Source organism: Cobetia sp. BL01 (assembly GCF_056493605.1).
The window spans coordinates 517,769-575,439 of sequence record NZ_JBVBEE010000002.1; the positions used below are offsets into that span (position 1 = coordinate 517,769).

Below are 57,671 nucleotides of genomic sequence, written 5' to 3' on the forward strand. Positions count from 1 at the left end.
CGGCACCCGCAGGCCCACGGTGCGGTTGTCCAGGCCCCACTCGACATTGATGGGTGCGGAGCCGCTGGTGTCATTGCGCATCAGACGCCGATAGGAATTGACGTTGGGGGCGAAGAACGGCATCGCGGCGGGCAGATAGGTCTGCAGGCCCCCGATGAAGTGACGGAACAGCGTGCTCGGCTGACCCGACGCATCGGCAAACAGGTTATTGCCTGACTCGACATCCACCAGGCTCTGGTGAATATGCATCGAACTGCCCGGCTGATAGGCCATCGGCTTGGCCATGAAGGTCCCGTACATGCCATGTCGCAGCGCCGTCTCCCGCAGGGTGCGCTTGAACATCACCACCTGGTCAGCGAGAGAAAGAGCATCCCCATGCTCGAAATTGACCTCCATCTGCCCCGCTCCCTCTTCATGGATCAGGGTGTCGAGATCCAGCCCCATCGCCTCGCAGTAGTCATACATCTCCTCGAACAGTGGATCGAATTCATTGACCGCATCGATGGAGAAGGACTGACGGCTGCTCTCCTGCCGACCGCTGCGGCCGATGGGCGGTTCCAGCGGATAATCGGAGTCGGTATTGGTCTTGACCAGATAGAACTCGGCCTCCGGCGCCACCACCGGCTGCCAGCCCTGTTCGGCATACAATGCCAGTATCCGTTTGAGCACATAGCGTGGCGACAGCTCGACCGGCTCACCATTCAGGTAATAGCAATCGTGGATGACCTGTGCGGTGGGGTCTTCCGCCCACGGCACCAGATAGAGCGCATTCACGTCCGGAATCAGCTGCATGTCCTGTTCGGCCGGATTCCAGAAGCGGCTGTCTTCATCATCCGGATAGCCTCCCGTGACGGTCTGGATGAACAGCGAATCCGGCAGGCGTGGCCGCCCACCATTGAGGTACTTGCGCGCAGGCATGATCTTGCCCTTGAGAATGCCGGTCAGATCCGTGACCAGACATTCCACCTCGGTGATACCGTGAGCGGCGAACCATTCCTGCAGGATCGCGTCATCATCTTCATGACCCGGCTGCTCGTGACCCACGTGATTGACACTCATAACACCTTCCTTGAACACCGCAGGCAGCGCCTGCGGTCAATGACGAGATGCCCGCGATCGACGAGACGCCGACTCAACGAGCCTGCACTTCCGACCATAACTGCTGGAAGATCTGCAACTGCTCACCGGAGAGACTCGGCGAGAAATGCAGACGCGCCATGTCATCCTCAGAGGGCTGGATCGGTGGCTGGGTCAGCACCTCATCCAGATACGGCCTGGCGGCGGCATTGGGGCTGGCGTAGTAGTTGTAGTTGGACAACTGCGCGCCGACCTTGGCGTCCAGAAGGAAGTTGATGAAGGCGTGTGCCAGCTCAGGGTGCGGCGCCTTGGCGGGAATCATCATCGAATCGACCCACTTCTCGGCACCTTCATCCGGAATCATGTACTTGATATCGGCGAAGGACTCCGGATTCTCGTCCAGATAGAACAGATAGTCGCCGTTGTAGGACAGCGCACCATGCGTGACCTTGCGTGCCAGCTGTTGCAGGGCCGGCGTGCCATCGGAGAAGCCGCTGAAGTTGTCGCGATGCTTGGTCTCGATCAGCAATCTGGCCGCCTCACGCCAGGCATCCATGCCGGTACAGTCATAGCCATGACCGAGATAGGCACAGGCCGCCCCCATGCTGACCTGGCCATCGCCCATCAGGCTGAACGGATATGAGGCATTGACGGCGGGATCAAACAGCAGTGACCAGCTCTTGGGGGCATCCTTGAACGTGCTGGCGTTGTAGACCAGCCCGGTGACTCCCCACTGATACGGGACGGTGTAGTTGGCTCCCGGGTCAAAGCTCGGGTCCTTGAACTGCGCATCGACATTGGCCAGGTTGGGCACTTTCGCCTTGTCGATCTTCTGGACCAGGCCGGTGTTGATCAGGCGCGGCACGTAGTAATTGGACGGCACGATGATGTCGTATTGGGACACCCCGCCGGCATTCAGCTTGGCCAGCATTTCCGGCAGGGAGTTGTAATAATTCTCGACCACCTCGACATCGAAGGCCTCTTCAAAGGCGGTGATGATCTCCGGGTCCATGTACTGGGTCCAGTTGAAGAGATACAGCTTCCTGTCTTCAGCCTGGGCGGCGCCTGCCAGCAGCAGACTGCCGATGGCGACCGCGAGACGCAGCGTGTGAGTTGTCATTGTGATGCTCCGTTCAGTCGATGAGAAAGGTGGTGAATGCCCGCCCCCGATACCGGCATGTCTGCCTGGTCAGGGGCGGGGTACGACGAGTGACCCTCCAGCGAAATCATGAAGCGCTGCGCCGGCGTGCCAGCGCAAGACTCACGATCGCCGCCAGGGCGACCACCGCCATCATCAGGGTGGCGATGGCATTGATCTCCGGTGTCACGCCCTTGCGTATCGCGCTCCAGATGTAGATCGGCAAGGTGGCGCTCTCCGGACCTGACGTGAAGAAGCTGATCACGAAGTCATCCAGCGACAGCGTGAAGGACAGCAGGAAGCCCGAGATCAACGCCGGCTTCAGGGTCGGCAACATGAAGAACTGCACGCGCTGGCGCGGCGTGGCATAGAGGTCCTTGGCCGCCTCGAACAATGTCGGATCCAGACCGACGAAGCGTGAATAGACGATCAGCGCCACGAAGGGAATCTGGAAGGTGACATGCGCGATGATCATGGTGCCCAGCCCCGGCGACAGCAGACCGGTCAACTCATTGATCTTGACGAAGAAGGTCATTTCCGAGATCCCGAACACGATGTCCGGCAGCACGATGGGCAGATAGATCAGCACGATCAGCCAGCCCAGCTTGCGATGACGGTGGCGATACATGCCATACCCGATCAGCGTGCCGATCATCAGCGCCAGCAATGACGACACCACTGCCAGCAGCAGCGAATTGCCCAGCGCCGACAGAATCGCGTCATTGCCCAGCAGACGCCGATACCAGCGCAGTGACACGCCGGTGAAGCTGGCGGCACTGTTGGAGGCATTGAAGGAGAACAGCATCACCACGATCAGCGGCAGATACAGAAAACCGAGCGTCAGCCACCAGAAGCCCCGCAATCCCTTGTGAAGTCCGCCGCGCGTCATATCACCACCTCTTCACCGCCACCCAGGCGCCTGCCGATGCGACGCATGGCATAGAGTCCGATGAAGGTCGCGATCAACATCAGGATCGCCCCCGCCGCCCCCAGTGGCCAGTTGGCACTGCCGGAGAACTGATTGGCGACCAGATTGCCCAGCATCATGCCCTTGCCACCGCCGAGCAGCTCCGGAATCACGTACATGCCGAACGCCGGGATCGCCACCAGCACCACCCCCGCCAGCAGCCCCGGCAACGTCTGGGGGAATACCGCATGCCAGAAGGCCTTGAGCGGCGAGGCGTAGAGATCCTGCGCCGCTTCCACCAGCGAGAAATTGAGCTTCTCGAAAGCGGCATACAGCGGCAGCACCATGAAGGGCAGGAAGTTGTAGACCAGCCCCAGCGTGACCGCGAAATTGGACGGATAGAGCCCCATGTTGGGCGCGATCATGCCCATGGCCTCGGCCAGCTCCGCCAACGGCGTGCCCGGCGCCAGCAGGTTCATCCAGCCGAAGGTGCGGATGACCTGATTGGTCCAGGACGGCACGACTACCGCCAGCAGCATGATCGGCCGCCAGCGCTGGTCTGCCTGCGAGATGTGATAGGCGATCGGATACGCCACCAGCACCACCAGCACGGTGGAAAGCACGGTCTGCCACAGCGAACGCCCCAGCGCCATGAGGTTGCCCGGGCTCCAGCCGAGAAAGCCCTGACCCGCCAGCTGCGTAAACGAGGTTAGCGACAAGGGCATCTCCGGCAAGCCATAGGGGCCATTGCTCATAAAGGCCACGCTCATCAGATAGAGACTGGGCAGCACCAGGAAGATGATGATCCACAGCGCGCCGGGGGCGACCGTCAACAGCAGGTGGCGTGACTCGGCCACCACCGCGCGACTGCGTGCCGTGGGCAAGCTCCCGTGATAGGCCATCGTCATGCCTCCAGCGTGATCAGGTCTTGCGCGGCCACCACCACATCGACGTGGTCTCCCACGTCCGGCAACTGGCCGCCCCGATTGTTGACCACCACCTGCAAGGTGACACCCGCCACCTCCACGCGATATTCGGCATGGCTACCGCGGTACAGTCGCTCCTGTACTCGGCCCGGCAGATGATTTTCCAGCACGTCGTAGCGTTCGAATTCGCTGGCGGGACGCCGCCGCAGATCCAGCGTCTCGGGGCGCAGCAGCAGCAACCCGCCGCTGCCCGGTGCCTGCGCCGTCAGCATGCCCAGCGGCGTGGTCAGCCGGACGGCGTCATCGCGGCTGTCATCGCGAGCCGTGATCTCGAACAGATTGGCATGCCCCATGAAACGCGCCACGAAGGCATTGACCGGGCATTCATAGATCTCGCGCGGCGTCCCCACCTGCTGGATGCTGCCGCTGTCGAGCACCGCGATGCGGTCCGACATCACCATCGCTTCCTGCTGATCATGGGTGACGAACACGAATGTCATGCCAAGGCGCTTCTGCAGACGCAGCAGCTCGATCTGGATCTGACTGCGCAGCCCGGCATCCAGCGCCGACAGCGGTTCATCCAGCAGCAGCACATCCGGCTCGCAGACCAGCGCCCGCGCCAGCGCGATACGTTGGCGCTGACCACCTGAAAGCTGGTCGACCCGGCGATCGACCAGACTCCCCAGCTTGATGAACTCGGCCATCTCGGCGACCTTTGCCTCGCGCTCGCCACTCGGCATGCCCTGCATGCGCAGACCGAAGGCGAGGTTGTCGCGCACGCTGAGATGCGGAAACAACGCATAGGACTGGAAGACCGTATTGACGCTGCGCTGATGCGGCGGCACGTCGGTGACATCGCGCCCGCCGATCACCACCTGCCCCTCATCCAATGCCTCCAGCCCCGCCAGAATGCGCAGAAGCGTCGTCTTGCCACACCCGGAAGGCCCCAATAGCGTGAAGAACTCGCCGGGCTGAATGGCGAGATCCACACCATCAAGCGCCGCCACCTCGTTGCCGAAGCGCTTGTGCAGCCCCTTGAGCTGAATGGATGACGCGGCACGGCACTGGAACCGGGGCTGGCCAGCCTCCGACGACTCTCTCGTGTCTCGCTCAGGCGCCATACCCTCGTTGCTGTCCACTGCGCTCATCGCGCCTCCCTTGCGATTACTCACCAGTCGTGTCCCGCTCATGGGCTGTCGGGATGATCAACGATGTCAAATGTGCAGCACCTTCATCATGGCTTCGGCCTAGAGCCGATCACGCAGCGTGTAGAAGCTGGTCGCCAGGACCAGCAGAGGAGTTCGCAACCAGTGTCCACCCGGGAAGGCGCGGTGGGGCATGGCGGCAAAGACATCGAAACGTTCCGCCTGGCCGGCAATCGTCTCGGCGATCAATTTGCCCGCCAGCCCTGCAAGCGACATGCCATGTCCCGAGTACCCCTGGGCGTAATAGACATTCGGGGCAAGACGCCCGAAGTCCGGTGCCCGATTCATGGTGATGGCCACGTCACCGCCCCAGCGGTAATCGATCCCCACCCCGTCAAGCGCCGGAAACAGACGGCGAATCTTGCCGTCCATGCGCGTCTTGAGGTGGCGCGGCTCTCGTCCGGTATAGCTCACCTCCCCCCCGTAGAGCAGGCGCCTGTCAGCAGAGAGACGGTAGTAGTCGAGCACGAAGTTGGCATCGGAAAGGGCATCATTGCCCGGCAACACCTGCGCGACCTGTGCTTCGCTGAGCGGTTCGGTGGCCACGATATAATTGGCGACGCGCATGATGCGCTCATCCAGCCGCGGGACCAGGCCATCGAGATAGGCGTTGGTCGCCACCACCACGAACTCGGCACTCACGCTGCCCTGCGCGGTATGCACACGCGCACGCCCTGCCTGCCCACCGGAGCCATTGGCGACGATGCCACTGCCACTTCGGCCATGCTCGAGCTTGAGCACAGGACTCTGTTCACAGATCGTAACGCCTGCCCGCTGAGCAGCACGCGCAAGCCCGAGGGTGTAATTCAGCGGATGCAGATGGCCACCCTCTCCATCATGCAGCGCCCCGGGATAGGCATCGGTAACGACTCGCGCTCGCAGGGCATCCCCCTGCAACCACTGCAATGCATGGTAGTCATGATCGCGTGCCATGCGCGCCTGAAATTCCTGCAATTCGCGCACATGTCGCGGCTTGACGGCAGCATGCAGATAGCCGCGGGTATAATCACAGGGGATCCGGTGCTTCTCGATCAGTGCGGTGGTGAGACGAACCGACTCGCGACTCATCTCCCAGATGGCATGCGCCTGCTCACGGCCGAGAGCCTTCTCGACCGTGGCGATGTCGGTGCCAAGTCCCGGCAGGATCTGGCCGCCACTGCGTCCCGAAGCCCCGAAGCCGATGCCGCGCGCCTCCAGCAGGATGACCGAATAGCCACGCTCAGCGAGATGCAGAGCCGCTGAGCAGCCGGTGATACCGCCGCCGATCACGCAGACATCAGCGCGCCGTTCCCCGGCCAACGGTGGACAGGGTGCAAGCGTCACACGCTGACTGGCCCGGTAGTAGGAGCGGATGTCATCACGCCCACGCTGCGCTTCCTGGCGGTCTCGCCGCGGCTCGTCTGTCGCGCCTGATCTGCAGCCGACCATGCCCCTCCTTACCCGCCACTGTTGAGTTTATTCACCGACCCGGGGAATATTTGCGTTATTTACCACACGTCAACGGCAAATACTGCATATGGATTGCCCCGCGAGGTATAAATTTTCAACACGTACCGCCTTGCCCTCCCTTTGACGCCCCACAATGGCGCACGCCCCTGAGGTCATCAGCGTCAGGCTTTTGAGATCAGAAAAGCAAAAGCCCCGCAGCCTGAGAGGCTGCGGGGCTTGGTGACAGACCCTCCACGCATTGGCGTGAAGGGTGCTCGGGGAGTGCTCCACTCATGTCATGTCGAGCGACGACATACCGGACAGGCGGGGTCACGCTTGAGCCCCATGCGTCGCCACTCACCGGTCAGGCCATCGAAGGTGGCGAGCCCTCGATGCACATGCCCGGCACCACTGATCAGCTTGAGCGCTTCCAGCGCCTGGAAGGCCCCGATGATGCCGACCAACGGCGCGATGACCCCGCTCTCGGCACAGGTCAGCTCTTCATCGCCCTGCTCTTCCGGCGAATACAGGCAGCCGTAACACGGCGCATCTGCCTCACGGCGATCAAACACCGCCAGCTGACCGGAGAAACGAATCGCGGCACCTGACACCAGCGGCGTGCCTGCCGCCACGCAGGCGGCGTTGATCGGGAAGCGCGAACTGAAACGGTCAGTACAATCGAGCACCACGTCCGCGGCGGCAACCTGCTCGGCCAGCGCCTCGCCCTGAAGGCGTTCGGACAGGGCGATCACCTCGGTGTCGGGATTGATCGCCGACACCGAGCTGGCGAGCGAGCGCGCCTTGGGCTGGTCGATGTCCGCCTCTCCGTGGGCGATCTGACGTTGCAGATTGGAGAGCTCGACATGGTCATCATCGGCCAGCACCAGCGTGCCGACACCGGCTGCCGCCAGATAGAGCGCCGCCGGGCACCCCAGGCCGCCAGCTCCGATCACCAGCACCCGCGCGGCCAGCAATCGTTGCTGACCCGCGATATCGACCTGAGGGAGCAATATCTGACGCGAATAGCGCAGCAGTTGCGAATCTTGCATGGAAGGTGAGCCGTCTGTCTGTGAATGAAGTGAGTGCTTTGGCCGGCCGCCGGGCCTGGGCCTGAGTTCTGAGCTCTAAACCCTGAGCCCTGCCGCTGGCATCAGGGGCTCGTCACTTGGCGTCGAGATCCTCGATGTCCGGCACATGCAGCGAGAACTGCTCCTTGACCTCTTCCATCACCACATAGCTCTTGGATTCCTTGACCCCGGGCAGTGTCAGCACCACATCCCCGAGCAACTGCCGATAGGCGGACATTTCCGGAATCCGGCACTTGAGGATGTAATCGAACTGCCCCGAAACCAGATGACACTCTTGGATCTGCGGCAGCTTGGAGACGGCACGGCGGAATTCATCGAAGACGGAGGGTGACTGGGTCTCGAGGCTGATCTCGACGAAGACCAGCAGATTGGCCTTGAGCGCCTTGGGGTCCAGCACGGCCTTGTAGCCACGGATGATGCCGGCACGCTCGAGGCGTTTGACTCGCTCCAGACAGGGAGTGGTGGAGAGTCCCACCTCGGAGGCGAGGTCGACATAGGAAATGCGCGCATTTTCTTGCAGGCAGCGCAGGATCTTGAGGTCAATGCGGTCCAGAGAACGTGATTTCGCTTTCATTATAATAGTTTTCCCAGCAGGGTGACTTGCAGCAGGATCATCCTTACTCCTGTCTTTCGTGCAGTCAGGCAACCCGAGAACGCGGGGGTAATCAGGCGACCTTTCCAGTCATGCATCGCTTATTACTACCATACCCGCCCGACAGGAGATACGCCCGCACAGGCAGGCCTGCGACGAGGATTCCACGCAGGCTCCACTGAAAGCAGGGGTTTCCACTGGCAAGTCCGGGCCGGCCTGCATTCCCGCCCGCCGGGGAGGCGTCAGCCAATGCGCCCCAGCGTGATGCGCTCTCGCCCACCGAGGTCTTCCAGCGTTTCCACTTCCAGAAAACCACCGGCGCGCAGCGCCTCGCGCACTTCCTTGCCCTGGGCCAGGCCATGCTCGAGCATCAGATGACCGCCCGCGGCCAGATGGCGGGGCGCGGCCTCGATCAGATGCAGGAAGTCTGCCAGCCCCTGCTGGCGCGCCACCAGTGCCGAGCGCGGCTCGAAACGCACGTCACCCAGTGCCAGGTGCGGGTCATCATCGGCCAGGTAAGGCGGATTGGCGGTCACCAGCGCAAAGCCGGTCTCGGGAACGGCGGAGAACCAGTCACTGCGCCGGAATTCGACGTTGGGAATCGCGAGATGCTCGGCATTGTCACGCGCAAGCTGCACGGCCTCCTCGATGAGATCGACCCCCAGCACCTGCCACTGCGGACGATGACGAGCGAAGGCCAGCGCGATGGCGCCGGTGCCGGTGCCGAGATCCAGCAGCGTGCCTTCGGGCGCCTCGGCCAGCTCCAGCGCGCACTCCACCATCACTTCGGTATCCGGGCGCGGAATCAAGGTGGCAGGAGAGCAGCGCAGCATCAGGCCATAGAACTCACGGCGGCCAAGCAGGTGGGCGACGGGGTGTCCTTCGGCTCGGCGTGCCAGCAGCGCCTCGAAGCGAGCCACGCCCTCGGCGCCCGCTTCCGACTCGAGATCGCGATCCCCCCAGGTATAGAACCAGGTGCGATCGCGCCCCATCACCTCTCCCAGCAGCAGCTCGGCATCCAGACGCGGAGACTCGCTGCCCGACTCACTCAGACGGGCAGCCGCGGCTGCCAACGTGACATCGATTCTCACCTCATTGCTCCTGCAGTGCCGTCAGCTGGTCTGCCTGATATTCGACGACCAGCGGCTCGATCACCTCGTCCAGCTGACCGGCGATCACTTCATTGAGCTTGTAGAGCGTCAGATTGATGCGGTGATCGGTCAGACGTCCCTGGGGGAAGTTGTAGGTGCGGATGCGCTCGGAGCGATCACCGGAGCCCACCAGCTTGCGACGGGCATCGGAAGTCGCCTGTGCCTGGCTGTCCACCGCGGCCTGCTTGAGTCGCGCTGCCAGCAACGACATGGCGCGCGCACGGTTCTTGTGCTGACTGCGCTCGTCCTGGCACTCCACGACCACACCGGTGGGCAGGTGGGTGATGCGAATCGCCGAATCGGTGGTGTTGACGTGCTGCCCCCCGGCCCCGGAACTGCGGTAGGTATCCACTCGCAGGTCGGCCGGATTGATGTCGATGTCCCCGACCTCATCGGCCTCAGGCATCACCGCCACGGTACAGGCGGACGTATGGATGCGGCCCTGGGATTCCGTGGCAGGCACGCGCTGCACGCGGTGCGCACCGGATTCGAACTTGAGGCGCGAGTAGACCCCCTCGCCCTTGACGCGGGCGATGACTTCCTTGAAGCCACCATGCTCACCGTGGCTTGCGCTGACGGTCTCGACCTTCCAGCCCTTGAGCTCGGCGTAGCGGGAATACATCTTGAACAGGTCCCCCGCGAACAGCGCCGCCTCATCACCGCCGGTGCCGGCACGCACTTCGAGGAAGACGTTGGCCCCATCATCCGGGTCCCGCGGGATCAACAGCTGGGTGATCTCTGCCTCCAGCACGTCAAGCGCTGCATCGCTCTCGCGGACTTCCTCACGTGCCATCTCGCGCATCTCGGCGTCGCTGTCATCGCACATGCCGAGGGCGGCCTCGCGATCTTCCTTCAAGGCGCGATGGCGCTGCCATGCCTCGATCAATGGCTCAAGCTCGGCATACTCCCGCGACAGGTCACGGAAGCGGGCCTGATCCCCGATCACTTCAGGCTCCGACAGCAAGGCGGAGATCTCCTCGAAGCGGTCATGGAAGGTGTCGAGCTTGGTGATGAGGCTGTCTTTCATGAAGGGTCCTGTGATGAATCAACCGGCGCGAGCAGCAGCTCCTGCGCCGTCTGAAGAATATCCTGTCGATCGTCGCCTGACGCCTGACGCAGCGCCAGGGTCGGGTGATGCATGAAGCGGTTGGCCAACTGACGGGCCAGTTGCGCCACGACTTCCTGCGGGTCACGGCCCTGATCAAGCTCGGCCAGCGCCTGTGCCTCGCACTCTGCACGCAGTTGCTCGCCGTGGCTACGATAACGCTTGATGACTTCTCCGCCACTGCGCACACGCTTGCGGTGCTGCCAGGCACTGACACCCTGCCGGATCAGCTCTTCGGCCTGGGCAGCCGCCAGCTGGCGATGACGACGGTTCTCCTCGATGACTTCCTGCAGATCATCCACGGTATAAAGGAAGACATCATCGAGATCCCCGACCTGCGGTTCGATATCGCGCGGCACGGCGATATCGACCATGAAGACCGGCTTGTAACGGCGTTTCTTGAGCGCACGCTCCACCATGCCCTTGCCGAGGATCGGCAGCTGAGCGGCGGTGGAGGCTATCACGATATCGGCATTCTCGAGGGCATGCGGAATGCCTTCCAAGCCGATGGCGGTCCCGCCCAGCTCATCAGCCAGCGACTGGGCGCGCGACACGGTACGGTTGGCGATGCACAGGTTGGCGATGCCCGCTTCCTTGAGGTGGCGCGCCACCAGCTCGATGGTGTCTCCCGCCCCGATGAGCAGTGCATTGGCTCGCGAGAAGTCATCGAAGATATGACTCGCCATGCTGACCGCGGCATAGGCCACCGAGACGGGGTTCTCACCGATTCCCGTCTCGGTACGCACCTGCTTGGCGACCTGGAAGATATGCTGGAAGAGCTGCTCCAGTTCCCCCCCGAGACCGACGGTACCGCGGGCGAACTGATAGGCATCCTTGAGCTGACCGAGAATCTGCGGCTCGCCCAGCACCATGGAGTCCAGGCCGACCGCCACGCGAATCAGGTGGCGGACCGCCTCCTCACCGAGATGTTGATAGCTGCAGCGCTCAAGCTCTTCAGCCGGCAGGCCATGGTATCGGCTCAACCATGCGAGAACCGAGCGCGCACCGTCCTCGGTCACACAGTAGAGTTCCGTGCGATTGCAGGTCGAGAGCACCGCCGCCTCGGAAACTTCCGGCAGACGCTTCAGCTCGGCCAGCGCAGCCTCGAGCTGTGTCGGCGTGAAGGCAACGCGCTCGCGGACATCGACGGCGGCGGTGCGATGATTGATGCCAAGGGCAAGAAGGGTCATGGAGTCAGTCAGTCGTCAGGGTCTGGCCGGCAGGGCTCGCATCGAGGACAGGCGGCTGTCGCTTGGAAAACCTCCGCAATGAAGGGGCCGGCACCTGGCCACCTGCTTGCAGATCTCGTTTGTCAAAGCGGCTGAAATCGTAAAATTAGCGTGCTCATTCTATCACAGCGCCTACATCACGCGAGCCTGCAGGGCGCGGCCAGCGATGAGGAATTTCCATGGGCTTGGCAGTCTGATGCTATCACCTCCCGTCCGCCATGTTGATTCAGGGAAACGCCGAGCGGACAGGCGCTGCCCTTGCCTCCATGACAGGCACCGCCGATGCTATCCCCGTCCGCCTTCAGCCGTTATGCTGGAGCGATCAATATCCCCAGGGTGTACTGCTGAGGCCGAGCGCAGGTCGGGCCGGAATTTCCAGCAGGCACACGCTGCCAGGCCACCTTTTACGGATTTCATGACGGCGTGGGCGCGACTCCGGCCGGAACGTGCCGACTGGCCGAGACCCTTCCACCGCTGACTGCGAGGTTGCATGCACGTATCGACTGCCGCTGAACACTCCCCTCGCGGGGCGGCCCACGCGAGCCCTTCCGAGCGCCTGACGGGCACGGCACGGCTGGCCGACAGCCGCTGGACACGCTGCCTGCTGGCCAGTGTGCTGCTGGGTCTGGCCGGCTGCCAGTCGCCGGCCACGCAGGCTCCCTTCGCCTCTCAGCCGGACCCGCTGGATACCGCCCCACCCATCACCAGCGGCCTGGATGCCAACAGTCTCAATCAGCTGCTGGGCGCGGAGCTTGCCGGCCAGCGTGGCGACTACCCCAGCGCCGCCGATGGGTACCTGGCCGCCAGCCGCCGCTTCGATGACCCGGAACTGGCCCGGCGCGCCGTGCTGGCCGCTCGCTACGCCGACAATCCTGCCCTGCTGGAGCGTGCCGCCCAGCGCTGGCAACAACTGGATGATTCCGCGACCGAGCCGGGCATCATCCGCGCCCGCCTGGCCGTGGAGCGCGGCGACTGGATGACGGCGCTCGAGCAGCGCCTCGCGGTAGAGACCGCCGGCGGCACCGGCAACGTGACCACCTTGGCGGAGCAGTCCATCGATGCCGGCGCGGATCTGGAATCACTGCTGTCACGGCTGCTGGAGCATGTCGCGCAATATCCCGCGCAACCGGGCCCGCGAATTGCCGCCGCGCTCTATGAAGCGGCGCTTGGAAATGAGTCCGACGCTCGCAGGCGCCTGATGGCGATGGAAGGCGAGTTCCCCGAACTGGCCGAAGTGTGGCTGGCACGCAGCGAGATAGAGCGCGACGCAGGCCGCCTGAGCGCCTCACGTCAGGCGGCCGAGCGTGGCCTGGCCATCGCCCCGAATGACAGCCGCTTGATCCTGAGCGCCGCCCAGACCGAGCTTGCCGGTGGTGACATCGAGGCCGCGCGCCTGCGCATTGATGACCTTGTCAGCCGCCATGCCAACGCACCGCGCCTGCGTCTGGCACTGGCCAGCCTCTATCTGGACGCCGACTCTCCCGAGGATGCTCGTCGTCTGCTGCTGCCGTTGCTTGATGACACGCCGGTCCCGGATGCCGCCTATGCCCTGCTCGGGCTGGCGGCAGAGGCCAGCGGTGAGATCGACAACGCCATCCTCTATTACCGACAGGTACCGGATGGGGAGCGCTACGTCTCAAGTCGCGCGCGCGCCGCGCAGCTGCTGGTGGAGCATGATCGCAGCGAGGAGGCACGCCAGTTCCTTGCCGTCGAGCGCCTGCGTCATCCGCGTCACGCCATGACATTGCTCAGCTTCGAGATCGACCTGCTGGATGCCCAGGAACACTACGCCGCCGCCGACGAGCTGCTCGACGGCAGCATCAAGGCTCGCCAGAAGACACTCACCAGGGCACGCAGCGAAGGTGACGGCGAAAGCGCTGCCGTGACGGAGAACGAACTGGCCAGCCTGCTGTTCCTGCGCGGCATTCGTCGTCTCGATGACGGGCGTCTCGAGGAGATGGAGCAGGACCTGCGTCAGGTCATTGCACTGGAGCCCGAGAATGCCAGCGCCTACAACGCTCTGGGCTACACCCTGCTGGTAGAGGATGCCGACCGCCGCGCCGAAGCGCTCGAACTGGTTCAGCGCGCCCATGCGCTGAAGCCGAACGACCCTGCCATCCTCGACAGCCTCGGCTGGGGGTATTTCCTCACCGGGGATGCCGCCCAGGCATTGCCCTCGCTGGAAGCGGCCTGGGCCCAGCAACAGGATGCCGAGATAGGCGCACACCTCATCGAGGTGCTGTGGTCACTCGAGCAGCAGGATGAAGCACGCAGTCTGGCCATCGAGCTCAGCGAGCGTTTCGAGGAGGCCAGCGAGCTGGAAGCCCTGTTCCAGCGCATCCCGGCTCTGCGGCCGGTCGTGGATGCGCCCTGACAGGACAGCCCGGCACTTTCTGTCCATCGGCGAGTCCATTATCCTGACTCGCCGATGGCGCCATCGATTGCCCATCGACTCTCATTCCGCCATCCGGAAGGCTTTCGCGTCATGACCTCCTCTTCTTTCCCCCTATCGTCACTCTCCTCTCCCCGGACACGCCACCTTTCCCTCGCCATGTTGCGCCGTCTGATGGGGCCAGTCCTGCTGGCCATGACATTGGGCCTGAGCGGCTGTGCCAGTCAGATGGCCAGCGACAACGCCGGTGACCTGACCCGCAATGAAGGTGACTGGCAGCAGCAGAGCGACAGGATCGATTCGCTCACGCACTGGCAACTGGCAGGCAAGGTCGGCATTCGCACGCCGGAGGAAGGTCACAGCGCCAATCTTGACTGGCAGCAGGAGGGCGATGACTACCACATGCTGATCACCGGCCCACTGGGTGCTGGCCGCACGACCCTGGTGCGTGATGCCGAGGGCGTGCGCCTCTCCTCGTCCGACGGCGACTTCCAGGCACCGGACGCCGAAAGCCTGATGCTCTCGCAGCTGGGCTGGTCCTTGCCGCTGGGGGCCCTGGATGACTGGGTCCGCGGAGTGGCAGCCAAGGGCGAGCACGACCTGAAGAGTGACGCCCTCGGCTTCCCCGATACCCTTTATCAGGATGGCTGGGAGGTGGACTATCAGGATTGGACCCGCGCCGAAGGACTGTGGCTGCCGCGCAAGATGAAACTCTACTACGGCGATCTGACCGCCACCCTGATCGTCAATCAGTGGCAGGCACTCTAAGCGTGCCCCCGACGCTCTCTTCTTTCTCCACGGCCAGCATTCCGGCCAGCTCATCCATGACGGACACGATGACCGCGACACTTTCTCTGCCGGCACCGGCCAAGCTCAACCGCATGCTGCATATCACCGGTCAGCGCGCCGATGGCTATCATGAACTGCAGACACTGTTCCAGTTTCTGGATCACGGTGACCGACTGGACTTCACGCTGCGTGATGACGCTGCCATTCACCTCGCCCCGGCCATCGAAGGCGTGCCCGCGGAGTCCAACCTGATCATGCGTGCCGCTCGCCTGCTGAGAGAAGCGGCCGTCGCACACGGCCAGGTCGCGAGCTCGAATGACTTGCCCGGTGTCGATATCCGGCTGAAGAAGGTGCTGCCGATGGGCGGTGGCCTGGGCGGTGGCAGCAGTGATGCGGCCACCACGCTGCTGGCGCTGGACCACCTCTGGAAACTTGAGTTCGACCTGGACACCCTGGCCGAGCTCGGACTGACTCTGGGGGCCGATGTACCGGTCTTCGTTCGCGGCTTTTCGGCCTGGGCCGAAGGCATCGGTGAGCGACTGGAACCTGCCCCGCTGGACACCCCGTGGTTCGTGGTGATCCACCCGGGCATCGAGGTCGCGACCCCCGCCGTGTTTGGCCACCCGCAATTGACACGTTCCAGTCCCGCGATTAGTATGGCGCGCGCACTGCAGGGGGGGCGCAACGACTGCGAAGTCGTGGTGCGCACTTTGTACCCGGCAGTCGCCGACGCCCTGGACTGGCTGGACCAGTTCGGCACCGCCAGACTGACGGGCACCGGCGCCTGTGTGTTCTGTGCGTTCGATGACGCACGACAGGCCAGCAAGGTGCTGGGCCGACTCGAATCCGAGCGCCCGACGTGGCACGCCTTCATGGCACGTGGTTGCAATCTCTCCCCTCTTCATGCCGCTCTGGCTTCGGCCTGAGCACAGCAACTGGTTGAAGTGAACGTTGCTGGGGTATCGCCAAGTGGTAAGGCACCGGTTTCTGGTACCGACATTCCCAGGTTCGAATCCTGGTACCCCAGCCAATCCTGGCCGTTCCCGGTCAACCCGGAATTCTCCACTCCCGAGATCCCACAAGACTCCAAAGGTGGCTGCGCGTGTCAAAACTGATGGTATTCGCGGGGAATGCCAATCCCGCTCTCGCCCGCAAGGTAGCTGAAGCCCTCGATACCCGCCTGGGCCACGCAACCGTCGGTCAGTTCAGCGATGGCGAGATTGCGGTAGAAATCAACGAAAACGTCCGCGGCAAGGATGTCTTCATCATGCAGTCCACCTGCGCACCGACCAACGACAACCTGATGGAGCTGATCCTGATGGTGGATGCGTTGCGTCGTGCGTCAGCGGCGCGCATCACGGCGGTCGTGCCGTACTTCGGCTATGCCCGTCAGGATCGCCGCGTGCGCTCCGCTCGCGTGCCGATCTCGGCAAAGGTGGTCGCGGACATGATGGTCAAGGCTGGCGTGAATCGCGTCATGACCATGGACCTGCATGCCGACCAGATCCAGGGCTTCTTCGATGTGCCGGTGGACAACGTCTACGGCTCACCGATCCTGCTCGATGACATCGAACGTCAGAACTATGACAACCTGATCGTCGTCTCCCCGGATGTGGGCGGCGTGGTACGTGCCCGTGCCATCGCCAAGCAGCTCAACTGCGAGCTGGCCATCATCGACAAGCGTCGTCCCCAGGCCAACCAGGCCCAGGTGATGAACATCATCGGTGATATCAAGGACCGCACCTGCGTGCTGGTCGATGACATGATCGACACCGCCGGCACCCTGTGCAAGGCGGGCGAGGCACTCAAGGATCATGGCGCCAACCGCGTCGTGGCCTATGCGTCCCACGCGATCCTGTCCGGCCCGGCGGTCGACAACATCACCAACTCCGTCCTCGACGAAGTGGTGGTGGCCGACACCATCCCGCTGTCCGACACCGCACGTCGTTCCGGCAAGATCCGCCAGCTGACAGTCGCTGGCCTGATCGCCGAGGCGATCCGTCGCGTCAGCAATGAAGAATCCGTCAGCGCCATGTTCCACTGAGTCCTGTCGGCGGGCCCTGCTCGCCGCTGCTCGGGGAAGAGGCACTGACACCGGCAGATGATCCGTCATCTGCCGACAAGCGGCCGGCCCGGAAATCTCCGGGCCGGCCTCATGGATCCGGTAGCGCTCTGGTCGCGGGGGCTGCCGGATTCTCATTAGACCCTTGAGGTATCTGCAAAATGAAACTGTTCAAACTGAATGCTGAAGTTCGTGAAGACCTGGGGAAAGGTGCGAGCCGCCGCCTGCGTCGTACGAACGACTTCGTGCCGGGAATCGTCTACGGCGCCGACAAGGCCCCGACTCCGGTCATGGTCGACAAGCCGAGCCTGTACAAGGCGGTTGACGATGAGGCGTTCTACTCCTCCATCATCACCCTGAATGTTGCTGGCAAGGCCGAGAAAGTCGTCATCCGTGACCTGCAGCGTCACCCGTTCAAGCCGCTGCTGACTCACATTGACTTCCTGCGCATCGACCCGACCCACAAACTGACCATGAACGTGCCGCTGCACATCACTGGTCAGGAAGCCTGTGTCGGCGTCAAGGATCAGGACGGCGTCCTGCACATCCTGGCAACTGACGTCGAAATCAGCTGCCTGCCGGAAGCCCTGCCGGAATACCTGGAGCTGGACGTGTCCAAGCTGGAAGTTGGCCACACCCTGCACCTGTCCGACATCGCTCTGCCGGAAGGCGCCGAGTCCGTTGCCCTGTCTCACGGTGCCGATCACGACACCGCTGTGGTCAACGTCACTCGTCCGAACATCTCTGCTGACGCAGAAGATACTGCTGAAGGCGAAGAAGCCGCTGCAGAATAACGCAGCCTTCTGATCAGGGAGCCAGACACGCATGTCACGAGTGAAAGCGATCATCGGCCTCGGTAATCCGGGGAGCGAATACGAAGACACCCGTCACAACGCCGGCGTCTGGCTCCTTGACGCTCTTGCGCGCCACGGTCACACCACGTTGCGTCCGGAACGCAAGTTCCATGGCCAGTACGCGAAGATCATCTTCGCCGGTCAGGATCTGCATCTGCTGTTCCCATCGACGTTCATGAATCGCAGCGGTCAGGCCGTGGCCGCATTGTGCAACTTCTACAAGCTCGCCCCGGATGAACTGCTCGTCGCCCACGACGAACTGGACATCGACCCCGGCACCGCCCGCTACAAGCAGGGTGGCGGCCACGGGGGGCACAACGGGCTTCGCGACATCATCAGCGCACTGGGCAATGACAAGTCGTTCCATCGTGCCCGCATCGGCATCGGCCACCCCGGCAATGCCAAGCTGGTGACCAACTTCGTGCTCGGGCGTCCCGGCAAGGCTGAACGCCTGGCCATCGATGACGCCATCGACGAAGTGGTCATGACCCTCCCGGATGCCCTCAGCGGCGAATGGGCACGGGCCATGAATCGCCTGCACTCCTTCAAGCACTGAACCTCTGCATCACCCGGCATCACTCCTCTCCGAATTTCGGTGATTCGCTCAGCGCATCACCTCGCTTGCGTGTGCGCGTCTCGCCACGCGATCAGCAGCAAAAGGCATCATTTGTCGCGCGACATGCGCCCAATGGATGACCTCGGCGGCATGAGGCCTTACACTTCCCGCCTGACTTCACACCGTGCCTGTCCCCTCGTCTCCTCGCATGGCCCGTGCCCTCGCACTCCGGGCCTGCCGGTCGAGATGGTCATCAGTGCCACGCCCCATTCGACACGTCACACCAGGATCTAGCGCCATGGGTTTCAATTGCGGCATCGTCGGCCTGCCGAACGTCGGCAAGTCCACTCTCTTCAATGCACTGACCAAGTCGGGCATTGACGCCGAGAACTTCCCCTTCTGCACCATCGAGCCGAACACCGGTATCGTGCCGATGCCTGACCCTCGCCTGAATGCGCTGGCCGAGATCGTCAAGCCGGAGAAGGTGATTCCGACCACCATGGAATTCGTCGACATCGCAGGTCTGGTCGCCGGCGCCTCCAAGGGCGAAGGTCTGGGCAACAAGTTCCTGGCCAACATCCGCGAGACCGATGCCATCGCCCACGTGGTGCGCTGCTTCGAGGATGACAACGTCATCCACGTCGCCAATCACGTTGACCCGGCCGCCGATATCGAGACCATCAACATCGAGCTGGCCCTGGCCGACCTCGACAGCGTCGAGCGCAGCATCCAGCGCCTGGCCCGTGTCGCCAAGGGCGGCGACAAGGAAGCCATCGCCACCAAGGCGGTGCTGGAGCGTATCCAGCCGCACCTGGCCGAAGGCCAGCCGCTGCGCAGCTTCGGTCTCAGCGATGACGACCTCAAGATCCTGCGTGGCTTCGGCTTCCTGACCCTCAAGCCGACCATGTACATCGCCAACGTCAGCGAGGAAGGCTTCGAGAACAACCCCTACCTCGACATCGTGCGTGGCATCGCCGCCAATGAAGGTGCCAGCGTGGTGCCGGTGTGCAACAAGATCGAAGCCGAGATCGCCGAGCTGGAGGAAGAGGAACGCGAGATGTTCCTCGACGAGCTGGGCATGGAAGAGCCAGGCCTGGATCGCGTGATCCGCGCCGGTTATGAACTGCTGGGCCTGCAGACCTACTTCACCGCTGGCGTGAAGGAAGTGCGTGCCTGGACCGTCAAGATCGGCGCTACCGCTCCGGAAGGCGCTGGCGTCATCCACACCGACTTCCAGAAGGGCTTCATCCGCGCCGAAGTCATCTCCTATGACGACTTCATCGCCTACAAGGGCGAGCAAGGCGCCAAGGATGCCGGCAAGTGGCGCCTGGAAGGCAAGGACTACATCCTCAAGGATGGCGACGTGGTGCACTACCGCTTCAATGTCTGAGGCCTCGGGCGCAGTCAGTACCTGGTGAGCCAGCCTGAAAGCGCCTGATGCTGCAGGGAACGCCCCTGATCTCCCACGAGGTCAGGGGCGTTCTGCGTTCTGCATCATGGGTCATGCCCCATCATCAAGAACACAGCCCTGCAGCCATTGTGCCGCCAGCGTCGCCAACTGGTCCGCCAGTGACTGCGCCAGACGCCCCCTCCCCGCCTCTCGACGCCACACGGCACTCAGCATCAGCTCGCCGGCCTGGGGCAATGTCCGCGCGTCCAGGCCACGCTCCCGACAGGCGGTATGCGCCGTCAAGGCATCGACCACGGCCAGCCCCTCCCCTGCCTGCACCAGTGCCGCTGCCAGCGGATAGGTCTGTACGCGCGTCACGATGCGAGGAGATGACGGTGCTTTCGAGTTACCTGATTCAGACGGTGACGGCATCTCGCTCGCCAGCAGGCCATCGAGACGTCGCGCCAGCGGATCATGCGCCCCCAGCGCGATCAGACGCTGACCGGCAAGCTCCGCCACCGTCATCGGTGCCTGCTGACACTCCTGTGCCCAGTACCCTGCTGGCGCCAATACCTTCAGGGGCATGCGGGCCAGTGCGCGAGTCATCAGTGCCGGATGCGTCGGCGCACTCAAGGTGAAGGCGATATCGACTTCATGCAGCAGCAGGGCATCGATGATCTCGCGGGTGTGCTGGGTGGCCAGCTCGCAATTGACTCGAGCATGTCGCCGGCGCCATTGCCCCAGCGCCTGCGGCAACAGCTGCTGGGCGATCGCCGGCGTCGCCACCACCTTGAGAGACTGCGCCTCACCTGAACGCAAGCCTTCTACCAGCCGCTTGACGTCATCCAGCTGCCCCAGCATCCCCTGGCTTGCCGCCTCCAGCTTGCGCGCCTCCTCCGTGGGCACCAGCTGTCCGGCGCTACGGGTGAACAGCGCGATCCCCCACTGCCGCTCCACCTGCTGCAACGCCTTGCTCGCGGCCGGCTGGGAAACATGCAACAGCCGAGCGGCGCCGGTCACGCTGCCGGCCTGCAACACCGCATGAAAGACCTCCAGATCCCTGAGCCGCATGCAAGATCTCCACATTCTGTCGTGTTGTCTCAACGTCCAGCCGACAGCCTACCCCATAACCGAGGGTTATGACGTAGCGAGGATCTTTCATTCGCCGCTCGGCCCCGGGACAGGCATGCTCATCTGCCTCCCCCATACCGTCAGGAGCCTGCCATGCAACGTCATGTGACCATCATCGGAGGCGGCGTGATCGGCCTGAGCAGCGCTCATGCACTGGTCCGAGCGGGACACTGCGTGACCCTGATCGATGCCCATGTCGAGGTCGCCCGCGAGACCAGCCACGCCAATGGCGGCCAGTTGAGCTACCGCTATGTGGCGCCACTGGCCGATAGCGGCGTGCCCCTCCAGGCCATCAAGTGGTTGCTGGCAGGCAATGAGGCACCGCTGCGGCTGCGCCCGCGGCTTGCCCCCTCGCAATGGCGCTGGATGACGCAGTTTCTGGCCGCCTGCAATCAGCGCACGCATCGAGCAAGCGCAGCGCAGATGCTCGCCCTGGCACTGCACAGCCAACAGATCATGACTCAGTGGCGAGTTCAGGATGCACTCGAGGAGTTCGCCTGGCAGCAACGCGGCAAGCTGGTGATCCATCGCGACTCCGCAGCGCTCGACAAGGCCGCCGCCGCACGCGTCGCACCTCAGGACCAACAGGTGCTCGATGCACGTCAATGCATCGCACTGGAGCCCTCACTTATCCACCAGCAGCCTCATCTGTCGGGCGGAATCTTCAGCGCCTCGGACGAGACGGCGGATTGCCATGCCTTCTGTCAGGCGCTGGAGCGCAAGCTGCAGGCCTCTGGTCGCTATACACGCCTCGCCAGCACCCGCGTCGCTCCATTGAGCGCGCACGACGGGCGCATCGCGCACCTCGAACTCACCCGCGCCGATGGCCGCCGCGAACGCCACGCCGTCGATACGCTGATCATCGCGGCCGGCAATCACGCCACCGAACTGGTCCGCCCGCTGGGCATCCGCCTATCTCTGCAACCGCTCAAGGGCTACAGCCTCACGCTGCCACTGCCAGCTGACACCCCAAAGACAGCGGCCCCGCGCATCAGCGTGACGGATGCCGCGCGCAAGGTGGTCTACGCCGATCTGGATACACGCAAGTCCCGACAGCTGCGCGTCGCGGCCATGGTGGATATCGGCCACCGCGAATCTGACAGCCTCCATCCTGCGCTGGACGAGAAGCGCATTGCCGCCCTGCGTCAGCTGGCTAGTGAGACCTTCCCCGACGCCGGCGATTTCTCGCAAGCCACTCCGTGGGCCGGGCTGCGCCCCAGCACGCCGAAGGGCCCTCCGATCCTGGGCCGCCCCCAGCAAGCGGGCAGACCGGACAACCTGTGGCTGAACGTCGGACATGGCAGCCTGGGCTTCACGCTGGCCTGCGCCAGTGGCGACCTCATCGCACGAGCCATCTCGCACGAGACCCGTCCCGGCACGCTCCTCGATACCCTCCCCGACCACCTCGCAGAGCAGCTCGGCTGCTAGCCTGATGAATTCCCTGCCACTTTTTCAGGCTGATGCGTTGACAACATCACGGATAATCCGTAATATTCGCCTCCGTTGGACGGCTACATAGCTCAGCTGGTTAGAGCACATCACTCATAATGATGGGGTCCCCTGTTCAAATCAGGGTGTAGCCACCAACCAAGATTCGAAAGGCCTGACTGCTTGCAGTCAGGCCTTTTTTGTTGCGTCGGATTCACATTCCCTCGCATCGCCTGCGCTCATGCTCGTGACTCCCGCCGACAATCGGCACCGGAACCGGAACCGGAACCGAAACCGGAACCGAAACCGAAAGAGGCAGCCCGCAGGCCGCCTCTTTCAATGTTTCAATTTTTCACCGTGCTTGTCAGTTCAACTCTGCTCAGTCCAGACGCTCGCGATTGCAGAATGCCACCAGCACCTTGATCAGCATCGCCACATCGGCACTGCCGGACGTCTCACGAATCGAGTGCATGCCCCACTGCGGCAGCCCGACATCCAAGGTCGGCACCCCCACTTCACTGGCGGTGATCGGCCCGATGGTGCTGCCGCAACCCATGTCGGCACGGCTGACGAACGTCTGAACCGGCACCTCCTGCTCCCGGCACAGCTCACGGAACAGACCCGCCGTGGTGCTGTTGGTGGCATAACGCTGATTGGCGTTGACCTTGATCACCGGCCCCGCATTCAGTTTCGGGCCATGACCCGCATCATGCTTGTCCGGGAAGTTGGGGTGGACGGCATGCGCATTGTCACAGGAGATCATCAAGGAGCGCTGCACGAGGCACTGATAACCTTCTTCGTTGTCCAAGCCCACATAGTGATTGATGCGCTTGAGCACATCCGCCAGGAAAGGCCCCTGGGCACCGCAGGCGCTGGCACTGCCGACTTCCTCGTGATCCGTGGCGACGAACAGCGCGCCCTGGCTGCCATCGGCCCCCAGCAACGCTTCCAGGCCGACGAAGCAGGACAGCAGATTGTCCAGGCGTGCACTGGCGACCAGCTCGCCCTTGAGCCCGGCCTGGGCCGCCGGCTGCAGATCATGCAGCCCGAGCTCGAAGTCGATGACCTCCGCGACACGCACGCCGTGCTGCTCTTCCAGAAGCTCGATCAACAGTGCATGGAAGGCCTCAGCCGGAGTGCCAGCCTCCTCGCCCAGCTGCATGACCACGGCGGACATCTGCGTCTGGGCATTGATGGCGCGCCCATTGTTGACGTCACGATCCAGGTGAATCGCCAGGCTCGGAACACAGGCCACCGGCCGCATCACCGTCAACAGCAGACTCTCGCGACGGCCGTCCTGGTGACGCACCTGAACACGGCCTGCAAGCCCGAGATCGCGATCGAACCAGGTATTCAGCAGCACGCCGCCATAGGTTTCGATTCCCAGGGTCAGCCAGCCCTGACTGAGCTGGGCTGGATTGGGCTTCAGGCGCAGGCAAGGAGAATCCGTGTGCGCGCCGATCATCCGTATTGCCTCGAGCTGCGTATTACCCCGAGGAAGCTGAAAGGCGATCAGCGAGGAATCATTGCGCGTCACGAAAGCCCGTTCACCGGGCGACAACTTCCAGCTTTCGGTCTCCTCGAGTCGGCGATAGCCTTCGCGCTCCAGGCGAGCCGCCATGGTCGCCGTGGCATGCCAGGGCGTCGGAGAGACATTCAGGAATTCAAGCAGTGCTGGAACGCGGGAATCCGCAATCGCGTAAGTCATGATAGCGTCAAGTCCTCGAAGATGAATGCAAGGCACTGTATAAGAAGAAACATGATGGATAGAGCAAAACGACTCCTCCCTTGCGGTGGTGATCGACCCGCCAGCTCTCGTCAGCCGCGCAGGTCCCGCAGGACCGATCACGCCAGGCAGCGCTGACACGCCATACCGCAAGCCCCGCCGATCAACGACAGGCAACTGTCGCGGACGCGGGAGGCTGCTACAATGCCCGCTCGACCTCTCCGCGGAGAGGTCGCTCAGGGAGCAGAGTGTACATGAATCGGGAGTGCTTCATTGATGAGCCTGTTTGCAAACGTCCGGCGCACGGCATGCCTTGCCTTGTGTCTCGCCATGGCCGGCCCCGCCAGCGCCGCGGTCACCCCTACTGACGCCGATGCACAGGCTGCTCGCGAAGTTGCCGAATCATTGCGTTACGGGCATTACGAAGATGTCACGCTGGATGACCAATGGGCTACCCAGGCATTCACGCAATATCTCAAGACACTCGACCCCCAGAAAGCCTATCTGCTGGACTCGGATATCACCGAGTTCAGTGATCTTCGCCACGACTTCGATGACGCCATGCTCGACGGTGATCTCGAGCGCCTCTACGCCCTGCATGCCCGCTACCAGCAGCGCCTCACCTCACGCCTCGAATGGCTGGTGAAGACGCTGAACGGCAAGCCGAGCTTCGATTTCACCCGCGATGATCGACTCGCACTCGATCGTGCGGAAAGCCCCTGGGCCGACAGCGAGCAGGAGCTTGATGAGCTGTGGCGCAAGCGACTCAAGAACGCCTGGCTGTCGATGTCACTGTCCGACAAGAACGACGAGGACATCGCCAAGACGCTCAGCGAGCGCTATGCCAACCAGCTCAAGCGCATCGAGCAGACCAACGACGAAGACATCCTGACCCTGATCATGCACGCCGTCACCGGCAGCATCGATCCGCACAGCGAATACTTCTCCCCACGCCAGGGCGAATCCTTCGACATCCAGATGAAGCTGTCACTCGATGGCATCGGCGCCCTGCTTCAATCCGAAGGCGAGTACGTCAAGGTCTCAAGCCTGGTACCGGGCGGCCCGGCCGAGAAGGACGGGGAGCTCAAGCCGGCGGACCGCATCGTGGCCGTTGGTCAGGGGGATGGCGAATGGACCAACGTGGTCGGCATGCGCCTTGACGATGTCGTGGACCTGATCCGCGGCCCCAAGGGCTCCGTCGTGCGCCTTGAAGTCATCCCGGCCCAGTCCCTGGATGTCACCAAGACACGGGAAGTGGACATCACCCGCGACACCGTCAAGCTGGAAGACCAGGCTGCCAACGCCAAGGTCGTCGACGTCAAGCGCAATGATGGCGTGCACAGGATCGGCGTGATTCACGTCCCTGCCTTCTATGTCGACTTCGATGCCTGGCAGGCCGGCGAAGATGACTATCGCAGCACCACACGTGACGTGGCGCGCCTCATCGATGAGCTGAAGGCCAAGCAGGTGGAAGGCATCATTCTGGATCTGCGCAACAATGGCGGCGGCGCCCTGCAGGAGGCCAATTCGATGATCGGCCTGTTCATCGACCGCGGCCCCACCGTGCAGGTACGTGATGCCCGCGGACGCATCAGCCTGTATGGCGATACCGATGCCGGCACCCACTACGATGGTCCGCTGGCCGTCCTGGTCAACCGCCTTTCGGCCTCGGCCTCCGAGATCTTTGCCGGCGCCATCCAGGATTATGGCCGCGGCCCGGTCATCGGCAGCCAGACCTTCGGCAAGGGCACCGTGCAGACGATCTCCTCGCTGACACAAGGTGAAATCAAGCTGACCCGCGCCAAGTTCTATCGCATCTCCGGTGACTCCACCCAGAACAAGGGCGTCAAGCCGGACATCGCCTTCCCCAGCATCATCGACCCGAAGGAAATCGGCGAATCGAGCCTCGACTACGCCCTGCCATGGGACCAGGTTCGCCCGGTGAAGTATCGTCGCTATGGGGAACCGGCTCGCTACCTGGCAGCCCTGCGTGCCCGCCACGAGAGCCGTGTCGAACAGGAGCCCAACTTCGTCTACCTGCAGAGCGAAGTCGCGCTATCAAAGGCACTGCGCGCCCAGCAGACCAGCATCAGCCTCAATCGTGAGCAGCGCAAGCGCGAGATGGATGCCCAGGAAGCCGAGCAACTGGCACTGGAAAACAAGCGCCGCCGAGCACTGGACATGGAGCCGCTGTCGAGCTTCGCCGAACTTGATGCCGCCAGCGATCACATCGCATCGGCAGAAAGTGACCTGCAGCAGGAGATCGAGACGCAGGACAGCACCGACGAGCCAGCCGAGGATCCCATCGATCAGGCTCAGCTCCAGGAAAGCGCCGAGATCCTGCTCGATTACGCCCACCTCAATGGCGATCGCTGAACTCTCACGTCGTCGCTGACGCGCCGGCACATCGCGGTTGCAAGGCCCCTGCCCTCATGTCAGATCCGAGTGCAGGGGCTTTTTCATGCCTGGTGCAGGCGTCACCGACACGCACGGGCGAGTCGACGCACCGGCGCTCGGCACGCGGGGGCAAGCTGAAACGAATAGCAGAAAGAGATCGACCAGCAAGGAAGCGGGCGGACACAGGAAAGCAGGCAGACACAGAAAAGCGGCAGCGAAGGCTGCAGGAGTAAGACACCATCAGCGCAGAATCACGTCATTCTGACGAGAGGCAGGTGAGATCTCGAACGATCGACTGGCAAGAGAGGGAGATACGGGATTTGATATTGGCTCCTCGAACAGGACTCGAACCTGTGACCCAATGATTAACAGTCATTTGCTCTACCAACTGAGCTATCGAGGAACAACGAAATATCGATCGATATCAGGGCGATATCGAAGCTGACGATGAGATGCTCATCTACCAGCGTCATTTCCGGCATTGGCAGGAAGCCTGGGATTGGCTCCTCGAACAGGACTCGAACCTGTGACCCAATGATTAACAGTCATTTGCTCTACCAACTGAGCTATCGAGGAACGACCGGAAATCCATCTGCCAGCGACATCATCATGGATGCTGTCAGACTGACATTTCAAGCATGCTGCGTGTGCTATTGGCTCCTCGAACAGGACTCGAACCTGTGACCCAATGATTAACAGTCATTTGCTCTACCAACTGAGCTATCGAGGAACAACCTTGAACACGCGACGAATTATACGGAAATACTCAATGGCGTCAACCACCTTCGGGCATTCAACCTACCGCAGAACTCGCTCGATTCCTTCTGCCGAATCCACCTCCGAAAGCGCACATGGCGACATCCAGATGTGACAAGGCCCGCACGGATGCAGGCCTTGGAATCACTGGTGGCTACACCCTGATTTGAACAGGGGACCCCATCATTATGAGTGATGTGCTCTAACCAGCTGAGCTATGTAGCCACACGACGAGGCGTATATTGCAGGTCAGGCTGCTGAATTGCAAGCACTTTTTTGCAATTGCCCGTCAAAGTGAGCCAGCGGGATGCTCAGATGCCCAGCGAGGCCTTGACGGCAGGCAGGCCAGGTTCTCCCTGGGTGGTCTCGACACCTTCAAGCCATGCCTCCAGCACGCTGGGGTTCTGCTTGAGCCAGTCTGCTGCTGCCTCATCCGGATCGGCACCCTCATCCATGATCTCGCCCATGATCTGATTTTCCATCTCCAGGCTGAACTCGAGATTGGCCAGCAGCGCACCGACATTGGAACACGCCTCACTATATCCCGCGCGGGTATTGGTGTAGACCGTCGCTCCGCCCAGGTTCGGCCCGAAGTAGTCATCCGCGCCTTCCAGATATCCCATCTCGAAGCGAGTGTTCATGGGGTGCGGCTCCCAGCCGAGGAAGACGACCCACTCCTTGGCCGCGATCTTCGACTTCACTTCCGCCAGCATGCCGGCTTCGGAAGAATCGATCATCTCGAAGGCGCCCAGACCGAAGGCATCGTCATCGATCATGTCGGCGATGATCATGTTGCCATCATTGCCTGCCTCGATGCCGTAGATGCGCCCATCGAACTTCTCGAGGTTGTCGGCAAGATCCGCCACCGAGGTCACGCCGGCATCCAGCACGTACTGGGGCACCGCCAGGGTGTACTTGGCCCCTTGCAGATTCGCACGCGGTCGCTCTACCTGCCCCTTGTCGATATAGGGGTCACTGATAGAAGCCATCGACGGCATCCAGTTCCCCAGGAAGACATCGAAGTCATCGTTCTTCATGCCGGCATAGGCGATCGGCACGGAGATCGTGTCGGAGGTCGTCTCGTACCCCAAGCCTTCCAGGACACTGCGCGTCAGCGCCGTGGTGGCAGTGATGTCCGTCCACCCCACCTCAGCGAAGCGCACCGTACTGCACTCCTCTGATACCTCGGCGTGCGCCTGGGGTGCCAGCAGCATCCCCATGGCCAGTCCCAGCGGCAATGCGGCAAAACCTGATGATGATTTCATGCTTGTCCCTTCTCTTTGTTATATGAGCAGTACATGTCCGTCAATCACACGTGTCATTGATCCCCACCCGGCCCGGCGACAAGTGGCAGCCCGCGGGAGGCGCCACTCATGGCAAACTCTCATCACGACAAGCTCCCATGCTGTCGTTGAGAAGCTGCCAGTCTCTGACGAGCTGCCGGGCCAGACGTACGAGGCACCTCGTGAGCACCTTCACAGCCCTTGCAAGGACGCCTTGTGCCCTCTGGCGTTCTCTATAGTTCTACCAAGCCTGGCTTTCAATAACCACGAATTATGCAACTTGACGCATCACCTTTCTGTCTCTACACTTTTTATTAATTGAACGTTCAATAAAACTCGAGTCACGACAAGATCGAGCCGAATCCCGATTGAACGCCGGATTCAGCAATGCGGTGACAACCGCGTATCCTTGGCGTCTACCAGTACCAAGATTACGCGAGTTTCACCGATACGCCACCTGACGGGAGAGCAAGCTGATGCCGAAAGTGGGAATGGAGCCCATTCGTCGCCGCCAATTGATTCTGGCCACCATGCAAGCCATCGATGAGGCAGGACTGGCCGACGCCACCGTTGCACGGATCGCACGGCATGCGGGCGTCTCCGCCGGCATCATCAGTCACTACTTCGGCGGCAAGGATGGCCTGATGGAGGCCACGATGCGCCAGATCCTCACCGACCTGCGCAGAGCCGTCAGTGAGCGACGCGCCGAGATCGCCTCGAACGACGTCCGCAGTCACCTGCACGCCGTGATCGATGGCAACTTCGATCGCAGCCAGGTCAGTCAGAGCGTCTCCAAGACCTGGTTGGCCTTCTGGGCCTCCAGCATGCACCGCACACCGCTGGAGCGCCTGCAGAAGGTCAATGACCGTCGTCTGGTCTCCAATCTGTCGGCCATCTTCCGTCGCGTGATGCCGCTGGTGGAGGCACGCGATGCGGCGGCAGGACTCGCCGCCTTGATCGACGGCCTGTGGTTGCGTGGCGCGCTGGACCCCGAGGGACTGGACGTCGAGCGAGCCCGGCGTCTGGCCTATGAATATGTGGAATACCAGCTGGCGCAACACGCCGCTGACGTCTCCACGCCAGCAGCAGATGCACAAGCGTCTGACATGACGCACCCGGTGCCTGCCGAGCATGCCTGAGCGCAACAGCCTCCCCCGCTCGGACGCTTGAACCCACCGGTACTCTACGACTCTCCCCCTTTTCTGATCCCTGACAGGAGCGCAAGCATGGCCAACAGCAACGCAAGCTTCCCGACCCAGACCCTGTACATCAATGGTCGTCGCGTTGACGCGACCTCTGGCGAAACCTTCGAGACCGTCAACCCGGCCACCGGCGACGTCATCGCCCAGGTACAGCAGGCCAGCGGCGCGGACGTGGATGCCGCCGTCGAAAGCGCCCTGCAGGGCCAGAAGGTGTGGGCCGCGATGAGCGGCATGGAGCGTTCGCGCATCCTGCGTCGCGCCGTCGACCTGCTGCGCGAGCGCAATGACGAGCTGGCACTGCTCGAGACATTGGACACCGGCAAGCCGCTGTCCGAGACCGAAGTGGTCGACATCGTCACCGGTGCCGATGCACTGGAATACTATGCAGGCCTCGCGCCGGCCATCGAAGGCACCCAGGTGCCGCTGCGCCAGGAAGCCTTCGTCTACACCCGCAAGGAACCGCTGGGTGTCATCGGTGCCATCGGTGCCTGGAACTACCCGATCCAGATCGCCTGCTGGAAGTCTGCCCCGGCACTCGCCGCCGGCAACGCCATGGTCTTCAAGCCCAGCGAAGTCACGCCGCTGAGCGCACTGAAGCTTGCCGAGATCTTCACCGAAGCCGGCCTGCCGGACGGCGTGTTCAACGTCGTGCAGGGCGATGCCCGCGTCGGCGTGATGCTCACCGAGCACCCGGATATCGCCAAGATTTCCTTCACCGGCGAAGCCGGCACCGGCAAGAAGGTCATGTCCGCGTCCGCCTCTTCCAGCCTCAAGGAAGTCACCATGGAGCTAGGCGGCAAGTCCCCGCTACTGGTGTTCGCGGATTCCGACCTCGACCGTGCTGCCGACGGCGCCATGATGGCCAACTTCTACAGCTCCGGTCAGGTGTGCACCAACGGCACCCGCGTCTTCGTCGAAGCCAGCGTCAAGGACGCCTTCGAAGCCAAGATCGTCGAGCGCGTCGCACGCATCAAGGCCGGTGACCCGCAGGATCACGCCACCACCTTCGGCCCGCTGGTCAGCTTCGAGCACCTGGAAAAGGTCGTCTCCTACCTGGAGATCGCCAAGCAGGACGGCGCACGTCTGCTGGTTGGCGGCGAGCGCATGAGCGAAGGCGACTTCGCCAAGGGCGCCTGGGTCGCGCCGACCGTCTACACCGACTGCAGCGATGACATGCGCATCGTGCAGGAAGAGATCTTCGGTCCGGTGATGTCCATCCTGTCCTTCGACAGTGAAGAGGAAGTCATCCGCCGCGCCAACGACACCACCTATGGCCTGGCGGCTGGCCTGTTCACCGAGAGCCTGAACCGCGCGCACCGCGTGATCCACCAGCTCGAAGCCGGCATCTGCTGGGTCAACACCTGGGGCGAGTCCCCGTCCGAGATGCCGGTCGGCGGCTACAAGCAGTCAGGCATCGGTCGCGAGAATGGTGTCGAGACGCTGTCCCACTACACTCAGACCAAGTCCGTGCTGATCGAGATGGGGCCGTTCGAGTCCGCCTTCTGAGCCACCTGAGGCCATGAGGCCTGAATCGACGACAGCAGCATCGTCTGGCGCAGGATGCGGGATCAGGACACTTGATCCACTGATCCGCTGCAGTAGTTGATGCACTGAAGATAGCGCCAGATGCCCCACCCGCCGGCATGACGACCCCTCGTCGTGCCGGCCAGCACGCCACGCCACTCATGACTTCGGCGCTGGCAGTGCACGAATCCCGACGAGTCGCTGACAGTGATGGCATACCACTTGCCATGCGCTGCCCCGACGGCTCCTCACAGACACATCACCGTATCCATCCGCCCGGCAGTGGCCACCCCTCGTCGTCGACGGGGCGTCCTGCGCCCGCATGTGGCATCTGATACGAAAGGAGATTTCATGAGCCAATTCGAGCGTGAATACGACTACGTCATCATCGGTGCCGGCAGCGCCGGCAACGTGCTGGCCACTCGCCTCAGTGAAGACGCTAACGTCAGTGTCCTGCTGCTGGAAGCGGGCGGCCGTGACCACCGCTTCGATTTCCGTACCCAGATGCCTGCCGCACTGGCGTATCCCCTGCAGGGCCAGCGCTACAACTGGGACTTCAAGACCGACCCCGAGCCGCACATGAACAATCGCCGCATGGAATGTGGCCGCGGCAAGGGGCTGGGAGGCTCCTCGTTGATCAATGGCATGTGCTACATCCGTGGCAATGCGCTGGATTACGACAACTGGGCCAAGGATCCCATCCTGGCTGACTGGAACTATCGTGAGTGCCTGCCCTACTTCCGCAAGTGCGAGACGCGCGATATCGGCCCCAACGACTACCACGGCGGCGATGGGCCGGTCTCGGTCACGACTCCCAAGGAAGGCAACAACGAGCTCTATCACGCCTTCATCGCGGCAGGCATCGAGGCGGGCTATCCGGCCACCGAAGACGTCAACGGCTATCAGCAGGAAGGCTTCGGCCCGATGGATCGCTTCGTGACCAAGGAAGGCCGTCGCGCCTCCACCGCCCGCGGCTATCTGGATACCGCCAAGAAGCGTGCCAACGTGACCATCGAGACGCGTGCCACCACCGATGTCATCCTGTTCGAGGGCAAGACAGCGGTCGGCGTGAAATATGAGCGCAAGGGGCAGGACCACCGCGTACGTGCACGCAAGGAAGTGCTGCTGTGTGCTGGCGCCATCGCCTCGCCGCAGATCCTTCAGCGCTCCGGCGTCGGCAATCGTGAGCACCTCGAGCCGCTGGGCGTGAAGATGGTGCACCACCTGCCGGGTGTGGGGGAGAACCTGCAGGATCACCTCGAGCTCTACATCCAGTACGAGTGCACCAAGCCGATCTCGCTCTACCCGTCCCTCAAGTGGTACAACCAGCCGCCTATCGGCCTGGAGTGGATGCTCAAGGGGACCGGTGTGGGTGCCAGCAACCAGTTCGAGGCTGCCGGCTTCATTCGCAGCGATGCCAACGAGGCCTGGCCGAACCTGCAGTATCACTTCCTGCCGATCGCGATCAGCTACAACGGCAAGAGTGCGGTGCAGGGCCACGGCTTCCAGGCACACGTCGGTTCCATGCGCTCCCAGAGCAAGGGCCGTGTCCGACTGACCTCACTGGACCCCAAGGCCGCGCCCTCGATCTTCTTCAACTACATGGCCGAGGAGCGTGACTGGGAAGAGTTCCGCGCCGCCATTCGCCTGACTCGCGAGATCATCGCTCAGCCGGCACTGGACGATTACCGTGGCCGCGAACTGGCGCCGGGCGCTGACGTCCAGACGGACGAGCAGCTCGACGAGTACGTACGCAATCATGCCGAGACGGCCTACCACCCGTGCGGCAGCTGTCGCATGGGCAGTGATGCGACCTCCGTGGTCGATGGTGCCGGTCGCGTGCATGGTCTCGACAACCTGCGCGTCGTGGACGCCTCGCTGTTCCCGGTCATCCCCACCGGCAACCTGAACGCACCGACGATCATGCTGGCGGAGAAGATGGCCGACAAGATTCGGGGCCGTGCTCCGCTGCCGCCGTCCGACGCCGACTACTTCGTGGTCGAGCCGGGCACACCGGCCAAGCAGCCCGCCAAGCGCCAGATCGATTCCGCGCCGATCAACGGCTGATCCCGCGCGATCAACGTAAGCCTCCGTTATGTGACGGCAGGCATGGAAGCACCATCGATCGTTCGAGGCCCCGCACTGCGGGGCCTTTTTTATGTCTGGCATGTCTCGATTCCAGACCATCACTTCCGTCGTGGCAGCCCACCTCCCCGTTTCTCCCCGCCCGCATCGCTTCATCCCGCCCGCACCGCCTCATCCCGTCTCATGGCATCAGCAGCTCCGATGACGTCCCGACCGGGGCCAGTGCCTCTCCCTGTATCCAAGGCCCCTTTCGCTGCCCATACGCCTTGCACAGCCACCATTGCTTTCCCCGCGACGCCTCTTCCATCGCTTCACCTTTCATACCTTCGACCTTGGGTGGACTGGCGGAGTGAGTCGAGTTGGGATAGGCTGACAATAATTCAAACAACTGTTCTAAACGCATGGCTGCTATGCTGAAGAGGAAGGCCATTCGCTAGAGCTCCCGCAACGCAACCTGGAGATCCTGCCATGACGCAGCTCATCCTCATCCTCGTCGCCCTTGCCGGTCTGCTGACCGTCATGGCACGTGAATCCGGTGCACTGGCCGCCATCGGCGTGCTGGCGGTCACCGGCCTCATCGGCCTGGGCATCGACACCCCGGTGCTTGGTGTCCTGCTGTTGATCAGCGCGGCACTGGTCGCCGTCTGCGGCCTGCCGGCGCTGCGCACCAAGTGGCTCAGCCCGCGGCTGTTCGCGATGTTCAAGAAGGTGTCGCCCAAGGTCTCGGCGACCGAGAAGGTAGCCCTGGAAGCCGGTACCGTGTTCTGGGACGCCGAATTGTTCTCCGGCAAGCCGCAATGGGACACCCTGACCGCACAGCGCAATGAGGGCATCTCCAGTGAGGAGCAGGCCTTCATCGATACGCAGTGCTCCATCGCCTGTGGCATGACCAACAGCTGGGAAATCGCCCGCGAGCGTGCGGATCTTCCCGAGGAACTGTGGGAATTTCTCAAGCGCGAGAAGTTCTTCGGCATGATCATTCCCAAGCAGTACGGCGGCCTCGGCTTCTCGGCCAAGGCGCAGTCACTGGTACTGCAGAAGCTGGCGGTCAACGAGACGCTGATGGTCACCGTCGGCGTGCCCAACTCCCTCGGCCCGGGTGAGCTGCTGCTCAAGTACGGCAGCGAGGAACAGAAGGATTATTACCTGCCGCGCCTGGCGGATGGCCGCGAGATCCCCTGCTTCGGCCTGACCGGCCCGCGTGCCGGCAGTGACGCGACCTCCATTCCGGACACCGGTATCGTGTGTCGCGGCATGCATGACGGCGAGGAAGTCGTCGGTATCCGCCTCAACTTCGAGAAGCGCTGGATCACCCTGGCGCCGGTCGCCACCGTGGTCGGCCTGGCCTTCCGCATGTTCGACCCCGAGCACCTGCTGGGGGACGTGGAAGACATCGGCATCACCTGCGCCCTGATTCCGCGTGATACCGACGGCATGGACATCGGCCGTCGCCATCACCCGATCGGCGCGCCGTTCATGAATGGCCCGATCTTCGGCAAGGACGTCTTCATCCCGCTCAGCTATCTGATCGGTGGCGAGCAGATGGCCGGCCAGGGCTGGAAGATGCTGGTCGAGTGTCTGTCGGTGGGTCGCTGCATCACCCTGCCGTCCGGCTCCGCGGGCATCTCTCGCTACGCACTGGGCTGGAGCGCCGGTTTCGCGCGCATTCGCCGCCAGTTCAACCTGCCGGTGGCCGAGATGGAAGGCGTGCAGGAGCCGCTGGCTCGCATGGCCGCGATGAACTACATCAGCCAGGCCGCCGTACTGCATACCGCCAACATGATCGACAACGGCCACAAGCCGGCCGTGCCCTCCGCCATCCTCAAGAGTCAGCTGACCGAGATGGCCCGCACGCTGCTGACCGATGGCATGGATATCCACGGCGGACGCGGCGTGACGCTCGGCCCGCGCAACTACATCGGCGTGGCATATGCCGGCACCCCGGTCTCGATCACGGTGGAAGGCGCCAACATCATGACCCGCAACCTGATGATCTTCGGTCAGGGGGCCATCCGCTGCCATCCGTACGTGCTGGAAGAGCTGGCCGCCAAGGATGCCGATGACCTGAACGCCTTCGACAAGGCCTTCTTCCGCCATGCAGGCCTCATCTTCGGCAACGCGGCCCGCGCCTTCAGCCAGAGCTTCGGCATCGGCGGCAAGACCACCGGCTTCGACGCCGTCGCCACGCCTTATGCCAACCACATCAACCGCTTCAGCGCCGCCTTCTCGCTGTCCGCCGATGCGGCCATGGCCAGCCTCGGCTCCAGCCTCAAGGCACGCGAGATGCTGTCGGCTCGTCTGGGTGACGTGCTCTCCAACCTCTACCTGGCATCCCTGACGCTCAAGCAGTGGCACGAATCGGACGCCTGTGAGCACGAGGAAGCGCTGTTCCACTACAGCATGCAATGGTTGCTGCATCGCACCGAGAAGGCACTCGACGAACTGCTCGCCAACCTGCCCAACCGTGCCCTGGCCACGACATTGCGCGTCGTCACGCTGCCGCGTGGTCGTCAGTTCGCCATGCCCAGGGACAGCCTGACCCGCGAGATCGCACGTGCCGTCTCCACCGACAGTGCACTGCGTACCAAGCTGACCGACAACACCTGGGACGCTCAGGACGAAGGCCAGAAGGACAATGCCCTCGCCCGCTACAACGCGCTGCTCAAGGATTACCCGCGTGCGGAGCCGATCTACAAGACGCTGGCCAAGGCCTATCACAAGGGCGAGATCCCGGCCGACGCCCTGTCACCGGAAGCGCGCATCGAAGCGGCGGTCGAGGCCGGTATCCTGTCCGCTGAGGATGGCGACTTCATGCGCGTCTTCGAAGCCGAGGTACTCGACATGCTGACCGTCGACCACTTCGATTTCGATGCCTTCGTGCGCAAGCCGATGGCGAGTGACGGCACAGCCTCCAACCCACAGCAGGACGCCGCCTGATCACCGGCCGACGCCCGCGTGAGCGATGCAAGACCTGATCGCTGATCGCAGAACCAAAAAGGCCCCGCTCAGTGAGCGGGGCCTTTTTATTGGCAGGAGGCGCCATGCTTCGCGTCATCTCGATCTCAGATATGACGCGCGAAGTGCTCGAGATCACGCACGAAGGCGTTCTTGTAGGTCTCGAAGTCCTTCGGGCGCGCCTTGAAGGTGCGCTTGATGCGCTCGCGATCCAGACGCAGCGGCTCGTCCAGCGCCGCGAGAGTGCCGACACGCGCCGCCGGATTCATGCCGACCAGCTCACGCGGGCGATCGCCTTCGGCCTCGGCCTCCAGCCAGTCGTTGATCCCGGCGCGACGCAGCACGCTGACCAGCGAGCCGTCGGTGAGACGCACCTGCAGACGACCATGATCCGCCAGCTGTGACACCAGCGCGATGCCGTGGTCATGGCCACGATGGACCGGCGGCGTCGCCCACAGGGCAAGATTCAGCCCGCGCGCATTCTCGTCGAGCACCAACAGGGCGGCGGAGTGGATGCGCTCGGCATCGTCCACCAGCGCGAACAGGCGAGCGGTCTCGTTCTCGAACCAGACACCTCGGACACCGGCATAGCTCACCAGCGCATCCAGCCCCCCCTCGCGGCCATGCACTTCGGCACACAGCATCGCCAGACACGCATCGCGCCGGGCACCGGCACTCACTTCCACCACTTTCATCGCATTCTCCGCCACAGGCATTTTCAGCGCGCAAGACTAGCACACTCGCCGGATGATCGCCTGATCCACCGCGCCCCGTGCAGGGCCGACGGTGGTTACCCGCACATGAACATCCAACCGTCATAAAGTTGTAAGGAAAGCCTTCTAGAGTCGTCTACGCTTTTCGGACGATCATCATAAGAACAAAAAGATGTTCGCTTGATCGTTCGCCATCGATCGACAGCAGTCAGCCTGCGCGACTCCCACAAGGCTGACCAGGGACCCTCTCAGGAGCTCGACCATGCGCCGCCCGACCCATCACGCAATGCTCAACACCCGTGGCACCCGTCATCTTGCCAGCCTCGCGCTGGCAGTCGGTTTCGCGACCGCTTCCGCCAGTGCCCTGGCCGCCACCGAAGTCGAGTGGTGGCACGCCATGGGGGGCGGACTTGGCAAGAAGGTCGACGAGATCGCGGCCGACTTCAATGCAAGTCAGGATGAATTCGTCGTCAAGCCGGTCTTCAAGGGCAACTACTCCGAGACCATGACGTCCGCCATTGCCGCCTTCCGGGCCGGCAAGGGCCCGGACATCGTGCAGATCTTCGAGGTCGGCACCGCCACCATGATGAGCGCCAAGGGTGCCATCATGCCGGTCCATCAGCTGATGGCGGACTATGCGCCGTCAGAAGGCGCGAGTTTCGATCCGAAGGCCTACCTGTCTTCCGTCACCGGCTACTACACCGACACCGAAGGCAAGATGCTGTCGATGCCGTTCAACTCCTCCACCCCGGTCACCTATTACAACAAGGACATGCTGGCCAAGGCCGGTGTCGAATCCGTGCCGGCCACCTGGCAGGAGCTGGGTGATGCCCTCAAGAAGGTCGTCGATTCCGGCGCGGGCAGCTGTGGCCTGACGACCACCTGGCCGTCCTGGGTGATGCTGGAGAACTTCTCGGCACGCAATGACGTACCCTTCGCCAGCCAGGCCAATGGCTTCGCCGGCACCGATACCCGCCTTGAATTCAACAAGACCGCCGTGGTCGACCACATCCAGCGCCTCGATGACTGGCAGGCCGACAAGCGCTTCGTGTTCGGCGGTCGCTTCGATGACGCGGCGCCGAAGTTCTACTCCGGTGAGTGCGCGATGATGATGGGCTCCTCCGCCAGCTATGCCGGCGTCAAGGAAAGCGCCAAGGGCTTCGAGTTCGGCGTGGCACCGCTGCCCTACGACAGCGACGCGATCGAGACGCCGCAGAATTCCATCATCGGCGGCGCGTCACTGTGGGTGCTGTCCGGCCACAGCGATGAGGAATACCAGGGCGTCGCCAAGTTCTTCCAGTACCTCTCCAGGCCCGAAGTCCAGGCCGACTGGCACCAGTTCACTGGCTACCTGCCAATCACCACCGCCGCGGCAGAGCTGACACGTGAGCAGGGCTTCTACGCCGAGAATCCGGGCACTGACGTCGCCATCACCCAGATGACCTCCGTGGCCCCGACCGAGAACTCCAAGGGCCTGCGTCTGGGCAACATGGTGCAGATACGTGACGTGATCAACGAAGAGCTCGAGAAGATCTTCGCTGGCAAGGAAAGCGTGCAGGACGGTCTCGATCAGGCTGTCGAGCGCGGCAACAAGCTGCTGGAGAAGTTCGAGCGCGCCAACGGCTGAACACCGCCACACCATGGTGGGCCGCCTGGGCGGCCCACCATGCCTGGATGCCAGAGAGCGGAAAGCGCACCCGATACCGGTGCCCTTTCCCTTCTCTCCCGGCTTGATGGCGCATGGTTGGCCGAATCCGCGCCGACCATGCGCACACGACTGACGTGATCAGTCCCTCTTCCTTGCGAGACCTCTGCTGCATGGCCCATTTCAATCGACATCCCTTCACGCCGTGGATCCTGCTGGCCCCCCAGCTGATCATCGTCGGCGTGTTCTTCTTCTGGCCGGCCCTCCAGGCCATCGAACAGGCTTTCTATATCGAGGATGCCTTCGGGCTTTCACGTGAATTTGCCGGACTTGCCAACTTCCTCGCGGTCCTCGGCGAAGCCGAATATCTGGAGACCCTGTGGACGACGGTCTACTTCTCGTTTGCCGTCGCCTTCGGCGCCATGGCACTCGCCCTTGGGCTGGCCGTGCTGGCAGACCGCGTGCTGCGTGGCGCCAGCACCTACAAGACCTTCCTCATCTGGCCCTATGCCGTCGCACCTGCCGTGGCCGGCGTCCTGTGGCTGTTCCTGTTCGACCCGACGCTAGGCATCCTGCCGGAACTGCTGTCCGCCATCGGCATCGACTGGAATCACAACCTCAACGGCAACCAGGCCATGCTGCTGGTGGTACTGGCCTCGATCTGGAAACAGATGAGCTACAACTTCGTGTTCTTCCTCGCAGGTCTCCAGGCGATCCCCAAGAGCCTGCTGGAAGCGGCCGCCATGGATCGCGCCGGCCCCTGGCGACGTTTCTGGACCATCACCTTCCCGCTGCTCTCCCCGACCAGTTTCTTTCTGCTGGTGATGAACGTGGTCTACGCCTTCTTCGAGACCTTCGGCACCATCGATGCCACCACCTCGGGTGGTCCGGGCGGCTCGACGCGCACCCTGGTCTACAAGGTGTATGAAGACGGTTTCGTCGGTCAGGATCTGGGGTCGAGTGCCGCCCAGTCGGTGCTGTTGATGGTCATCGTCGGCGTGCTGACGCTGATCCAGTTCAAGTATGTCGAGAAGAAGGTGCAGTACTGATGCGCTACAACCGTCCCGGGCTTGATATCGCAAGCCATGCGCTCTTGATCGTCGGCTGCGCGCTGTTCTTCCTGCCGGTGTGGATCGCCTTCAGCGCCAGCACCCACGAGATGGGCGATCTTTACTCCAACGTCGCCCCCGTCTGGATAGGCGAGGCAGGATTCGACAACTACCGCCACCTGCTGGAAGACCCCGTCAGCAGTCTCGGCGCCGACGTGATGACCCTGCTGTTCAATTCGATGCTGATGGCACTGGGCATCGCCATCGGCAAGATCATCATCTCGGTACTGGCGGCCTATGCGATCGTGTTCTTCGAGTTCCGCTTCCGCAAGCTGTGCTTCTGGCTGATCTTCATCACCCTGATGTTGCCGGTGGAGGTGCGCATCCTGCCGACCTTCAAGGTGGTGGCCGACCTCAACATGCTGGACAGCTATGCAGGCCTGATCCTGCCGCTGATCGCCAGCGCTACCGCGACCTTCCTGCTGCGCCAGTTCTATCTGACCATCCCGGCCGAACTGGTCGAGGCGGCACGCATCGATGGTGCCGGGCCGTGGCGCTTCCTCAAGGACATTCTGCTGCCGCTGTCGAAGACCAACATCGCGGCACTGTTCGTGATCATGTTCATCTACGGCTGGAATCAGTACCTGTGGCCGCTGCTGATCACCACGGATGCCGACTACCTGACCATCGTCGTCAGCCTCAAGCGCATGCTGACCACCGGCGACGGCCTGGTGCCGTGGCAGGACGTCACCGCCACCACGCTGCTGGCCATGGGGCCGCCGGTGCTGGTGATCCTGTTCATGCAGCGCTACTTCATCAAGGGGCTGGTGGACAGCGAGAAGTGACCTCCTCTCGCCCCGGCACCTCGTGATTCGCGCCCCTTTTACCTGACGCCTTGCGCCCGGCCACCTGATTCCGTTCCGCCGTGATGGGCCGCTCTCACGCCTGTCACGGCACCGCTTTGGATATTCATCTCATGGCAACACTGACACTCAAGCAGCTCAAGAAGCAGTACCCCAATGGCTACCAGGCCCTGCACGGCATCGACCTGGAGTTCGGTGAAGGCGAGCTGATCGTCATCGTCGGCCCTTCCGGGTGCGGCAAGTCCACCCTGCTGCGCACCCTGGCGGGGCTCGAGGATATCTCCGAAGGCGACCTGGAGATCAACGGCAAGCGCGTCAATGACCTGGAGCCCGCCGAGCGCGATATCGCGATGGTGTTCCAGAACTATGCGCTCTACCCGCACATGAGCGTGTTCGACAACATGGCCTACGGCCTCAGGAACCGTCGCACGCCCAAGGACGAGATCCAGCGTCGCGTCAGCGAGGCCGCCGAACTGCTGGGTCTGACCGAACTGCTCGATCGTCGTCCCAAGCAGCTCTCCGGCGGTCAGCGTCAGCGTGTCGCCATGGGGCGCGCCATCGTGCGCAAGCCGCAGGTCTTCCTGTTCGATGAGCCGCTCTCGAATCTCGATGCCAAGCTGCGCGTACAGATGCGCCTCGAGATCCGCCGCCTGCAGAAGCGCCTCAAGGTCACCTCCGTCTATGTCACCCATGACCAGACCGAGGCCATGACCCTGGCAGACCGCCTGGTGGTGATGAATGGCGGCCACGTCGAACAGTTCGGCACGCCGATGGCGCTCTATGACCGACCCGCCAGCCAGTTCGTCGCCGGCTTCATCGGCTCACCTGCCATGAACTTCCTGAGCGCCACCCGTACGGAGGCAGGCCTCTCGCTGCCCTGCGGCGCGCGCCTGGCATTGCGACCGGCGGCCAGAGAACACGAGGCGACTCCCATGGACGCCGCACTGACGTTGGGCATCCGCCCGGAACATCTCGAGGTTCTGCAGCCGGACAGCCCGCTGCCACCGGGTGCCGCGGAGCTTGTGGCCCGCATCGAGCTGGTCGAGCCACTGGGCGCGGACACCCTGGCGTACTGCCGACTGGACGGCCAGGCGGAGCCGCTGGTGGTGAGACTGGACGGCGAGCATGCCGTCGCCGAGGAGCAATGCCTGCGCCTGGCCATTCCGCCTGCACGCGCGCATCTGTTCGGTGCGGATGGCAAGCGCCTGACAACTCACGAGTGATGGAGCACCTGGCCTGCGCACGAGTCGCCACAGCGAAACCTGGAGCGGAACCTGTCGCGAAAGGCACATGCACACAAAAGTGATTGCCCCCGTAGCGTCATCATCGGATGGTAACAAGGACACGCCGGGTGCTCGTCCTGACGCGTCGAGCCTGACACCATCCACCAACGAGGTTCATCGATGTCATCATCTTTCTCCCACGGCACATCGCTTGCATTGCCAATGGCCATCGCTCACCGCGGGTTGTCCGCCTATGCACCGGAAAACACGCTCAGCGCCATTCGCGCCGCCCATGAGGCCGGCCACCAATGGGTGGAGCTGGATGTCCAGCTGCTCAAGGATGGCACTCCTGTCATCTGGCACGATGCCAGCGTCAATCGTTGCTCCGATGGGCGTGGACGGCTGAGAAACCTGGATCTGGCAGCGGCCCGGGCGCTGGATGTGGGCAGCTGGTTCAGTGCCCGCTTTGCCGGGGAACGCATGGCGACACTCGAGGAAGCCCTGGCATTGATCGCCTCGCTGAGCATGGGGCTCAATCTCGAGCTCAAGCTGAGTCCGGGGCACGACACTCGTGCACTGGTCGAGAAAGTCGTGCCCATGGCGGTCGAGGTGCTGCCCGTCGGGCAGCTGATTCTCTCGTCATTCGACCCGCAAGCCCTGCGCATGAGCCGGGAACGTGACGGCGAGGTGATGATCGGGCTGCTCTACGACGCCATTCCCGACGACTGGGAGGCATTGGCCGAGGATGTGAAGGCAGTCACCGTACATGCGGACTGGCGTGCACTGACACGTGTCGCGGCAAGTCGCGTCACGGCCACCCAGCGCAAGCTGCTCTGCTACACGCCCAACGATGCCGCGGCCTTCTCCCCTCGCTGGGCCTGGGGGGTCAGTGCCGTCATCAGCGATGACCCCGGTATCTTCTCCGAGCAGGACCTTGCGCAGTCTCCCTGTACCGAACGCACCTTGTCGTGAGATCGCCATGAGCCAGTCACTGGAGACATTGAGCCCGCGCCAGCTGCGCATTCTCGAGCGCCTGGCGCGAGACGGCCAGTTGAGCGTCGAGCCGCTGGCCGTGGACTTCGAGGTCACACCGCAGACCATACGCCGCGATCTCGGCGTGCTGTGTGATCTCGGACTGGCGCGACGACGTCATGGCGGCATCGAACGTCCGCTGGGTGGACACAATCTGGGCCACACCCAGCGCAGCATGCTGGCGAGACCGGCCAAGCAGGCCATGGCGGCCCAGGTCGTCGCCGAGATACCCGATGGCGCCTCGCTGGCACTGGGAATCGGCACCAGCGTGGTGGCTGTCGCCGAGGCACTGATCGCCCGGCGCGGCCTGCGCGTGATCACCAACAACCTGCAGGTGGCACAAGCGCTTTCCAGCCACCCGGATGTCAGCGTGCAGCTTGCCGAGGGCCAGCTTCGCCCTCGGGATCTCGATGTGGTCGGCAGCGCCACCGTGGCCTTCTTCACCCGGCATCAGGTGGACATCGCCGTGCTGGGATGTGGCGGACTGGATGCCGAGGGGCTGCTGGATTTCGACCCTGAAGAGGCCGCCGTCAGTCGCGCCCTGCTCAGACATGCCAGACGCCGCATCCTGGTCACCGATGCCAGCAAGTGGGGGCGTGCCGCCATGTGCCGGATCGGCCCGCTCACCGATATCGATCTGCTGATCACCGACAGCCCCCCACACGCCAGCGAGCACCAGATGGCGTTGACCGAGGCGGAGGCTCACTCACTGCAGGTGATGTACCGCCAATGAATCACTCAGCCCCCGCCCCTGTGGCCCACCGCTCACGAGGATGATCGGAATCACCATGCAAGCCTTCGCTCACTGCCCAGCCACCACCCTGTCCGGCATTCGCTACCTGCTGACCGACATCGATGACACCCTCACCCGGGAAGGGCGACTCGATGCCTCGACATTGGCGGCACTCGAGCGCCTGGAGGCAGCCGGCATCAAGGTCATTCCGGTCACGGGCGGCTGTGCCGGCTGGTGCGATCATATCGCCAGGGCCTGGCCAGTGGCCGCCGTGATCGGGGAGAACGGCGCCTTCGCCTTTCAGCGCCAGGGGCAGCGGATACTCACGACCTGGTGGGAGGACGAAGCACGTCTTCGCGCGCGTCAACGCCATGTGATGACGGTGGCGCGCCAGCTGCTGCTCAACCATCCCCAGGCCGCACTGGCCCAGGACCAGCCCTTCCGCTACGCGGATGTCGCGGTGGACCACTGTCAGGCCGTCAGCCCGCTGTCGCAGGCACAGATCCACGCCATCATCGCCGGCTTCACGGCCGCCGGCATTCAGGCGCGTGCCAGCTCCATCCATATCAATGCCTGGCAGGGTGACTTCGACAAGGCACGCATGGCCGTGCGTGTCCTGACCGAGACCTTCGGACTGGACCGCATGCAACTGGAACAGGAGGTGATGTACGTCGGCGATGCCCCCAATGACGCGCCGATGTTCGCTACCTTCCGGCATACCGTGGGCGTCGCCAATATCCTCAAGCATCGTGCAGCGCTGGGCTGGGAGCCCGCCTGGCTGACCCGCCACGGTCATGGCGCCGGGGTCGAGGAAATCGCCGATGCCCTGCTCGGGTCACATGCGACCATCGACAGCGGAAACTGAGACTGCCGAGCGGCTGCACTTGTCGTACTGAGCCTGCCAGACCGAGTCCTTCGAGCTGAGCCCGTCGAACTGTGCCCGTCGGACTGAGCTCACCAAGCTTGACCTGACGACATGAAAAAGCCCGTCTCGGCATTCCGAGACGGGCTTTTGTTATCTTAAAGATAACAATATCAACAAAGAACAGACTATCTACTGTGGAAAGAACAGCCCACGCAAGCCTTCACCCGGGTCTTCGAAGCGCATGAAGGCCTCGCCCACCAGGAAGCCGTGGACACCACGGTCACGCATCTTCGCCACATCCTCACGGGTATGGATACCTGATTCGGTCACGACGCGCACTCCCGATGGCATGTCGGTCAACAGGTCCAGCGTCGTCTCCAGTGAGGTCTCGAAGCTACGCAGATCACGGTTGTTGATTCCGACCAGCTCGATCCCCAGCGCCAGCGCACGCTTGAGCTCCTCTCCATCATGCACCTCGACCAGCACATCCATGCCCAGCTCTCGCGCCTGATCATGCAGAGCACTCAGGCGTGCATCGTCCAGTGCCGCGACGATCAGCAGAATGCAGTCGGCACCGATGGCACGCGCCTCGAGCACCTGATAGGGATGAATGATGAAGTCCTTGCGGATCACCGGGATCGAGACGGCGTCACGCGCCTCGATCATGAAGTCCTCATGCCCCTGGAAGAAGTCGGCATCGGTCAGCACCGACAGGCAGGCAGCGCCGGCCTGCTCATATGCCACGGCGATCTCGGCCGGCGCGAAGTCTTCACGAATCACGCCCTTGGAGGGAGAGGCCTTCTTCACCTCGGCGATGATGGCCGGCTCACCGCGATCGATCCGAGATGTCAGCGCCTTGATGAAACCACGCGGCGCGCTCTGCTTCTCGATCAGCGCCTGAAGATCCGCCTCGCCCACCGCCGCACTGCGCTCGGCGATCTCCTCTTCCTTGCGCGCCAGAATTCTGGCCAGGATGGTCGGCAGCGCCTTGTCAGTCGTCTGTTGCTCGGTACTCATCAGCGGGTCGCTCCTTCATCATTGACCTGGGCGTAGACACGGGTGAAATCGGCAAGCTCCTTCATCTTCTCGAAGGGCAGCTTGCTGGCCTGCACGTCCTCGGCAATATTGACGCCTTCCTTGAGACTGTCTGCGATACCGGCCACGTACAGGGCCGCGCCGGCATTGAGCGCCACGATATCGCTGGCCGGCCCCTCGTCTCCGCGCAGCGCCTGCTGCACCAGCTTCAAACTGTCGGCAGACGTCGCGACTGCCAGCGAATCCAGCGACTGGCGCGCGATACCGAAGTCTTCCGGCGCGATGCGGTATTCGCGGATCTCGCCATCCTTGAGCTCATTGACCAGGGTCGGCGCCGCCAGCGAGATCTCGTCCAGACCGTCATCGCTGTGCACCACCAGCACATGCTCGGCCCCGAGACGCTTGAGCACCTCGGCCATCAGCGGCACCAGCGCGGGGTCATACACGCCGAGCACCTGACGGGTAGCGCCAGCCGGATTGGTCAGCGGACCCAGGATGTTGAACATGGTGCGCACCCCCATCTCGCGACGCGGACCGATCACATGCTTCATGGCAGCATGATGATTGGGCGCGAACATGAAGCCGACCCCGATATCATCGATGCAGCGCGCGACCTGTTCGGCATTCAGCGCCAGATGGATGCCAGCCGATTCGAGCAGATCCGCACTGCCGGACGACGAGGAGACACTGCGGTTGCCATGCTTGGCCACATGCCCACCGGCGGCGGCCACGACGAAACTTGCGGCAGTGGACACATTGAACAGATTGGCCCCATCTCCGCCGGTACCCACGATGTCCACCGCATCGGTGGCGCGCACCGTGACTCGCGTCATCAATTCACGCATCACCTGCGCGGCAGCGGCCAGCTCATCGACCGTCTCGCCTTTCATCGACAGGGCCATCAACAGCGCCCCTATCTGCGCCTGGGTTGCCTCGCCGGTCATGATGGCCGTCATGACCGCATGAGTGTCGTCGTAGCTCAGGTGCTGGCGGCGCATCACGGCGCCAATCGCCTCACGCATCTGCATGTTGTGTCTCCGCAGACGCCAGCCTCGGCGGCTGACGCATGAAAATGAAATATGACTCTTGCGATCTGCATCCGCTCAAGCGGCTTTCTCGACCTCGCCGCGACGCAGGAAGTTAGCCAGAAGCTCATGACCCTGCAATGTGAGGATCGACTCGGGGTGGAACTGCACACCCTCGACATCAAGCTCGCGATGGCGCAGTCCCATGATCAGCTGCGGGGTGACATCGTCGTCTCCCGTCCAGCTGGTGACGACAAGACACTCAGGCAGACTGTCGCGCTCGACGACCAGCGAGTGATAACGCGTGACTTCCAGCGGCTCGGCCAACGCGGCGAAGACGCCACTGTTGTCGTGATGGACGGCGGAGGTCTTGCCATGCATTACCTGAGGGGCACGCACCACCTTGCCACCGTAGACCTGACCGATGGCCTGATGGCCGAGACAGACCCCCAGGATCGGCAGCTTGCCGGCAAAGTGACGGATGACGTCCAGGGTAATCCCGGCCTCATTGGGCGTGCATGGCCCCGGCCCCAGCACCAGATGCGTGGCACCGAGCGCCTCGATCTGCTCGAGCGTGATGGCGTCATTGCGCACGGTCAGCACTTCGGCCCCAAGCTCGCTCAGATACTGGACGATGTTGTAGGTGAAGCTGTCAAAGTTGTCGATCATCAGCACGCGTGGCGCGCTGGCGTCCTGCGAAGTGAATGCCTGCATGGTCAGTGTCCATTCTCGGGAGCGGATCCGTGCCGTGATTCACCGGCCTGCCCGCCCTCCTTTGGTGTCGTTCCCGCCGTCCAGCAACAAAAATGCCGCCCTGGTCGGCGGCATTCTTCTGGTCGTACGTCCTCGAACTTCAGACATGCGAAAGCCGCCCCGTTGTCAGGAGCGCCACCACTGCTGGCTGAGGTCGTGCGGGTTACGTAGCGTCATGGGTCAATAGTGCGTTGAGCCGTTGGGAGTGTCAATCACATGCGACATTGCAGGGAGCGGCCCCGCAAGGCCGCCGGGCCACTCCCTGTCGTGCATGGCGCGGCAATCAGTCCAGGTTGTCCAGGCCCCGCTCCGCCATCGCCACGGCACGGAACAGTGCGCGCCCCTTGTTGAGGGTCTCGTCCCACTCGGACTGCGGGACGGAATCCGCGACCACCCCGGCACCGGCCTGGACGTGAAGCACCTGATCCTTGAGCACGGCGGTACGGATCGCGATCGCGGTATCCATGTTGCCGTGCCAGGAGAGATAGCCCACCGCACCCGAGTAGATGCCACGCTTGACCGGCTCCAGCTCGTCGATGATCTCCATGGCGCGAATCTTCGGCGCGCCGGACAGCGTGCCCGCCGGGAAGGTGGCACGCAGCACGTCCATCGGCCCCAGCCCTTCCTTTAGCTTGCCGGTGACGTTGGAGACGATGTGCATGACGTGGGAGTAGCGCTCCACCACCATCTGGTCCGTCACCTTGACGCTACCGGTCTGACTGATGCGCCCGGCATCGTTGCGGCCCAGGTCGATCAGCATCAGGTGCTCGGCGATTTCCTTGGGGTCCGAGAGCAGATCCTTCTCGAGCGCCAGATCCTCCTCTTCGGTGGCACCGCGTACGCGCGTTCCGGCAATGGGACGCACCGCGACTTCACCATCCTCGAGACGCGAGAGAATCTCGGGCGACGAGCCGATGACGTGATGATCATCCAGATTGAAGAAGAACATGTACGGCGAGGGATTCAGACTGCGCAGCGCACGATAGAGATCCAACGGCGCGGCACGGTAGGGAATCGACATGCGCTGGGACGGCACGCACTGCATGACATCACCGGCCAGCACGTATTCCTTGATCTTCTCGACCGCGCCCTTGAAGCCTTCCTCGGTGAAGCCGGAAGTGAAATCGGTCTCCTGGACCGGATCACCTCCGGTACCGGGGCTGACGGTATTCAGCGTGGCGCTGCGCAGCTGGATCTCGAGGCGCTCGAGACGCTCGCAGGCTGCCTCGAAGGCATTGGGTGTCTCGGGGTCGGCATGGGTCAGCAACGTCAGGCGGCCAGAGAGATTGTCGAAGATCACCAGCTCGTCGGCCACCATCAACAGGATATCCGGCACGCCCAGCGGGTCCGGCTTCTCGACGCCCCGCAGGCGCGGTTCGATGTAGCGCACGGTGTCATAGCCGAAGTAGCCGACCAGCCCGCCATTGAAGCGCGGTGCGCCCTCGATGACCGGCACCCGGAAGCGCGTCTGGAACTGCTCGATCCACTCGAGCGGATCTTCCACCTCGGTCATGCCGGTCTGCTCGCCATTGACCAGATGCGCCACGACCTGACCACGCACCTCGATGCGCTCACGGCACGGCAAGCCGATGATCGAATAGCGCCCCCACTTCTCGCCGCCCTGCACGGACTCCAGCAGGAAGGTCCACGGCATGTCAGCCAGCTTGAGATAGGTGGACAGCGGTGTGTCGAGGTCCGCCAGCACGTCACGAGTAACGGGAATGCGGTTGTAGCCTGCCTCGGCCAGTTCAGCGAAGTGTTGTGGGGTCATCATGACCTGCAGTTCCTTCCACGGAGGGGGCGTTGCCGGTACGCGACCGGCTTGTCTGGCGTCAGTCTATCATCGCGTGCCGGTGGCGGCAGCGCTGTCTGGCAGGCTCAGTCTGCGACGACCAGCTCGGCCAGGGACTCGACGATGTGATCCGGATGACTGCGCGCGATCGGCTCACCGTGGTTGTAGCCGTAGGGCACCGCCAGCGTCCGGAAACCGGCGGCGCGACCTGCCGCGATATCGTGACGTGAATCCCCGACCATCAACGCCTCCCGCGGCGCGACCCCCAGGCGCTCGGCCGCGAACAGCAACGGCGCGGGATCCGGCTTGCGCGTCGGCAGACTGTCGCCGCCCAACGCCAGCGCGAAGTGTTCCGCCAGCGAGAAATGCGAGAGCAGCGGTTCGATGAAGGTTTCCGGCTTGTTGGTGATCAGCACCACGACCACACCGGCCTGATGCAACCCCTCCAGACAGTCACGCGCACCGGGGTATAGCCGTGTACGCGAGCTGGGGTCCGCGGCGTAATGCGCCAGGAAGCACTGATGTGCGCGCTCGACCCGCGTCAGATCATCCGTCGCCAGACCATGCGCCTCAAGCGCTCGCTCCACCAGCACCCGCGCGCCATTGCCGACAAAGTCGCGCACGCGGTCTTCCCCGAGTGCCGTCAAGCCTTCATCGACCAGCATCCTGTCGATCGCGTTGGCAAGATCCGGCACCGAGTCGATCAGGGTGCCATCCAGATCGAAGGCCACCATCTTGATGCCCCGCAATGCCGGATGCGCCAGCCCGTGATCGAGGCTCTGTACCTGCTCGGGTCGGGGCCCGAGAGCGTCCCCGCCACGCGCGGTATCGCAGGGCGTGGAAGTGGAATGAGACGCGGTCTGGACAGACGCCTCGTCGGAAGTCTGCATTACCGTCTTTTCGCTCACCTGGCCTCCTGAGATCACTCGCTGAATCCGGCTGTCACGGGACGAGAATCGTCCGCCATTCATCCACGCAACGCATGGTTTCATCTGTTTTGTTGGAAAAATCCGTAAAAAAATTACATTCCTTCACCCTGCCACTATTAGCACGCCAGCGGTCACGTTACCATAGCGCCATTCAGTCGACCGTCCCTCCGGGTGTGGCGCCAGTGACAACGAAAAAACGCGCAACCCGACGCTCCGGCGACAGCCAGTTTCTGCTTGTCCTTTTCGATCTTGTCACTCTCAGGAGCTCTCCATGGCTATTCCCCGCATCGTGGTTGTCGGCGGTGGCGCCGGCGGTCTGGAACTTGTCACCAAGCTTGGCCACAAGCTGGGTCGCAAGAAGAAAGCCGAAATCATCCTCATCGATCGCAATTCCACGCATATCTGGAAGCCTCTGCTGCACGAAGTGGCCACCGGCGTGCTGGATTCCGGTCTTGATGAGGTGTCCTACCAGGGCCACTCCAAGGCCCACGGCTACAAGTTCCAACGCGGGACTCTCGAAAGCCTGGAGCGCGAAGAGAAGCAGCTGACACTGGCGGCCATCCACGATGCCAACGGCACCGTACTGCTGCCCTCGCGCACCCTGAGCTATGACTATCTGGTGCTGTCGCTGGGCAGCGTGTCCAACGACTTCGGTACCCAGGGCGTCGCTGAGCACTGTCACTTCCTGGACAGCCCGCAGCAGGCCGAGAAGTTCCGTCGCGACATGCTCGACACCTTCCTGCGCTTCAGCGCCAATGGCGACAAGTGTGAGCGCCAGCAGCTCAACGTCGCCATCATCGGCGCCGGCGCGACCGGGGTCGAACTGTCCGCCGAGCTGTTCGATGCCTCAAAGATGCTGCACAGCTATGGCTTCTCCTCGCTGGAGGATCGCCAGGTCAAGGTGCATCTGATCGAGGCCGCTCCCCGCATCCTGCCGGCCCTGCCGGAGCGCATCGGCAAGCCGGTCGCCAAGGAGCTGACCCGACTCGGTGTGGACATCCACACTGACACCCGCGTGACCTGCGCCGACGAACGCGGCATCACCACGGCCGATGGCACCCTGATCGAGGCGGATCTGAGCGTATGGGCCGCCGGTATCCGGGCGCCGTCCTTCCTGTCGGAGCTGGGCCTGTCCACCGAGCGCAACCACCAGGTCAAGGTCCACCAGACCATGCAGAGCATCGACGATGACGCCATCTTCGCGCTCGGCGATTGCGCCAGCTGCCCGCAGCCGGATGACAAGCGCGTGCCGCCACGCGCCCAGGCCGCTCACCAGCAGGCCAGTCTGATGGTCAAGAACCTGCGTGCGGCAATGGACAACAAGCCGCTGAAGGAATTCGTGTTCAAGGATCACGGCTCGCTGATCTCGCTGGCGCACTTCGATGCCGTCGGCTCGCTGATGCGCGGCGCCTCCGCGCGCTCGTTGTTCATCGAAGGCCGCCTGGCCAAGTTCTTCTACGCCTCGCTGTATCGCATGCACCAGATGGCGATCCACGGCGTGATCAAGACCGGCATGACCGTCATCGTGGATGGCCTGAATCGCTACCTGCGTCCGAAGATGAAGCTGCACTGATCACCCGCTCAGAACGAAAAACGCCCTCGACGGTCTCCGTCGGGGGCGTTTTCATTCAGGCACTTGTGCGTTCAGGCACTTACCCGAGCAGGCTCTCAAGCGTCAGTTCGCCGGCAATCAGGCGCCGCTTGGCGGAGACACTCAGCTGCTTGACGCGGTACTCGAGCTTGAGCGCCCGCGAGCGATCCCCGACCGCCTGTTGATAACACAACGTCAAGGGCCCCTTGCCACGCAGGGCACGCGCGCCCCGCTTGCCGCCGGCATGCTCGCTCAGGCGACGCGTCACATCGGTACTGATGCCGGTATAGAGGCGCCCCTGGGCCGTCTCGAGGACATACAGCCACCACTCGGATGACGTCTCGCCCGTCTGCGCCGCCGCGTCCGCGACACACGGTTCTCCCGGCACAGTCGCTTCCGGCACAGTCGCTTCCGGCACAGTCGCTTCCGGCATGGCCGGATCAGCCACGCACGCTGGCAAGCTCGGCACGCAGTTTCGCCAGCACGCTGTCATAGCGGTTGGCATCGCTGTCGCTGCGCGCATTGAAGATGGCGGAACCCGCGACGAAGGTGTCAGCCCCGGCACGCGCGATCTCGGCGATGTTGTCGACCTTCACGCCACCATCGATCTCGAGACGGATGTTGTAGCCGGAGGCATCGATGCGCCGGCGCGCTTCACGCAGCTTGTCCAGCGTTCCGGGGATGAAGGACTGCCCGCCGAAGCCCGGATTGACGCTCATCAGAAGGATCATGTCGACCTTGTCCATCACGTAATCGAGATAGGACAGCGGCGTGGCCGGATTGAACACCAGGCCGGACTTGCAGCCCGCGTCACGGATCAGTTGCAGCGAGCGATCGACGTGATCGGAGGCTTCCGGATGGAAGGTGATGAAGCTGGCGCCTGCCTCGGCGAAGTCGCCGATCATGCGATCCACCGGGGTGACCATCAGGTGCGCATCGATCTCTGCCGTGATGCCATAGTCACGCAGCGCCTTGCACACCATCGGACCGATGGTGAGATTGGGCACGTAATGATTGTCCATCACGTCGAAGTGCACGATATCCGCACCGGACGCCAGCACATCCTCGACTTCCTGCCCCAGGCGGGCGAAGTCGGCAGACAGGATCGACGGGGCAATCTTGAAATCATTCGGCAGTAGATCAGACATGTCATCAGGCGCCATCAGCAAGTGGAAGGGGCATTTTACGTCACCCTCTCACAAAAGACAGGCACTGTGTGAAGCGTCAGGCTGTCCCGGCACCAGCGCTTGCGTTCCCCTCTGCGCGACGGACGCCGTCGTCATCGAGGTTGAAATTGGTGCATTAGCATCTGATAGTAAAACGGTTCGTCTGGGTAGCCACTCCCGATGCGACTCACGACAGCACGTGGCGCGCGCGTCACCGACGCCATGCAGCGACTCCAATAACGATAAAGGGACTACCACTCATGTTCGACACCCCTTGTGCAGCACGCAAGCGTCTGAAGACCTTCGCCGCGGCGGCACTGCTGCCTCTGGCAGGTCTGCTGCCCACCGCGATGCCGGCCGCCTTCGCGGACAGCAGCGCGATTCTGGAAGGCGAGCGTTTCCATCCGGTGGAAGGCAAGCATGGCATGGTCGCCACCAGCCATTACCTGGCCTCACAGGTCGCACGTGATGTCCTGGCGGAAGGCGGCAATGCCGTCGATGCCGCCGTGGTGGCCGGCTTCGCGCTGGCCGTGACCCAACCCCGCTCCGGCAACATCGGGGGCGGCGGTTTCATGCTGGTGTCCGATGAGAAGACCGGCAAGGTGGTCGCCATCGATTACCGTGAGAAAGCTCCGGCTGCGGCCAGCGAGACGATGTTCCAGGACGAGAATGGCGAAGCCGTGGCCGAGTGGTCTCGCTTCACGCATCGCGCTGCGGGCGTCCCCGGCACCGTGGCTGGTCTTGCCAAGGCATTGGAGGACTACGGCACCCTGACGCTCGAGCAGGCACTGGCTCCGGCCATCAAGCTGGCGGAAGACGGTTTCGTCATCCCGACCCGCTTCGCCAAGGGGCTGAGCGATGCCAAGGACCGCCTCGCCAAGTGGGACAGCACCGCCAAGGTGTTCTACAAGGCAGACGGCAGCAACTATCAAGCTGGCGAGCTGTTCAAGCAGCCGGAGCTGGCCGCGACGCTCAAGCGTATCGCCGCCAATGGCCCGCGCGAGTTCTATGAAGGTGAGACGGCCAGGCTGATCGTCGCCGAGATGGATCGCCATGACGGCATCATGACGATGGATGACCTGAAGGCCTACGAGCCGGAAATCCGTGAGCCGGTCCATGGCACCTATCGTGGCTACGACATCTTCTCGATGAGCCCGCCCTCCTCCGGCGGTGCGCACATCGTCCAGATTCTCAACATGCTCGAGGGTGACGACATCCAGGCGATGGGCTTCAATTCCGCCGCCACCATCCACGTGATGGCCGAGGCGATGCGCCGTGCCTACGCCGATCGCTCCGAGTATCTGGGCGACACCGACTTCGTCGATGTGCCGCTGGCCGGCATCACCTCCAAGGACTACGCCAAGGAGCTGCGCGGCCAGTTCGACATGAACCAGGCCACGCCGTCCAGCGAGATCAAGCCCGGCAAGCCGCAGCCCTATGAATCCAACCAGACCACCCACTTCTCGATCGCCGATGGCAATGGCCTGGCCGTCTCCAATACCTACACCATCAACTTCAGCTACGGCTCCGGCATCGTGGTGGATGGCGCAGGCTTTTTGCTCAACAACGAGATGGATGACTTCTCCGCCAAGCCGGGCGTGCCCAATGCCTATGGCCTGATCGGTGGAGTCGCCAACAAGATCGAGCCGGGCAAGCGCATGCTGTCCTCCATGAGCCCGACCATCGTGATGAAGGATGGCAAGAACTTCCTCGTCACCGGCAGCCCCGGCGGCTCGCGCATCATCACCACCACGCTTCAGGTGCTGATGAACGTGATCGATCACGGCATGAACATCCAGTCGGCTGTCAGCGCTCCGCGCATCCACCACCAGTGGCTGCCGGATGAGATCCGCATCGAGGCGGGCATCAGTCAGGACACCATCCGCCTGCTCGAGGCGATGGGCCACAAGGTCGTCACCAAGGACGCCATGGGGGCCATCCAGTCCGTGATGATCCAGGACGGCACCTTCTATGGCGGTGCCGACCCGCGCCGCTCCACCTCCTCGGCCATGGGGCTTTGAGCGAGGCCACTCGCGCTGCGCCTGACGCTCTGAGCGATGCGTCATCTGCCTGACTGGTCAGGACCTGCGATACGGGCGACACTCCACGGTGTCGCCCGTTTTCATGTCGCTCGCGCTCAACCAGGTGCTCTCTTGTCCTCCTCAAACTCTCTTTCCTCGGCCGATGCCCGTTGGCGGCAACTGGCCAGCCGTTACCCCGTCGCCCTCATCGCGCTGGCTCAGCTGTTCGGCACCAGCCTGTGGTTCACGCCCAATGCCGTGCTGACGCCAATGCTGGCGAGCTGGAACTTTGCCGGCGAGAGCGCTGGCGCTCTGGGGCAACTGACCTCCTCGGTACAGGGCGGCTTCATCGTCGGCACCCTGACCCTGGGGCTGGCGGGGCTGGCAGACCGCTTCGCGGCACGCCACCTGTTCATGGCTTCGTGCCTGCTGGGGGCGCTGACCAACCTGGCGCTCATCCTCGCGCCGGGGCTGTTGAGTGCCTCGGCGCTGCGCGTGCTGACCGGCCTGGCGCTGGCCGGCATCTATCCCATCGGACTCAAGCTGATGGTACAGACGGCCCCGGACCGCGCCGGAGCTGCACTGGCCTGGCTGGTCGGCATGCTGGTGCTGGGCACCTCGCTGCCACATGGCCTGGCTGCCCTGCAACTCAGTGGCAGCTTCTCGCTCCCCTGGGGGGCGGCGATAGGCATGGCCTCGCTGCTGGCCGTGGCCGGGGCCGGACTGGTGGCCTTGCTGCCCGCTGTCGCCCCGCCCGCACCAGCGCCTGCCTCGACGCAGACGTCCTTGCTTGCCCGCGCGACACGAGGGTTGGCCGCCTGGCGTCATCCCGGTTTCGTGCGCGGCGCGCTGGGCTACTTCGGCCACATGTGGGAGCTCTATACGCTGTGGGCATTGGTGCCGCTATTGCTGACGACCATGGCCAGACTCAACGGCCTCTCACTCTCGGCCACGCAACTGGCGCTGCACAGCTTCATGGTGATCGCGGTGGGCGGGCCCGGTTGCGTGGTCGGAGGCTGGCTGTCGCGCACCCGCGGGAGTCTGTGGGTCGCGCGCCTGGGATTGGCGGGCTCGGTGATCCTCACCCTGCTGTTCGTCGGTGCCATGCAACTCGAGGCCGGCTATGGCCTGCTGCTGGGTCTGCTGGCGCTCTGGAGCCTGATGGCCGTGATCGATTCCCCGCAATTCTCCGCGCTGGCGGCCGGCGGCACGCCCGTCGAGCTGCAGGCCAGTGCGCTGGCCTTGATGAATGCCATCGGTTTCAGCCTGTCACTGGTCTCGATCGCCCTGCTGACCCCGCTGATCGCCGCACAGGGCAGCCTGTTGCTGCTGAGCATTCTGCCCGGCCCCTTGCTGGGGCTGCTGGCATTGACGCGCCGCGTGCCGCCCGGCCAGTGAGCGTCGCCGAACGGGAACAGCCATGAGCCAGAATTTCCACTACTCACCCGGCGCGATCTGACCCTATACTCGCGCCCATCAATCCGGGAGCCTGCCATTCAGCCGGCTCTCGTGATCCTTCCACTGTTGACCGGCCACCGGCCCGGGAGCCCGAACGATGATGCGACACCTGCGTATTACCTGCATGAGCGTGGCCTTGATGGCCACGACCGCGCTACTCAGCGCCTGCGGCACCAGCCCGCAACGCCTGTACGTCAACCCGCAGGTTGGCGAGATGGGGGTGGTCGGCCATGGCCAGCAGGTGGTGGTGGAAGTGCGCGACGAGCGACCCTCTGAGCGCATCGGCACCCGTGATGGTGCCACCAACGCCTCCAGCTATCTGGTGGTCCCGACCGGCGATCTGACGCCCAAGCTGGAGGCACAGGCCATCAGCGCCCTGCGCCGCATGGGCTTCGTGCCGGTGACCGCCGAGCAGGCCAATGCCGGTGCCACCGAACTGACCCTCTCGCTGACCGAGCTGGCCTATGGCGTGAAGCGCGGCGGTCTGCTCACCGACACCGCGGCACTCAACGGAGTGATCCAGGCGGTCGCGGTCTCCGGCAAGCAGCGCTACACCGGCAGCTATACCGCCACGCGTGATCAGGGCTACGCCCTCAAGCCCAGCCAGGAGAAGAATACCGAACTGGTCTCTCTGGTGATCGGGGATGCCCTGACACGCGCCTTCCAGGACACCACCCTGATCCGCCAGCTGGACCAGTAAGTCCACTCGGGAGACGCGTCCAGCAGCCCCGCACCACCTGCTCGTCCAACGAAAACGCCACCGCCGCCCAATGGGCGGCGGTGGCGTTTCACGAGATGAGGCAGACCCGCCAGGTATCGCGGCGAGGTGGATCAGTCAATCACTCTCTGGGCCCCTTGCGCACCAGCGCCCAGACCGTCTCGCGCAGCCCACGATCATCCGGCGCACGGCGCTCCAGCACCTCCAGCGTGAAATTGGCGCCCAACAGCCGCCGGATCTCCGCCTCCGAGACATGAAACGGCGGCCCTTGTTCACGCTCCGTGTCACGCTCGAGACTGATCAACAGGCCGCGAGCGCCGGGCGGCAACAGCTGAGCCAGATGGAAGGCATAACGCTGACGAGTCGCCTCGGGCAGTGCAATCAGCGCCGCACGGTCATAGAAGGCATCGAGATGATCGACATGATCGATGTGGAAGTGGAAGAAGTCTCCGCACCACAGCTCGACCGGCCCCTGACGGAAGCATTCGAAATGATCCAGTCGATAGCGCGAGACATCCCCGACTCCCTCGGCCACGAAGGCCTCACAGGCCTGACGCGCAAGCTCGATCCCCAGCACCGGATGCCCCTGAGCCGCCAGCCAGCGCATGTCCAGACTCTTGCCACACAGCGGCACCAGCACCTTGGCCTGGGGCGCGACGTCGAGACGCGGCCACCAGCGCTCCA

At 63.2% G+C, this 57,671-nt stretch carries 48 protein-coding genes and 6 tRNA genes (2 of these 54 running past the window's edge); 26 read left to right on the forward strand and 28 right to left on the reverse strand.

Annotated elements, in window-relative coordinates; translation table 11 throughout:
• From ACZYGA_RS05950 to hemA, 11 genes are all read right to left on the reverse strand, one after another.
• On the reverse strand, positions 1-1,059 hold the 5' portion of the coding sequence (locus ACZYGA_RS05950; RefSeq protein ID WP_077371526.1) for a glutamine synthetase family protein. 339 nt of this gene lie to the left of the window's left edge; 1,059 of the gene's 1,398 nt are visible here — the first part of the coding sequence; its start codon is at positions 1,057-1,059; the stop codon falls past the left edge of the window.
• 73 nt (positions 1,060-1,132) lie between these two features.
• The gene (locus ACZYGA_RS05955; RefSeq protein ID WP_077371523.1) at positions 1,133-2,197 is read right to left on the reverse strand and encodes an ABC transporter substrate-binding protein; all 1,065 of its coding nucleotides are present in this window, start codon (positions 2,195-2,197) and stop codon (positions 1,133-1,135) included.
• Between the two features lie 106 nt (positions 2,198-2,303).
• Complete coding sequence (locus tag ACZYGA_RS05960; RefSeq protein ID WP_341542771.1) at positions 2,304-3,104, reverse strand: ABC transporter permease; 801 nt, start codon at positions 3,102-3,104, stop codon at positions 2,304-2,306.
• Positions 3,101-4,024, reverse strand: coding sequence for an ABC transporter permease (locus ACZYGA_RS05965; RefSeq protein WP_479398583.1), 924 nt, complete (start codon positions 4,022-4,024; stop codon positions 3,101-3,103). The genes ACZYGA_RS05960 and ACZYGA_RS05965 overlap by 4 nt, the downstream gene beginning before the upstream one ends.
• A gap of 2 nt (positions 4,025-4,026) precedes the next feature.
• Positions 4,027-5,196, reverse strand: a complete 1,170-nt coding sequence (locus ACZYGA_RS05970; RefSeq protein WP_240704187.1) for an ABC transporter ATP-binding protein — start codon at positions 5,194-5,196, stop codon at positions 4,027-4,029.
• Positions 5,197-5,295: 99 nt separating this feature from the next.
• Positions 5,296-6,681: an NAD(P)/FAD-dependent oxidoreductase gene (locus tag ACZYGA_RS05975; protein WP_479398585.1), complete on the reverse strand. Its 1,386-nt coding sequence runs from the start codon at positions 6,679-6,681 to the stop codon at positions 5,296-5,298.
• Between the two features lie 296 nt (positions 6,682-6,977).
• Positions 6,978-7,730, reverse strand: a complete 753-nt coding sequence (locus tag ACZYGA_RS05980) for a HesA/MoeB/ThiF family protein (protein ID WP_176492871.1) — start codon at positions 7,728-7,730, stop codon at positions 6,978-6,980.
• Positions 7,731-7,842: 112 nt separating this feature from the next.
• On the reverse strand, positions 7,843-8,343 hold the full coding sequence (locus tag ACZYGA_RS05985; RefSeq protein WP_077371505.1) for an Lrp/AsnC ligand binding domain-containing protein: 501 nt from the start codon (positions 8,341-8,343) through the stop codon (positions 7,843-7,845).
• Between the two features lie 260 nt (positions 8,344-8,603).
• Positions 8,604-9,452, reverse strand: a complete 849-nt coding sequence (prmC, locus tag ACZYGA_RS05990) for a peptide chain release factor N(5)-glutamine methyltransferase (RefSeq protein ID WP_077371502.1) — start codon at positions 9,450-9,452, stop codon at positions 8,604-8,606.
• A gap of 1 nt (position 9,453) precedes the next feature.
• Positions 9,454-10,539 carry a peptide chain release factor 1 gene (gene prfA, locus ACZYGA_RS05995; RefSeq protein WP_077371499.1) on the reverse strand — a complete coding sequence of 362 codons (1,086 nt, stop codon included), beginning with the start codon at positions 10,537-10,539 and terminating at the stop codon, positions 9,454-9,456.
• A complete protein-coding gene (gene hemA, locus ACZYGA_RS06000; RefSeq protein ID WP_084209244.1) occupies positions 10,536-11,807 on the reverse strand; it encodes a glutamyl-tRNA reductase in 1,272 nt (423 codons plus the stop codon). The genes prfA and hemA overlap by 4 nt, the downstream gene beginning before the upstream one ends.
• 529 nt (positions 11,808-12,336) lie before the next feature.
• Between hemA and ACZYGA_RS06005 the strand changes: the two genes are divergently transcribed.
• The 8 genes from ACZYGA_RS06005 to ychF all read left to right on the forward strand — a co-directional run bounded on the left by ACZYGA_RS06005 (position 12,337) and on the right by ychF (position 19,889).
• Positions 12,337-14,220, forward strand: coding sequence for a tetratricopeptide repeat protein (locus ACZYGA_RS06005; protein WP_479398587.1), 1,884 nt, complete (start codon positions 12,337-12,339; stop codon positions 14,218-14,220).
• A gap of 111 nt (positions 14,221-14,331) precedes the next feature.
• Positions 14,332-15,006: a lipoprotein insertase outer membrane protein LolB gene (gene lolB, locus ACZYGA_RS06010; RefSeq protein ID WP_191236617.1), complete on the forward strand. Its 675-nt coding sequence runs from the start codon at positions 14,332-14,334 to the stop codon at positions 15,004-15,006.
• Positions 15,007-15,074: 68 nt separating this feature from the next.
• Positions 15,075-15,953, forward strand: a complete 879-nt coding sequence (ispE, locus tag ACZYGA_RS06015; protein WP_479398589.1) for a 4-(cytidine 5'-diphospho)-2-C-methyl-D-erythritol kinase — start codon at positions 15,075-15,077, stop codon at positions 15,951-15,953.
• A gap of 29 nt (positions 15,954-15,982) precedes the next feature.
• A tRNA-Gln gene (locus tag ACZYGA_RS06020) sits at positions 15,983-16,057 on the forward strand.
• Positions 16,058-16,141: 84 nt separating this feature from the next.
• Positions 16,142-17,071, forward strand: a complete 930-nt coding sequence (locus ACZYGA_RS06025) for a ribose-phosphate pyrophosphokinase (RefSeq protein WP_077371487.1) — start codon at positions 16,142-16,144, stop codon at positions 17,069-17,071.
• 179 nt (positions 17,072-17,250) lie between these two features.
• Positions 17,251-17,883: a 50S ribosomal protein L25/general stress protein Ctc gene (locus ACZYGA_RS06030; protein WP_077371484.1), complete on the forward strand. Its 633-nt coding sequence runs from the start codon at positions 17,251-17,253 to the stop codon at positions 17,881-17,883.
• A 31-nt stretch (positions 17,884-17,914) separates the two neighbouring features.
• A complete protein-coding gene (gene pth, locus ACZYGA_RS06035) occupies positions 17,915-18,499 on the forward strand; it encodes an aminoacyl-tRNA hydrolase (RefSeq protein WP_084209246.1) in 585 nt (194 codons plus the stop codon).
• 298 nt (positions 18,500-18,797) lie between these two features.
• Positions 18,798-19,889 carry a redox-regulated ATPase YchF gene (gene ychF / locus ACZYGA_RS06040; RefSeq protein WP_077371478.1) on the forward strand — a complete coding sequence of 364 codons (1,092 nt, stop codon included), beginning with the start codon at positions 18,798-18,800 and terminating at the stop codon, positions 19,887-19,889.
• A gap of 111 nt (positions 19,890-20,000) precedes the next feature.
• On the opposite strand, the gene ACZYGA_RS06045 is transcribed toward ychF, so the two are convergent.
• On the reverse strand, positions 20,001-20,960 hold the full coding sequence (locus tag ACZYGA_RS06045) for a LysR family transcriptional regulator (protein WP_479398591.1): 960 nt from the start codon (positions 20,958-20,960) through the stop codon (positions 20,001-20,003).
• A 153-nt stretch (positions 20,961-21,113) separates the two neighbouring features.
• Here ACZYGA_RS06045 and ACZYGA_RS06050 point away from each other — a divergent pair, with 153 nt between their 5' ends.
• Positions 21,114-22,448 carry an FAD-dependent oxidoreductase gene (locus ACZYGA_RS06050; protein ID WP_479398593.1) on the forward strand — a complete coding sequence of 445 codons (1,335 nt, stop codon included), beginning with the start codon at positions 21,114-21,116 and terminating at the stop codon, positions 22,446-22,448.
• 81 nt (positions 22,449-22,529) lie between these two features.
• Positions 22,530-22,606, forward strand: a tRNA-Met gene (locus ACZYGA_RS06055).
• A gap of 221 nt (positions 22,607-22,827) precedes the next feature.
• Here the strand turns inward: ACZYGA_RS06055 and ACZYGA_RS06060 are convergent.
• Complete coding sequence (locus tag ACZYGA_RS06060) at positions 22,828-24,156, reverse strand: M18 family aminopeptidase (RefSeq protein ID WP_077371469.1); 1,329 nt, start codon at positions 24,154-24,156, stop codon at positions 22,828-22,830.
• A gap of 294 nt (positions 24,157-24,450) precedes the next feature.
• Between ACZYGA_RS06060 and ACZYGA_RS06065 the strand changes: the two genes are divergently transcribed.
• Positions 24,451-26,550 (forward strand): carboxy terminal-processing peptidase, encoded by a 2,100-nt coding sequence (locus tag ACZYGA_RS06065; protein ID WP_479398595.1) that lies wholly within the window; start codon positions 24,451-24,453, stop codon positions 26,548-26,550.
• A gap of 348 nt (positions 26,551-26,898) precedes the next feature.
• Here ACZYGA_RS06065 and ACZYGA_RS06070 read toward each other — a convergent pair.
• From ACZYGA_RS06070 to ACZYGA_RS06090, 5 genes are all read right to left on the reverse strand, one after another.
• Positions 26,899-26,974, reverse strand: a tRNA-Asn gene (locus tag ACZYGA_RS06070).
• A gap of 97 nt (positions 26,975-27,071) precedes the next feature.
• Positions 27,072-27,147: transfer RNA gene (locus tag ACZYGA_RS06075), tRNA-Asn, on the reverse strand.
• A 78-nt stretch (positions 27,148-27,225) separates the two neighbouring features.
• Positions 27,226-27,301, reverse strand: a tRNA-Asn gene (locus ACZYGA_RS06080).
• Positions 27,302-27,475: 174 nt separating this feature from the next.
• Positions 27,476-27,552, reverse strand: a tRNA-Met gene (locus tag ACZYGA_RS06085).
• An 86-nt stretch (positions 27,553-27,638) separates the two neighbouring features.
• On the reverse strand, positions 27,639-28,592 hold the full coding sequence (locus ACZYGA_RS06090) for a choline ABC transporter substrate-binding protein (protein ID WP_084209251.1): 954 nt from the start codon (positions 28,590-28,592) through the stop codon (positions 27,639-27,641).
• A gap of 494 nt (positions 28,593-29,086) precedes the next feature.
• Here ACZYGA_RS06090 and betI point away from each other — a divergent pair, with 494 nt between their 5' ends.
• The 3 genes from betI to betA all read left to right on the forward strand — a co-directional run bounded on the left by betI (position 29,087) and on the right by betA (position 33,403).
• Positions 29,087-29,749: a transcriptional regulator BetI gene (betI, locus tag ACZYGA_RS06095; protein ID WP_077371460.1), complete on the forward strand. Its 663-nt coding sequence runs from the start codon at positions 29,087-29,089 to the stop codon at positions 29,747-29,749.
• An 87-nt stretch (positions 29,750-29,836) separates the two neighbouring features.
• On the forward strand, positions 29,837-31,318 hold the full coding sequence (gene betB / locus ACZYGA_RS06100) for a betaine-aldehyde dehydrogenase (protein WP_084209252.1): 1,482 nt from the start codon (positions 29,837-29,839) through the stop codon (positions 31,316-31,318).
• Between the two features lie 369 nt (positions 31,319-31,687).
• Positions 31,688-33,403, forward strand: a complete 1,716-nt coding sequence (betA, locus tag ACZYGA_RS06105) for a choline dehydrogenase (protein ID WP_479398597.1) — start codon at positions 31,688-31,690, stop codon at positions 33,401-33,403.
• Between the two features lie 199 nt (positions 33,404-33,602).
• Here betA and ACZYGA_RS06110 read toward each other — a convergent pair whose 3' ends face one another.
• Positions 33,603-33,851, reverse strand: coding sequence for a hypothetical protein (locus ACZYGA_RS06110; protein WP_084209253.1), 249 nt, complete (start codon positions 33,849-33,851; stop codon positions 33,603-33,605).
• A gap of 38 nt (positions 33,852-33,889) precedes the next feature.
• Between ACZYGA_RS06110 and ACZYGA_RS06115 the strand changes: the two genes are divergently transcribed.
• Entirely contained in the window at positions 33,890-36,358 is a 2,469-nt protein-coding gene (locus ACZYGA_RS06115; RefSeq protein WP_404624912.1) for an acyl-CoA dehydrogenase, read from the forward strand.
• A 125-nt stretch (positions 36,359-36,483) separates the two neighbouring features.
• Here the strand turns inward: ACZYGA_RS06115 and ACZYGA_RS06120 are convergent, their stop codons facing one another.
• Positions 36,484-37,071: a hypothetical protein gene (locus tag ACZYGA_RS06120; RefSeq protein WP_077371445.1), complete on the reverse strand. Its 588-nt coding sequence runs from the start codon at positions 37,069-37,071 to the stop codon at positions 36,484-36,486.
• 280 nt (positions 37,072-37,351) lie between these two features.
• Here ACZYGA_RS06120 and ugpB point away from each other — a divergent pair, with 280 nt between their 5' ends.
• From ugpB to ACZYGA_RS06155, 7 genes are all read left to right on the forward strand, one after another.
• Entirely contained in the window at positions 37,352-38,716 is a 1,365-nt protein-coding gene (gene ugpB, locus ACZYGA_RS06125; protein ID WP_479398599.1) for a sn-glycerol-3-phosphate ABC transporter substrate-binding protein UgpB, read from the forward strand.
• A 191-nt stretch (positions 38,717-38,907) separates the two neighbouring features.
• Positions 38,908-39,783 (forward strand): sn-glycerol-3-phosphate ABC transporter permease UgpA, encoded by an 876-nt coding sequence (gene ugpA, locus ACZYGA_RS06130; protein WP_077371440.1) that lies wholly within the window; start codon positions 38,908-38,910, stop codon positions 39,781-39,783.
• Positions 39,783-40,628 carry a sn-glycerol-3-phosphate ABC transporter permease UgpE gene (ugpE, locus tag ACZYGA_RS06135; RefSeq protein ID WP_084209256.1) on the forward strand — a complete coding sequence of 282 codons (846 nt, stop codon included), beginning with the start codon at positions 39,783-39,785 and terminating at the stop codon, positions 40,626-40,628. The genes ugpA and ugpE overlap by 1 nt, the downstream gene beginning before the upstream one ends.
• A gap of 131 nt (positions 40,629-40,759) precedes the next feature.
• Positions 40,760-41,869, forward strand: coding sequence for a sn-glycerol-3-phosphate import ATP-binding protein UgpC (locus ACZYGA_RS06140; protein ID WP_077371434.1), 1,110 nt, complete (start codon positions 40,760-40,762; stop codon positions 41,867-41,869).
• A gap of 180 nt (positions 41,870-42,049) precedes the next feature.
• The gene (locus ACZYGA_RS06145; protein WP_191236611.1) at positions 42,050-42,841 is read left to right on the forward strand and encodes a glycerophosphodiester phosphodiesterase family protein; all 792 of its coding nucleotides are present in this window, start codon (positions 42,050-42,052) and stop codon (positions 42,839-42,841) included.
• Between the two features lie 7 nt (positions 42,842-42,848).
• Positions 42,849-43,634, forward strand: a complete 786-nt coding sequence (locus ACZYGA_RS06150) for a DeoR/GlpR family DNA-binding transcription regulator (protein ID WP_167593051.1) — start codon at positions 42,849-42,851, stop codon at positions 43,632-43,634.
• Between the two features lie 55 nt (positions 43,635-43,689).
• Positions 43,690-44,499 (forward strand): HAD-IIB family hydrolase, encoded by an 810-nt coding sequence (locus tag ACZYGA_RS06155; protein ID WP_479398600.1) that lies wholly within the window; start codon positions 43,690-43,692, stop codon positions 44,497-44,499.
• A 189-nt stretch (positions 44,500-44,688) separates the two neighbouring features.
• On the opposite strand, the gene trpC is transcribed toward ACZYGA_RS06155, so the two are convergent.
• From trpC to ACZYGA_RS06180, 5 genes are all read right to left on the reverse strand, one after another.
• Positions 44,689-45,516 (reverse strand): indole-3-glycerol phosphate synthase TrpC, encoded by an 828-nt coding sequence (gene trpC / locus ACZYGA_RS06160; protein WP_279855213.1) that lies wholly within the window; start codon positions 45,514-45,516, stop codon positions 44,689-44,691.
• Positions 45,516-46,562 (reverse strand): anthranilate phosphoribosyltransferase, encoded by a 1,047-nt coding sequence (trpD, locus tag ACZYGA_RS06165; RefSeq protein WP_084209260.1) that lies wholly within the window; start codon positions 46,560-46,562, stop codon positions 45,516-45,518. Before trpD ends, trpC begins: the two co-directional genes overlap by 1 nt.
• Positions 46,563-46,637: 75 nt before the next feature.
• Positions 46,638-47,273 carry an anthranilate synthase component II gene (locus ACZYGA_RS06170; protein ID WP_077371419.1) on the reverse strand — a complete coding sequence of 212 codons (636 nt, stop codon included), beginning with the start codon at positions 47,271-47,273 and terminating at the stop codon, positions 46,638-46,640.
• Between the two features lie 322 nt (positions 47,274-47,595).
• Positions 47,596-49,083 (reverse strand): anthranilate synthase component I, encoded by a 1,488-nt coding sequence (trpE, locus tag ACZYGA_RS06175; protein ID WP_077373081.1) that lies wholly within the window; start codon positions 49,081-49,083, stop codon positions 47,596-47,598.
• A 107-nt stretch (positions 49,084-49,190) separates the two neighbouring features.
• Positions 49,191-50,012, reverse strand: a complete 822-nt coding sequence (locus tag ACZYGA_RS06180) for a phosphoglycolate phosphatase (protein WP_479398602.1) — start codon at positions 50,010-50,012, stop codon at positions 49,191-49,193.
• Positions 50,013-50,304: 292 nt separating this feature from the next.
• On the opposite strand from ACZYGA_RS06180, the gene ACZYGA_RS06185 reads away from it, so the two are divergent.
• Positions 50,305-51,606, forward strand: a complete 1,302-nt coding sequence (locus ACZYGA_RS06185; RefSeq protein ID WP_077371416.1) for an NAD(P)/FAD-dependent oxidoreductase — start codon at positions 50,305-50,307, stop codon at positions 51,604-51,606.
• Between the two features lie 79 nt (positions 51,607-51,685).
• Here ACZYGA_RS06185 and ACZYGA_RS06190 read toward each other — a convergent pair whose 3' ends face one another.
• The gene (locus tag ACZYGA_RS06190; RefSeq protein WP_479398603.1) at positions 51,686-52,057 is read right to left on the reverse strand and encodes a GIY-YIG nuclease family protein; all 372 of its coding nucleotides are present in this window, start codon (positions 52,055-52,057) and stop codon (positions 51,686-51,688) included.
• A 7-nt stretch (positions 52,058-52,064) separates the two neighbouring features.
• The gene (gene rpe, locus ACZYGA_RS06195; RefSeq protein WP_077373074.1) at positions 52,065-52,772 is read right to left on the reverse strand and encodes a ribulose-phosphate 3-epimerase; all 708 of its coding nucleotides are present in this window, start codon (positions 52,770-52,772) and stop codon (positions 52,065-52,067) included.
• Positions 52,773-53,140: 368 nt separating this feature from the next.
• Here rpe and ggt point away from each other — a divergent pair, with 368 nt between their 5' ends.
• From ggt to ACZYGA_RS06210, 3 genes are all read left to right on the forward strand, one after another.
• Positions 53,141-54,811: a gamma-glutamyltransferase gene (ggt, locus tag ACZYGA_RS06200; protein ID WP_479398629.1), complete on the forward strand. Its 1,671-nt coding sequence runs from the start codon at positions 53,141-53,143 to the stop codon at positions 54,809-54,811.
• 132 nt (positions 54,812-54,943) lie between these two features.
• Positions 54,944-56,209 (forward strand): MFS transporter, encoded by a 1,266-nt coding sequence (locus ACZYGA_RS06205; protein WP_479398605.1) that lies wholly within the window; start codon positions 54,944-54,946, stop codon positions 56,207-56,209.
• Positions 56,210-56,366: 157 nt separating this feature from the next.
• On the forward strand, positions 56,367-56,969 hold the full coding sequence (locus tag ACZYGA_RS06210; RefSeq protein WP_077371405.1) for a YajG family lipoprotein: 603 nt from the start codon (positions 56,367-56,369) through the stop codon (positions 56,967-56,969).
• A 139-nt stretch (positions 56,970-57,108) separates the two neighbouring features.
• On the opposite strand, the gene tmpT is transcribed toward ACZYGA_RS06210, so the two are convergent.
• Positions 57,109-57,671, reverse strand: the 3' portion of a protein-coding gene (gene tmpT, locus ACZYGA_RS06215) for a thiopurine S-methyltransferase (RefSeq protein ID WP_240499588.1). It continues 121 nt past the right edge of the window; only the last 563 of its 684 coding nucleotides appear in the window; its start codon lies off the right edge, out of view; its stop codon occupies positions 57,109-57,111.

Excerpts from the sequence above, each read along its gene's own strand:
- ACZYGA_RS06005 (WP_479398587.1), top strand. The coding sequence starts at position 12,337 with ATGCACGTATCGACTGCCGCTGAACACTCCCCTCGCGGGGCGGCCCAC.
- ACZYGA_RS05965 (WP_479398583.1), bottom strand. The coding sequence starts at position 4,024 with ATGGCCTATCACGGGAGCTTGCCCACGGCACGCAGTCGCGCGGTGGTG.
- ACZYGA_RS05960 (WP_341542771.1), bottom strand. The coding sequence starts at position 3,104 with ATGACGCGCGGCGGACTTCACAAGGGATTGCGGGGCTTCTGGTGGCTG.
- ACZYGA_RS05955 (WP_077371523.1), bottom strand. The coding sequence starts at position 2,197 with ATGACAACTCACACGCTGCGTCTCGCGGTCGCCATCGGCAGTCTGCTG.
- ACZYGA_RS06025 (WP_077371487.1), top strand. The coding sequence starts at position 16,142 with ATGGTATTCGCGGGGAATGCCAATCCCGCTCTCGCCCGCAAGGTAGCT.
- ychF (WP_077371478.1), top strand. The coding sequence starts at position 18,798 with ATGGGTTTCAATTGCGGCATCGTCGGCCTGCCGAACGTCGGCAAGTCC.
- trpC (WP_279855213.1), bottom strand. The coding sequence starts at position 45,516 with ATGAGTACCGAGCAACAGACGACTGACAAGGCGCTGCCGACCATCCTG.
- hemA (WP_084209244.1), bottom strand. The coding sequence starts at position 11,807 with ATGACCCTTCTTGCCCTTGGCATCAATCATCGCACCGCCGCCGTCGAT.
- ACZYGA_RS06045 (WP_479398591.1), bottom strand. The coding sequence starts at position 20,960 with ATGCGGCTCAGGGATCTGGAGGTCTTTCATGCGGTGTTGCAGGCCGGC.
- ispE (WP_479398589.1), top strand. The coding sequence starts at position 15,075 with ATGACCGCGACACTTTCTCTGCCGGCACCGGCCAAGCTCAACCGCATG.
- ACZYGA_RS06115 (WP_404624912.1), top strand. The coding sequence starts at position 33,890 with ATGACGCAGCTCATCCTCATCCTCGTCGCCCTTGCCGGTCTGCTGACC.
- ACZYGA_RS05985 (WP_077371505.1), bottom strand. The coding sequence starts at position 8,343 with ATGAAAGCGAAATCACGTTCTCTGGACCGCATTGACCTCAAGATCCTG.
- ACZYGA_RS06120 (WP_077371445.1), bottom strand. The coding sequence starts at position 37,071 with ATGAAAGTGGTGGAAGTGAGTGCCGGTGCCCGGCGCGATGCGTGTCTG.
- prfA (WP_077371499.1), bottom strand. The coding sequence starts at position 10,539 with ATGAAAGACAGCCTCATCACCAAGCTCGACACCTTCCATGACCGCTTC.
- ACZYGA_RS05980 (WP_176492871.1), bottom strand. The coding sequence starts at position 7,730 with ATGCAAGATTCGCAACTGCTGCGCTATTCGCGTCAGATATTGCTCCCT.
- ugpB (WP_479398599.1), top strand. The coding sequence starts at position 37,352 with ATGCGCCGCCCGACCCATCACGCAATGCTCAACACCCGTGGCACCCGT.
- ACZYGA_RS06030 (WP_077371484.1), top strand. The coding sequence starts at position 17,251 with ATGAAACTGTTCAAACTGAATGCTGAAGTTCGTGAAGACCTGGGGAAA.
- ggt (WP_479398629.1), top strand. The coding sequence starts at position 53,141 with ATGCCGGCCGCCTTCGCGGACAGCAGCGCGATTCTGGAAGGCGAGCGT.
- ACZYGA_RS05975 (WP_479398585.1), bottom strand. The coding sequence starts at position 6,681 with ATGGTCGGCTGCAGATCAGGCGCGACAGACGAGCCGCGGCGAGACCGC.
- lolB (WP_191236617.1), top strand. The coding sequence starts at position 14,332 with ATGACCTCCTCTTCTTTCCCCCTATCGTCACTCTCCTCTCCCCGGACA.
- ACZYGA_RS06110 (WP_084209253.1), bottom strand. The coding sequence starts at position 33,851 with ATGGCCTTCCTCTTCAGCATAGCAGCCATGCGTTTAGAACAGTTGTTT.
- ACZYGA_RS06060 (WP_077371469.1), bottom strand. The coding sequence starts at position 24,156 with ATGACTTACGCGATTGCGGATTCCCGCGTTCCAGCACTGCTTGAATTC.
- ACZYGA_RS06185 (WP_077371416.1), top strand. The coding sequence starts at position 50,305 with ATGGCTATTCCCCGCATCGTGGTTGTCGGCGGTGGCGCCGGCGGTCTG.
- ACZYGA_RS06065 (WP_479398595.1), top strand. The coding sequence starts at position 24,451 with ATGAGCCTGTTTGCAAACGTCCGGCGCACGGCATGCCTTGCCTTGTGT.
- ACZYGA_RS06150 (WP_167593051.1), top strand. The coding sequence starts at position 42,849 with ATGAGCCAGTCACTGGAGACATTGAGCCCGCGCCAGCTGCGCATTCTC.
- ACZYGA_RS06145 (WP_191236611.1), top strand. The coding sequence starts at position 42,050 with ATGTCATCATCTTTCTCCCACGGCACATCGCTTGCATTGCCAATGGCC.
- ACZYGA_RS05970 (WP_240704187.1), bottom strand. The coding sequence starts at position 5,196 with ATGAGCGCAGTGGACAGCAACGAGGGTATGGCGCCTGAGCGAGACACG.
- ugpA (WP_077371440.1), top strand. The coding sequence starts at position 38,908 with ATGGCCCATTTCAATCGACATCCCTTCACGCCGTGGATCCTGCTGGCC.
- ACZYGA_RS06155 (WP_479398600.1), top strand. The coding sequence starts at position 43,690 with ATGCAAGCCTTCGCTCACTGCCCAGCCACCACCCTGTCCGGCATTCGC.
- ACZYGA_RS06170 (WP_077371419.1), bottom strand. The coding sequence starts at position 47,273 with ATGCAGGCATTCACTTCGCAGGACGCCAGCGCGCCACGCGTGCTGATG.
- ACZYGA_RS06190 (WP_479398603.1), bottom strand. The coding sequence starts at position 52,057 with ATGCCGGAAGCGACTGTGCCGGAAGCGACTGTGCCGGAAGCGACTGTG.
- rpe (WP_077373074.1), bottom strand. The coding sequence starts at position 52,772 with ATGTCTGATCTACTGCCGAATGATTTCAAGATTGCCCCGTCGATCCTG.
- betI (WP_077371460.1), top strand. The coding sequence starts at position 29,087 with ATGCCGAAAGTGGGAATGGAGCCCATTCGTCGCCGCCAATTGATTCTG.
- ACZYGA_RS06210 (WP_077371405.1), top strand. The coding sequence starts at position 56,367 with ATGATGCGACACCTGCGTATTACCTGCATGAGCGTGGCCTTGATGGCC.
- betB (WP_084209252.1), top strand. The coding sequence starts at position 29,837 with ATGGCCAACAGCAACGCAAGCTTCCCGACCCAGACCCTGTACATCAAT.
- ACZYGA_RS06090 (WP_084209251.1), bottom strand. The coding sequence starts at position 28,592 with ATGAAATCATCATCAGGTTTTGCCGCATTGCCGCTGGGACTGGCCATG.
- ugpE (WP_084209256.1), top strand. The coding sequence starts at position 39,783 with ATGCGCTACAACCGTCCCGGGCTTGATATCGCAAGCCATGCGCTCTTG.
- betA (WP_479398597.1), top strand. The coding sequence starts at position 31,688 with ATGAGCCAATTCGAGCGTGAATACGACTACGTCATCATCGGTGCCGGC.
- pth (WP_084209246.1), top strand. The coding sequence starts at position 17,915 with ATGTCACGAGTGAAAGCGATCATCGGCCTCGGTAATCCGGGGAGCGAA.
- ACZYGA_RS06140 (WP_077371434.1), top strand. The coding sequence starts at position 40,760 with ATGGCAACACTGACACTCAAGCAGCTCAAGAAGCAGTACCCCAATGGC.
- trpD (WP_084209260.1), bottom strand. The coding sequence starts at position 46,562 with ATGCAGATGCGTGAGGCGATTGGCGCCGTGATGCGCCGCCAGCACCTG.
- trpE (WP_077373081.1), bottom strand. The coding sequence starts at position 49,083 with ATGACCCCACAACACTTCGCTGAACTGGCCGAGGCAGGCTACAACCGC.
- ACZYGA_RS06050 (WP_479398593.1), top strand. The coding sequence starts at position 21,114 with ATGCAACGTCATGTGACCATCATCGGAGGCGGCGTGATCGGCCTGAGC.